The 45687-nt window shown below is 61.7% G+C and carries 42 protein-coding genes and 1 pseudogene; 26 read left to right on the forward strand and 17 right to left on the reverse strand.

The window, feature by feature from the left end; all coding sequences use genetic code 11:
- From EN808_RS28345 to EN808_RS28360, 4 genes are all read left to right on the forward strand, one after another.
- Window positions 1-300: zincin-like metallopeptidase domain-containing protein (locus EN808_RS28345; protein WP_245521036.1), on the forward strand; the 300-nt coding region annotated here is incomplete at its 5' end.
- Between the two features lie 264 nt (window positions 301-564).
- Window positions 565-2694, forward strand: a complete 2130-nt coding sequence (locus tag EN808_RS28350) for a ParB/RepB/Spo0J family partition protein (protein ID WP_135917349.1) — start codon at window positions 565-567, stop codon at window positions 2692-2694.
- A 158-nt stretch (window positions 2695-2852) separates the two neighbouring features.
- Window positions 2853-7169 carry a strawberry notch family protein gene (locus tag EN808_RS28355; protein WP_135917350.1) on the forward strand — a complete coding sequence of 1439 codons (4317 nt, stop codon included), beginning with the start codon at window positions 2853-2855 and terminating at the stop codon, window positions 7167-7169.
- A complete protein-coding gene (locus EN808_RS28360) occupies window positions 7169-8227 on the forward strand; it encodes a toprim domain-containing protein (protein WP_135917351.1) in 1059 nt (352 codons plus the stop codon). Before EN808_RS28355 ends, EN808_RS28360 begins: the two co-directional genes overlap by 1 nt.
- 85 nt (window positions 8228-8312) lie before the next feature.
- On the opposite strand, the gene EN808_RS28365 is transcribed toward EN808_RS28360, so the two are convergent.
- The gene (locus EN808_RS28365; protein ID WP_135917352.1) at window positions 8313-8531 is read right to left on the reverse strand and encodes a hypothetical protein; all 219 of its coding nucleotides are present in this window, start codon (window positions 8529-8531) and stop codon (window positions 8313-8315) included.
- A 44-nt stretch (window positions 8532-8575) separates the two neighbouring features.
- Here EN808_RS28365 and EN808_RS28370 point away from each other — a divergent pair, with 44 nt between their 5' ends.
- Both EN808_RS28370 and EN808_RS36465 read left to right on the forward strand, forming a co-directional pair.
- On the forward strand, window positions 8576-9505 hold the full coding sequence (locus EN808_RS28370; protein ID WP_135917353.1) for a DUF2493 domain-containing protein: 930 nt from the start codon (window positions 8576-8578) through the stop codon (window positions 9503-9505).
- A 354-nt stretch (window positions 9506-9859) separates the two neighbouring features.
- Window positions 9860-10027, forward strand: a complete 168-nt coding sequence (locus tag EN808_RS36465) for a hypothetical protein (RefSeq protein WP_189522243.1) — start codon at window positions 9860-9862, stop codon at window positions 10025-10027.
- A gap of 44 nt (window positions 10028-10071) precedes the next feature.
- Here EN808_RS36465 and dinB read toward each other — a convergent pair whose 3' ends face one another.
- Entirely contained in the window at window positions 10072-11157 is a 1086-nt protein-coding gene (dinB, locus tag EN808_RS28375) for a DNA polymerase IV (RefSeq protein ID WP_135917354.1), read from the reverse strand.
- A 58-nt stretch (window positions 11158-11215) separates the two neighbouring features.
- Entirely contained in the window at window positions 11216-11722 is a 507-nt protein-coding gene (locus EN808_RS28380; RefSeq protein ID WP_135917355.1) for an SOS response-associated peptidase, read from the reverse strand.
- 58 nt (window positions 11723-11780) lie between these two features.
- Between EN808_RS28380 and EN808_RS28385 the strand changes: the two genes are divergently transcribed.
- Entirely contained in the window at window positions 11781-12371 is a 591-nt protein-coding gene (locus EN808_RS28385; protein WP_135917356.1) for an SOS response-associated peptidase, read from the forward strand.
- 63 nt (window positions 12372-12434) lie between these two features.
- Window positions 12435-14135 carry a caspase family protein gene (locus EN808_RS28390; protein WP_135906803.1) on the forward strand — a complete coding sequence of 567 codons (1701 nt, stop codon included), beginning with the start codon at window positions 12435-12437 and terminating at the stop codon, window positions 14133-14135.
- Between the two features lie 153 nt (window positions 14136-14288).
- Here EN808_RS28390 and EN808_RS28395 read toward each other — a convergent pair whose 3' ends face one another.
- From EN808_RS28395 to EN808_RS28405, 3 genes are read right to left on the reverse strand one after another with little or no spacing between them, the layout of a single operon-like run.
- The gene (locus EN808_RS28395; RefSeq protein ID WP_135917357.1) at window positions 14289-17561 is read right to left on the reverse strand and encodes an error-prone DNA polymerase; all 3273 of its coding nucleotides are present in this window, start codon (window positions 17559-17561) and stop codon (window positions 14289-14291) included.
- On the reverse strand, window positions 17558-19078 hold the full coding sequence (locus EN808_RS28400; RefSeq protein WP_135917359.1) for a DUF6504 family protein: 1521 nt from the start codon (window positions 19076-19078) through the stop codon (window positions 17558-17560). The genes EN808_RS28395 and EN808_RS28400 overlap by 4 nt, the downstream gene beginning before the upstream one ends.
- Window positions 18993-19745, reverse strand: coding sequence for an ImuA family protein (locus EN808_RS28405; RefSeq protein WP_135906805.1), 753 nt, complete (start codon window positions 19743-19745; stop codon window positions 18993-18995). The genes EN808_RS28400 and EN808_RS28405 overlap by 86 nt, the downstream gene beginning before the upstream one ends.
- Before the next feature lie 465 nt (window positions 19746-20210).
- Between EN808_RS28405 and EN808_RS28410 the strand changes: the two genes are divergently transcribed.
- The 5 genes from EN808_RS28410 to EN808_RS28430 all read left to right on the forward strand — a co-directional run bounded on the left by EN808_RS28410 (window position 20211) and on the right by EN808_RS28430 (window position 27293).
- The gene (locus tag EN808_RS28410; RefSeq protein WP_135906806.1) at window positions 20211-21338 is read left to right on the forward strand and encodes a hypothetical protein; all 1128 of its coding nucleotides are present in this window, start codon (window positions 20211-20213) and stop codon (window positions 21336-21338) included.
- A 173-nt stretch (window positions 21339-21511) separates the two neighbouring features.
- Complete coding sequence (locus tag EN808_RS28415) at window positions 21512-23245, forward strand: hypothetical protein (RefSeq protein ID WP_245520792.1); 1734 nt, start codon at window positions 21512-21514, stop codon at window positions 23243-23245.
- A 1-nt stretch (window position 23246) separates the two neighbouring features.
- Complete coding sequence (locus tag EN808_RS28420; protein ID WP_135917361.1) at window positions 23247-24395, forward strand: hypothetical protein; 1149 nt, start codon at window positions 23247-23249, stop codon at window positions 24393-24395.
- The gene (locus EN808_RS28425; protein ID WP_135917362.1) at window positions 24392-26371 is read left to right on the forward strand and encodes an HAD hydrolase family protein; all 1980 of its coding nucleotides are present in this window, start codon (window positions 24392-24394) and stop codon (window positions 26369-26371) included. The genes EN808_RS28420 and EN808_RS28425 overlap by 4 nt, the downstream gene beginning before the upstream one ends.
- The gene (locus EN808_RS28430; protein ID WP_135906810.1) at window positions 26355-27293 is read left to right on the forward strand and encodes a PfkB family carbohydrate kinase; all 939 of its coding nucleotides are present in this window, start codon (window positions 26355-26357) and stop codon (window positions 27291-27293) included. Before EN808_RS28425 ends, EN808_RS28430 begins: the two co-directional genes overlap by 17 nt.
- Here the strand turns inward: EN808_RS28430 and EN808_RS28435 are convergent.
- Window positions 27290-27769: an NADAR family protein gene (locus EN808_RS28435; RefSeq protein WP_135917363.1), complete on the reverse strand. Its 480-nt coding sequence runs from the start codon at window positions 27767-27769 to the stop codon at window positions 27290-27292. The two genes, EN808_RS28430 and EN808_RS28435, sit on opposite strands and share 4 nt — an antisense overlap.
- Before the next feature lie 46 nt (window positions 27770-27815).
- Between EN808_RS28435 and EN808_RS28440 the strand changes: the two genes are divergently transcribed.
- Window positions 27816-28160, forward strand: coding sequence for a hypothetical protein (locus EN808_RS28440; protein WP_135906812.1), 345 nt, complete (start codon window positions 27816-27818; stop codon window positions 28158-28160).
- Between the two features lie 530 nt (window positions 28161-28690).
- Entirely contained in the window at window positions 28691-29017 is a 327-nt protein-coding gene (locus EN808_RS28445) for a DUF736 domain-containing protein (protein ID WP_135917364.1), read from the forward strand.
- A 63-nt stretch (window positions 29018-29080) separates the two neighbouring features.
- On the opposite strand, the gene EN808_RS28450 is transcribed toward EN808_RS28445, so the two are convergent.
- Window positions 29081-29386, reverse strand: coding sequence for a transcriptional regulator (locus EN808_RS28450; protein ID WP_245511644.1), 306 nt, complete (start codon window positions 29384-29386; stop codon window positions 29081-29083).
- A 99-nt stretch (window positions 29387-29485) separates the two neighbouring features.
- On the opposite strand from EN808_RS28450, the gene EN808_RS28455 reads away from it, so the two are divergent.
- From EN808_RS28455 to EN808_RS28465, 3 genes are all read left to right on the forward strand, one after another.
- On the forward strand, window positions 29486-30211 hold the full coding sequence (locus EN808_RS28455; RefSeq protein WP_245521035.1) for a hypothetical protein: 726 nt from the start codon (window positions 29486-29488) through the stop codon (window positions 30209-30211).
- 128 nt (window positions 30212-30339) lie between these two features.
- Window positions 30340-30534 carry a DUF6499 domain-containing protein gene (locus EN808_RS28460; RefSeq protein WP_135906814.1) on the forward strand — a complete coding sequence of 65 codons (195 nt, stop codon included), beginning with the start codon at window positions 30340-30342 and terminating at the stop codon, window positions 30532-30534.
- 55 nt (window positions 30535-30589) lie between these two features.
- Window positions 30590-31084: a DUF2285 domain-containing protein gene (locus EN808_RS28465; RefSeq protein ID WP_135906815.1), complete on the forward strand. Its 495-nt coding sequence runs from the start codon at window positions 30590-30592 to the stop codon at window positions 31082-31084.
- A 302-nt stretch (window positions 31085-31386) separates the two neighbouring features.
- Here EN808_RS28465 and hxsA read toward each other — a convergent pair whose 3' ends face one another.
- From hxsA to EN808_RS28495, 6 genes are all read right to left on the reverse strand, one after another.
- Complete coding sequence (gene hxsA / locus EN808_RS28470) at window positions 31387-31956, reverse strand: His-Xaa-Ser repeat protein HxsA (protein ID WP_135917365.1); 570 nt, start codon at window positions 31954-31956, stop codon at window positions 31387-31389.
- A complete protein-coding gene (gene hxsC, locus EN808_RS28475) occupies window positions 31953-32966 on the reverse strand; it encodes a His-Xaa-Ser system radical SAM maturase HxsC (protein WP_348630944.1) in 1014 nt (337 codons plus the stop codon). Before hxsC ends, hxsA begins: the two co-directional genes overlap by 4 nt.
- Window positions 32967-33049: 83 nt before the next feature.
- On the reverse strand, window positions 33050-34459 hold the full coding sequence (hxsB, locus tag EN808_RS28480; RefSeq protein WP_135917367.1) for a His-Xaa-Ser system radical SAM maturase HxsB: 1410 nt from the start codon (window positions 34457-34459) through the stop codon (window positions 33050-33052).
- Window positions 34456-34725, reverse strand: coding sequence for a hypothetical protein (locus tag EN808_RS28485; protein ID WP_135917368.1), 270 nt, complete (start codon window positions 34723-34725; stop codon window positions 34456-34458). The genes hxsB and EN808_RS28485 overlap by 4 nt, the downstream gene beginning before the upstream one ends.
- 277 nt (window positions 34726-35002) lie before the next feature.
- Window positions 35003-36193, reverse strand: a complete 1191-nt coding sequence (locus EN808_RS28490; protein ID WP_135917370.1) for a hypothetical protein — start codon at window positions 36191-36193, stop codon at window positions 35003-35005.
- Entirely contained in the window at window positions 36174-37184 is a 1011-nt protein-coding gene (locus EN808_RS28495) for a nucleoid-associated protein (RefSeq protein WP_189522242.1), read from the reverse strand. The genes EN808_RS28490 and EN808_RS28495 overlap by 20 nt, the downstream gene beginning before the upstream one ends.
- 243 nt (window positions 37185-37427) lie before the next feature.
- On the opposite strand from EN808_RS28495, the gene EN808_RS28500 reads away from it, so the two are divergent.
- Together EN808_RS28500 and EN808_RS28505 are read left to right on the forward strand one after the other, a co-directional pair.
- On the forward strand, window positions 37428-38156 hold the full coding sequence (locus tag EN808_RS28500) for a DUF2971 domain-containing protein (RefSeq protein ID WP_210234929.1): 729 nt from the start codon (window positions 37428-37430) through the stop codon (window positions 38154-38156).
- A gap of 42 nt (window positions 38157-38198) precedes the next feature.
- On the forward strand, window positions 38199-39101 hold the full coding sequence (locus tag EN808_RS28505; RefSeq protein WP_135917373.1) for a hypothetical protein: 903 nt from the start codon (window positions 38199-38201) through the stop codon (window positions 39099-39101).
- On the opposite strand, the gene EN808_RS28510 is transcribed toward EN808_RS28505, so the two are convergent.
- Window positions 39077-40351 carry a DUF4238 domain-containing protein gene (locus EN808_RS28510; protein WP_135917374.1) on the reverse strand — a complete coding sequence of 425 codons (1275 nt, stop codon included), beginning with the start codon at window positions 40349-40351 and terminating at the stop codon, window positions 39077-39079. The two genes, EN808_RS28505 and EN808_RS28510, sit on opposite strands and share 25 nt — an antisense overlap.
- Before the next feature lie 757 nt (window positions 40352-41108).
- On the opposite strand from EN808_RS28510, the gene EN808_RS28515 reads away from it, so the two are divergent.
- The 6 genes and pseudogenes from EN808_RS28515 to EN808_RS28535 all read left to right on the forward strand — a co-directional run bounded on the left by EN808_RS28515 (window position 41109) and on the right by EN808_RS28535 (window position 44235).
- The gene (locus EN808_RS28515) at window positions 41109-41435 is read left to right on the forward strand and encodes a DUF736 domain-containing protein (protein WP_027042653.1); all 327 of its coding nucleotides are present in this window, start codon (window positions 41109-41111) and stop codon (window positions 41433-41435) included.
- 301 nt (window positions 41436-41736) lie between these two features.
- Window positions 41737-42018 carry a helix-turn-helix domain-containing protein gene (locus EN808_RS28520; RefSeq protein WP_135917375.1) on the forward strand — a complete coding sequence of 94 codons (282 nt, stop codon included), beginning with the start codon at window positions 41737-41739 and terminating at the stop codon, window positions 42016-42018.
- A gap of 17 nt (window positions 42019-42035) precedes the next feature.
- Window positions 42036-42575 (forward strand): annotated as a pseudogene (locus EN808_RS28525) (replication initiator protein A); the annotation flags it as partial.
- A 33-nt stretch (window positions 42576-42608) separates the two neighbouring features.
- Window positions 42609-42857 (forward strand): TrbG/VirB9 family P-type conjugative transfer protein, encoded by a 249-nt coding sequence (locus tag EN808_RS37215; RefSeq protein WP_245525145.1) that lies wholly within the window; start codon window positions 42609-42611, stop codon window positions 42855-42857.
- A 26-nt stretch (window positions 42858-42883) separates the two neighbouring features.
- The gene (locus EN808_RS28530) at window positions 42884-44008 is read left to right on the forward strand and encodes a TrbI/VirB10 family protein (protein ID WP_135917500.1); all 1125 of its coding nucleotides are present in this window, start codon (window positions 42884-42886) and stop codon (window positions 44006-44008) included.
- 2 nt (window positions 44009-44010) lie between these two features.
- The gene (locus EN808_RS28535; protein ID WP_135880872.1) at window positions 44011-44235 is read left to right on the forward strand and encodes a DUF2274 domain-containing protein; all 225 of its coding nucleotides are present in this window, start codon (window positions 44011-44013) and stop codon (window positions 44233-44235) included.
- Between the two features lie 494 nt (window positions 44236-44729).
- On the opposite strand, the gene EN808_RS28540 is transcribed toward EN808_RS28535, so the two are convergent.
- Both EN808_RS28540 and EN808_RS36470 read right to left on the reverse strand, forming a co-directional pair.
- A complete protein-coding gene (locus EN808_RS28540) occupies window positions 44730-45347 on the reverse strand; it encodes a MarR family transcriptional regulator (RefSeq protein WP_135917376.1) in 618 nt (205 codons plus the stop codon).
- Window positions 45348-45452: 105 nt separating this feature from the next.
- Window positions 45453-45687, reverse strand: a 235-nt coding sequence (locus tag EN808_RS36470; protein ID WP_210235462.1) for a hypothetical protein, incomplete at its 5' end; no start/stop codon positions are given.

Genomic DNA, 45687 nt, shown 5'->3' on the forward strand with positions numbered 1-45687 from the left:
CACAGTTCACGCTTGGCCCGTGACTGCTCCGGCCCTTCGGGCTCCAGAAAATATGCGTTCGAGGAACTCGTGGCAGAGATCAACGCTGCCTTCTGCTGCGCAGCCTTGGGGATCGTGCCCACGGTACGGCATGCCGACTATATCGGCTCATGGCTCGAGGTTCTGCGCGATGACAATCGCGCTATTGTGCGTGCCGCCAGCCAGGCTAGCAAGGCGGCTGAGTGGCTCCTCGGTCACCTGCCGGAGGAGGTCGAAGCATCCATCGAGTTGGAGGAAGGCAATGATAGACGGGCAGCATAACCTTCTATGACCGGAGCAGCCCTTGCGCCTTCCCCTCCACCGCGGTTCGGCTGTCTCGAGCATCGGAATTGCGAGCGGCGGCCCTGCCGTTCGGCATAGACCGCGTTCCCGGCCTCTTTCCGGGCGTGCGCATCGTGAGGGCGCGGCTGTCAATCAACGGCGTGCCGGATCGTGCGGGAGGGAGAGGAAGAGGGTTGGAGGAGGTTTCATGACGGGTTGAGGACCGAGAGAGAGGCTCTCGGCGGCCCGTCGCGGAGAACCTCAATGACCATTGCTGTTCAAAAGATCACGCTGTCGTCCTCGCGCGATATTCCTTTCAATAAGCTGGTGCTTGCCCAGACCAACGTGCGGCGCATAAAGGCTGGCGTCTCGATCGAGGACCTGGCTGAATCGATCGCCCGCCGCGGGCTGATCCAGGGCATACACGTTCGCCCCTTGGTCGGTGCAGACGGCCAGGAGACCGGGATGTTCGAGGTGCCGGCCGGCGGCCGTCGCTACCGCGCCCTCGAAATGCTCGTCAAACAGAAGCGGCTTGCCAAGGTGGCGCCTGTCCCCTGTGTCGTCGGGAGTTCGTCCAGCACGGTTCTCGCTGAGGAGGTGTCGCTGGCGGAAAACATCGAACGTGCGCCACTTCATCCTTTGGATCAGTATCGCGCCTTCAAAGTTCTCTGCGACCAGGGCATGGCCGAGGAAGAGATTGCCGCCGCCTTCTTCATCTCGGTCAACATCGTCAAGCAGCGTCTGAAGCTCACAACCGTATCGCCGGCGCTTCTCGATGTTTACGCCGAGGACGGCATGACGATCGTCCAACTGGAGGCATTTTCCGTGAGCGCCGACCACACCCGACAGGAGCAGGTCTGGGAGGCGATCAAGAACAGCTGGTCGAAAGAGCCATACCAGATCCGCCGCATGCTGACCGAGAATACCGTCCGCGCCTCCGACAAGCGGGCCGTGTTCGTCGGCCTCGAGAGCTATGAGGCGGCAGGCGGCGAAGTGCTGCGTGATCTGTTCCAGTCGGATGATGGCGGTTGGCTACAGGACATTCCGCTGCTTGAACGGCTCGTCATTGAGAAGCTGCAGATGATGGCTGACGAAATCGCCAACGAGGGTTGGAAGTGGATCGAAGTCGCGGTCAGCTTTCCCTATGGCGCGACAAACGGTTTGCGCGAGCTCGAGGGCACGCCGATCGACCTGACCAGCGACGAGCAGGCAACGCTCGATGCGCTGCGTGACGAATTCGAGAAGCTGCAGGCGCAGTATGAGGAGGCCGACGAGTTGCCTGACGAGGTCGACCAGCGGTTTGGCGAGATCGAAACCGCGATCAAGTCGATCGAGGCGCGTCCCGTCCGCTTCAATCCGGTCGAGATCGCGTGTGCGGGTGTCTTCGTCAGCGTCGACACGGACGGAGCGCTTCTCGTCGAACGCGGTTACGTGAAGCCCGAGGATGAGGCGCTCGTTCCGTCCGACGGCAACAACGATCCCGGCGTCGACGGATCCGGCGTCTCGGCCACAGGCCCGGGTCAGCGGGCCGTCATCACCATAGGTGGCCAGCCGGCCGACACGGAGGATGATGACGAAGATGGCATCAAGCCATTGCCCGATCGCCTGGTCATGGAACTGACCGCGGATCGCACGCTGGCTCTGCGCGACAAGCTCGCCAACGATCCCTCGACCGCCTTCCTGGCCGTGCTCAACAAGTTCGTCCGCGACGCTTTCTCTCGCTACAGCGCGCAAGGCGTGGCGATGGAAGTCCTTGTCCGCGGCACGGTCTTTCCGGTCCAGTCCGAAGGGCTTCGGGATACGATTTATGCGCGCTCGATCCAGGCCCGCCATGAGGCCTGGGAAAAGCGTCTTCCAACTGACGTCGCCGACCTATGGAACGCGCTCTCTGCACTGACGGGCACCGAGCAGGCTGAGCTGTTCGCCCATTGCGCATCCTTGGGTGTCAACGCCCTCTACGAAAGGGCCGATCGCTACGGCAACGGCGCTATCTCCACGCATGGTGTGCAACAGCGCCTTGCCGACGCCGATAATCTCGCCCGGGCAGTCGGACTCGACATGATTGATGCCGGGTGGCGACCCACTGTCGGCAACTATCTCGGCCGTGTCACCAAGGCGCGTATCCTGGAAGCCGTTCGCGAGGGCGCCGGCGAGCGCGCCGCCCAGCTCATCGACCACCTCAAGAAGGGCGACATGGCCAAGGAAGCCGAACGCCTGCTCGCCGACAGTGGCTGGCTGCCTGAGCCTCTGCGGCTAGTCGACGTTGATGTGGAAACAGTCGACGTCGACGCCGACGCTGGCGACGAAGATGAAGCTCTGCCTGAATTCCTGGCAGGTGACGACGATGTCGCCTTGGTCGACCAGGACGAAAAACAGCTAGACGCCGCCGAATAGGCCGTCTCCTTCGCGCCCATCGCCCGGCTTTCGCAAGAGGGCCGGGCGTTTTTGCGTTCTGTCGTGAGAGTGAGTGTCCGGCCGGAATGGGTTGAGCCCGTGCGGTCAGAGAGAGCGCCGATGGGCTTTTCCCGGTCTCGCTCTCCAGAGGATCTCCAATGAACTTCTTGTCACCCGCAGTAATCGGGGGTTCGGCCGCTTCCGCCACGCCTCTCGATCCAGCCGCAGCCGTCTACGCGGCAGCCCTGGTTCTTCTCCCCCACATCGAATGCGGCCGGCGCGTAGATGCCGTTGTCCTGCGAGCGGCGATGGAAGCCTCATTCGGGGCGTCGGACACAAGCGGCGCCTGGGACTGGAAGACAGCCTATGACGCCTGCGAAGCCGCGACAGTTCTGTTCCTCCGCAAATACGGCAAGTCGCTTCTGCGCAAGGCCGGTTCCGCGACATCCGCCTTGCCGCTTCTCAACCGGATTGCGGACCTTCTGCCCACGCATACCCGCCGCTCCGAGGAGAGCCAGGCGCTGCAGCAATTCTCGACGCCCATCCCGCTCAGCCTCGCGGCCGTCACGGCTGCGGCCATAACACCGGCTGACCGGGTGCTTGAACCTTCTGCCGGCAGCGGTCTGCTTGCGATCCTTGCTGAGATTGCCGGCGGCTCGCTTGTGCTAAACGAGCTCGCGGAGACGCGTGCCGGCCTTCTGTCCAATCTCTTCCCGGGCGTCACGGTCACACGCTTCGACGCGGCGCAGATCCACGACCATCTTGATCCGGCGCGCTTGCCCACCATTGTGCTGATGAACCCACCCTTCTCGGTCCTCGCCAATGTGCGGGGGCGCGTCGCAGACGCGACCTATCGCCATGTCGCCTCGGCACTCGCCCGGCTCGCCGACGGTGGCCGGCTGGTCACCATCACCGGCGCGGGCTTCGGGCCGGAGATGCCGGCGTGGCGCAATGCATTCGAGCGCCTGCAGGAGCATGGCCGCGTCGTCTTCACCGCCACGATCAGTGGCGCCGTCTACGCCAGGCATGGCACGGCGATCGACACCCGACTGACGGTCATCGACAAGACATTGGCTGGCGATCCGTCGTTCATTCCGGCCTCGCCTGGCTTTGCGCCGGATGTCGCCACATTGCTCGACTGGATCGAGAAGCACGTTCCGGCACGGCCGCCGATCGCCGAAGCTGCCAGGGTCGTTCCGGCCATCACCGCGCCCAGGACGGTCCGCGGTTATCTCGCCCGCACTGTCGCAAGCCCGGCTCAGCGGCAGCTATCCGAGCCGGCCGGCGTTGAACTGTCGTACGAGACGGTCGATTGGACGCCCGACGACGGAGCACGGCTGACCGACGCGATTTACGAGGAATACGGATTGCAGACGATCCGTATTCCGGGCTCCCAGGCGCACCCGACAACGCTGGTGCAGTCCGCGGCAATGGCGTCTGTCGCGCCACCGAAGCCCAGCTATCGGCCGACCCTGCCCGGCGACATCCTGACATCGCTCTCCGACGCCCAGCTCGAAACGGTGATCATGGCCGGCGAGGCCCATTGCGGGTTTCTCGCCGGATCGTGGTTGGTCGACCACACGCTTGATGTTGTCAAAGCGGTACCCGAGGACGCGCCAGGGGCCGTGCGCTTCCGGCGTGGCTTCTTCATCGGCGACGGGACCGGCGTCGGCAAGGGCCGGCAGTCGGCGAGCATCGTGCTCGACAACTGGCTGCAAGGTCGACGCAAGGCCGTGTGGATCTCCAAGTCAGACAAGCTGCTTGAGGACGCGCAGCGCGACTGGGCCGCGCTCGGCATGGAGCGTCTGCTGGTCACGCCGGTGTCGCGCTTCCCGCAAGGGCGCACCATCACGCTTCCAGAAGGCATCCTGTTTACAACCTATGCCACGCTACGCTCCGACGACCGTGGCGAGAAGGTTTCGCGCGTCAGGCAGATCGTCGAATGGTTGGGTCCGGATTTCGACGGAGTGCTTATATTCGACGAGGCGCACGCCATGCAGAATGCCGGCGGCGGCAAGGGAGAGCGTGGCGATGTCGCGCCCTCACAGCAAGGCCGCGCCGGTTTGCGTTTGCAACAAGCGCTGCCTAGCGCCCGTGTCGTCTATGTCTCCGCCACCGGCGCGACCACGGTCGCCAATCTCGCCTACGCCCAGAGGCTTGGCCTGTGGGGCGGCGAGGACTTCCCGTTCTCGACCCGCGCGGAGTTCGTCGAGGCGATCGAGGCGGGTGGCGTGGCGGCAATGGAGGTGCTCGCCCGGGACCTTCGAGCGCTTGGCCTCTACACGGCACGCTCGCTCTCCTTCGACGGCGTCGAATATGAACTGGTCGAGCACGAACTGACGCTCGAGCAGCGGCGGATCTACGATGCCTATGCCGGCGCCTTTGCCGTCATTCACAACAATCTCGACGCGGCCATGCAGGCCGCCAACATCACCGGCGACAGCGGCACCCTGAACCGCCAGGCCAAGTCCGCCGCGCGCTCGGCTTTCGAAAGCGCCAAGCAGCGCTTTTTCGGTCACCTGCTGACGTCGATGAAGACGCCGACACTGATCCGCTCGATCGAGCAGGATCTCCAGTCCGGGCATTCGGCCGTGGTTCAGATCGTCTCCACCGGCGAGGCACTGATGGAACGCCGGCTGGCGGAGGTGCCAACGCAGGAATGGAACGACGTCCGCGTCGACATCACGCCGCGCGAATATGTGCTCGATTACCTCGAGCATTCCTTCCCAGTGCAGCTCTACGAGCCCTTCACGGATTCGGAAGGCAACCTGTCGTCGAGGCCGGTGTTTCGCGACGGTCAACCCGTTGAAAGTCGTGAGGCGGTCGCGCGCCGCACGGCCCTGATCGAGAGGCTGGCGAGCCTGCCACCGGTCCCTGGCGCGCTCGACCAGATCGTCCAGCGCTTCGGCACCGACATGGTAGCGGAGGTGACGGGCCGGTCGCGACGCATCGTCAGGAAGGGCGAACGCCTGATGGTCGAGGGCCGCGCGGCCTCGGCCAATCTCGCCGAGACGCAGGCCTTCATGGATGACGTCAAGCGTATCCTGGTGTTCAGCGATGCCGGTGGGACAGGCCGCAGCTACCATGCGGAGCTTTCCGCGCGTAACACGCGCCTGCGCGTCCACTATCTCCTCGAACCTGGCTGGAAGGCCGACGCAGCCATCCAGGGACTTGGCCGCACGCATCGGACAAATCAGGCGCAGCCACCGCTGTTTCGACCGATCGCCACCAATGTGAAAGCCGAGAAACGCTTCCTCTCGACGATTGCCCGACGCCTCGACACGCTGGGCGCGATCACGCGTGGCCAGCGCCAGACCGGCGGGCAGGGTCTGTTTCGGCCAGAGGACAATCTGGAATCGCATTATGCTCGCGATGCGCTGCGGCAACTCTATCTGCTGATCGTCCGCGGCAAGGTGGAGGGCTGCTCACTCGAGCTGTTCGAGCAGACCACGGGGCTGACGCTGACGGATGAGAACGGCATCAAGGATGAGCTGCCGCCGATCACCACTTTCCTCAATCGCCTGCTGGCGCTCACCATCGAACTGCAGAACATCCTGTTCGCGGCTTTCGAGCAGTTGCTCACAGCCAAGGTGCAAGGGGCCATCGCAGCTGGGGTCTACGACGTTGGGCTCGAAACGTTGCGAGCGGAGAGTTTCGTCGTCACCGATCGGCGGTCGATCTACACCCATCCTGGTACCGGCGCCGAGACACAGCTTCTCACCATCGATCAGCGCCGGCGCAACCGACCCGTGCCCGTCGAGGAAGCTGTCGCCGAGCTCGACGATCAGCGCGCCATCCTGCTGGTCAACGAACGCTCAGGACGTGCGGCCGTCCAGGTTCCCGCGCCATCGTTTATGCTCGACGATGGCGAAATCGAGCGGCGGGTCCGGCTGATCCGACCGATGGAGCAACACCATGCCTCGCTCCGAATGATGGAGGACAGTCATTGGCAGCGGGCTGATCGTGAGACCTTCACTGCTGTCTGGAGTGCCGAGGTCGAGAGCGTCCCGGCATTCTCGGACTCGACCATCCACATTGTCGCTGGGCTGCTGCTGCCGATCTGGAAGCGACTTCCAAACGAATCGAGCCGCGTCTATCGGCTCCAGACCGACGACGGGGAGCGCATCATCGGCCGCAGGGTCTCAGCCGCATGGGCCGCCGGGGCGCTGGCAACCGGCGTCAGCACGCTGACGACGCAAGATGCCTTCAACGCTCTTGTGGATGGACGAACGATGCTCGACCTTGCCGAAGGTCTTGATCTGCGCCGCGTCCGCGTCATGGGCGCCAATCGCATCGAGCTGTCGGGCTTCACCGATACCATGCGCGAGCGGCTCACGGCCTACGGACTTTTCCACGAGATCATATCCTGGAAGCTGCGCATGTTCGTGCCGACGGACGCAAGCGGGGCCACCGTGCTGGCCAAGGTCATCGAGCGTTATCCGGTGCAGCGCATCAACGACAGGGGGGCCAGCTGATGACACCTCGCGATGCATCCGCACTGGCATGCCATCTCGCCCAGCGGGCAGAGGCGGTGTGCCGCCGCTACCTTTCCAATGGTCGCCGCGTTGGCAACTACTGGCTGGTTGGCGACGCCCGCAATGCGCCGGGTCGCTCGATGTTTATTCGTCTCAAAGGGCCAGACTGCGGCAAGGGCGCCGCCGGGAAATGGACGGACGCCGCCACCGGCGAGCACGGCGACCTTCTGGACGTCATTCGGGAGTCGCTTGGTCTTGTCGATTTCAAGGACGTCTGCGACGAGGCGCGCAGCTTTCTGTCGATGCCCCTGATGACGAACGAACCAAAGGACCGGTGGGAGCAAGTCGTTCCCGCTGCCCGCGGCTCCCCCGAAGCGGCGCGGCGGCTGGTCTCCATGTCGCAGCCGATATCAGGAACGCTTGTGGAGACGTATCTGCGCGGACGCGCGATTACAGCCTTGCATGAGACCGGAAGCCTTCGGTTTCATCCGCGCTGCTATTACCGTCCAGAGAGCGGCCCGACCGAAACATGGCCGGCAATGATCGCGACGGTCGCCGACCTCAAAGGCAAGCTCACCGGCGCCCACCGCACCTGGCTCGATCCGGGCGGATTCAGCGAGGCCCATCTCGGCCGCGCTCCGGTCGACACGCCAAGACGAGCCATGGGCGAACTGCTCGGTCACGCTGTCCGCTTCGGCTGCTGCCGTGATGTCATGGCCGCCGGCGAAGGCATCGAGACCATGCTCTCGCAACGCACTGTCCTGCCGGCCATGCCGGCACTGGCGGCGCTGTCGGCGGCGCATCTGTCCGCAATCCTGTTCCCCGACACATTGCGGCGGCTCTATATCGCCCGCGACAATGATCCTGCCGGCGACGCAGCTGTGGCAGCCCTCATTGAACGCACCAGCGCGGCCGGTATCGAGGCGATGGTCCTGACACCGCAGCTCGGCGACTTCAACGAGGATCTCCGCCTGTTCGGCGCCGATGCCCTGAGTACGATCCTGAGGGTCCAGATCGCTCCACAGGATGTCGAACGCTTCATGAAGTTGGCGGCCTGACCGGAAAGGGGAAAGGGCGTGCCGGCGACACGTGGCGGGGGTGCGCAGGCGGACCTTCGCTCGGGCGAGGGCCGACCCACGGCCTTCAAGAGGGCGATCGGACGACGGCCGATCCGGACAGGCAATGGCTGCGCCCGGCTATTTTCCGGCGGCCCTTGCCACCCCGCGCGATGCGCAGGGCCCCCTCTTCGGGCCTTTCCATCGCGAGACAAAATAGCCGGGCTTCGCCATCCTTCACGTTCGTTCCGGCCCTGCGCTGACGCTGCGGGTGCATGTCCGGATCGTCCGTCGCCTTCGTCGCCATGAAGGCCGCGATGGGCGCGGCCGATCCCACGAAGGCAAGCCGCCATGAGCACCGAGCACGATACCGACTTCGAGCCGCAACCCGCATCATCACCCACCGACCACGTCCTTCAGGAGCTTCAGCTCTACGGCTACCGTCCCTTCGACGACGAGCCCGATCCACGCCCGCTGCCCGAAGGCCGGGTCATAGCGGCCAGTATCGCCGACATCTTCGATGCTCTCCTGGTGGCGATGGCCGACACACGCCTTGAACCCGACCTCGAGGAGCTGCTGTGGGGCACGGTCAATCTGTTCCATCGCGCGACCAAGCGGATCGAACGCGAGCTCGATGAAAACGAGCTTTGCCAGCAACGGCTGCAACGCGAACAGGATGGATCCGAGGTCAAGTCGGTCGAACTCGAGCGGCAGATCGCCCAAGGTCAGACACTGCTCGAACGCCGCAACGCCTTCGAATTGATGCGCGACCAGTCCGCCGAGCACTACGAGCGGCACACCCACTCGATCTGGCGTCCGCGTTCGGGTTCTGTCGTCAACCATCGCCACCTGACCGCGGCAATGATCGACAGCCGGGACTTCCTTGCCGCGAGGAAGCATGCGGACAACCAGCTGCTGTTGCCACCCGGACCGAAAGTCGTCTTCACCGGCGGGTTCGATTTCAACGATCATCGCCTAATCTGGGCCAAGCTCGACCAGGTCCATGGCAAGCATCCGGAAATGGTCCTGCTGCACGGCGGATCACCAAAAGGTGCCGAGTTGATCGCGGCCAAATGGGCTCATAGCCGCAAGGTGCCACAAATCGCCTTCAAACCGGACTGGACGAGGCACGCCAAGGCTGCGCCCTTCAAGCGCAACGACGCCATGCTCGACACCTTGCCGATTGGCGTCATTCATTTCCCCGGCTCGGGCATTCAGGACAACCTCGCCGACAAGGCCCGCAGGCTCGGCATTCCGGTGATGAAGTTCGGCGCCACGTAAAGGGGCCACCAGCCCGCTCGCCGCAAGTCATGCGCTGTGATTTCTGTTGCTCCCGACGCATTGATCGGACGACCGCTCCTGCCGATGTGGCGTCGTTTGAAGGCAAGGCGGCGAACCATCAGGTTCACATCTCATCTCGTCCTGGCATGGAGAACAGGGGACCGTTCCCGCGTTTGTCGGCGCAATTCCTTGATCCGGTCCAAGGGCCTGGTGCCATCAACCCATAAAGGGTCGGACTACGCAAAGCGTGCCGCCGTTTCGGCCTTGCCTTCACGGTGATTGCGGCCCTCGGCCGGACACATCGGGCGCCTGTCACGCGGGGATCGCCCCCGCTTCCAGAACAGGAGCCGGAAAATGTCCCTCGTAGAAGCCAACGCATTCGCCTTCAGCCTCGCCACCAGCCTGATGGTCAGCATCGTGATCTTCCGCGCCGGCGATGGTACGCTGACCGTCGTGCCGGCCGACGAGTATGAAGGAGAAGCCTCCGAGATCGTCCGCGAAATCGATCCACACGCGCGCTGATCCGGAGAGCCTGCAGCCGGCTTTCCCCCTGCCGTAGAGACACCCTACAATTCGAACCGCAGCTGCCGCCGATCGGGCGGCAGCAGATCGCCGAGCGACGAAAGCGTGACGCCCAACAGCCGGATTCCCTTCTGCACCGGGAATACAGACCTCAGGAGATCGGTCGCGAGATGTTCGAAGTCAGGAAGTTCGATCGGCACTGCCACCGTGCGGCTGCGCGTGATCTGCTGAAAGTCGGCGAATTTGATCTTCAGCGTGACGGTGCGGCCCCGGATGCCTTTGCCTTCACAGTATCCCCAGACCTTGGCGACCAGCGGCTTGAGTTCAGCGATTGATGCTTCGAGATCGACGATGTCGGCTGCAAACGTGTCCTCGGCGCCGATCGATTTGCGCGGCCGATCCGGCTCGACCGCGCGTTCGTCGATGGCGCGCGCGATCTGATAGTACCAGAGCCCTGACTTGCCGAAATGCTGCTGGAGGAAGGGAAGCGACCTCTCCTTGAGGTCGGCGCCGGTCACGATGCCGAGCGCTTCCATTTTCGCGGCGGTCGCGGGTCCGACACCGTGAAATTTCTTGACCGGCAACGTCTCCACGAACGCGGGCCCGTGGCGCGGCGTGATGACGAACTGGCCATTCGGCTTGTTCTGGTCCGACGCCATCTTGGCGAGAAATTTGTTGTACGAAATGCCGGCGGACGCGGTGAGACCGGTCACCAGCAGGATCTTTGCCCTGATCATCTCGGCGATCGTCGTGGCAGACGCAATGTCGAGCCGGTTCTGCGTCACGTCGAGATAGGCCTCGTCGAGCGACAGCGGCTCAATGAGGTCGGTATGTTCGGCAAACACCTCGCGGATCTGAGCTGAGACTGCCCGGTAGACCTCGAAGCGGGGCGGCACGAATATCAGCTCGGGGCATTTGCGCTTTGCCGTGACCGAAGGCATCGAGGAGCGAACGCCGAAGGCGCGGGCCTCGTAGCTCGCGGCCGCCACGACGCCGCGGGCAGCCGCTCCACCAACGGCAAGCGGCTTACCGCGGAGTTCCGGATCGTCGCGCTGTTCGACCGACGCGTAGAACGCATCCATGTCGACATGGATGATCTTGCGCGGGTCGGCGCTGTGTTCAGGGGCCATTTGCTTGCAATGTCATTTCGGCAAGGTCTGAGCTTCGTGCTGAAGGATGCTACAATCTTCAGATCGCAAATTCAGCCTGCATACGACCCTGACGGAGACGCGAAATCGCAAAGCTTCTCCCGGGAAGGGGACGAAGGACTTCATGTTCCGGATGCGTCATGTCGAGCCAAGCCGTGCGCTCGTCCCGGCGCAGCACCGCCATCTGGCGGTCATGGTAGGGCGCAATATCATCGTTGGCCTGGATCGTGAGGATTGCGTAGGCTTCCGGCCAATCCCGCGTCGCTGGCCGCCAGACGCCGGCGAAGTAGAACCAGTCACCGCTTGCGAGGCGAAAGCTGCAGTTCTTCCCCTGGCTGCGGTGCCGGAATTCGGACGCCGGCACCAGGCAGCGATGGCTCGGAAACGATCGGTCCTCTGCGCGCACGATCGTGAAAGGTCGCCCGCCCGCTTCCCTGGGTTGGAGTCCCCACGGCAGCTCCAGCATCTCAACATCGCCGCCATAGCGTCTTATGATGACGCGGCGTTCGTCGAGCGGTGCGTCGGAATCGAAAACTCTTGCGCTCATAGTCAAAAGAACATAACAGGAACATGATTGACGCGCAACGCCGGGAAACAGGTGACACATGTGCAACGATTATCGGCTGATGGTGGATGTCGCCTCGATCGTCGAGGACTTCGCCGATCTCAAGATCAAGATCCGCTTCAGCGAAGGCGCGCCGAACATCGAGGCGCGCGAGGATATCAAGATAACGGATCCAGGGCCGATCATTCGCCCGGTCGCCGGGGCGAGCGGGGAGGGTGATCTGGTTCAGCGCCGGTGGAGCTGGCCCGGACAAAACAAGCGGCCGGTCTACAACTTTCGCTCGGACGGTCGCGAGTTCGCCTCGAAGCGCTGCCTCATTCCCGCCGATGGCTTTTACGAGTTCACCGATCCAACGGAGAAGGGCAAGAAGCGCAAGGACAAGTGGCTCTTCACCAAGCGCGACGAGCCGATCTTCTGCATCGCCGGAATCTGGCGCGAGACCAATGATGTCGGTGAAGCGTTTACGATGCTTACGATGGAACCCGGTCCGGACATCGCCCCCTATCATGACCGGCAGATCGTGATACTAGACCGGAAGGACTGGGCGAGCTGGCTCGATCCGCTGGTCTCGGCAAAGTCGTTGATCAGGTCGTTCCAAGCTGGCTCGCTCACCGTCGAGCAGGTCGGCTAACGTCGAGTCGGGGTTGGCTACGGCAGCTCATCTGCGGCGGGCTGGAGCGCTGGGTGCAAAATCATGAACGGACGCCACGCGCTTGTGATCGGAGCAATCGCTTATCCGGGTCAGGAGTTGGAGAACGCGACAAGCGATGCAGGTCACGCCGCTGACGCGCTGCGCGATCGCGGCTTTGCCGTGACGACCGTCTTTGACCCTAGCCTGGCGGCTATAGACGCCGCCCTCACCAACTTTAAGGAGTTGGCGCAGACAGCGGAACTCGCGGTGATCTTTTTGGCCGGGCATGCCGTCGAACGCCATGGTCGGGGCTATTTCCTCCCGATCGACTTCTGTTTCCCGCCAACCGCCGCTGGCCTGCGCTACACCGCCACAAGTTTGAACACCTTCGTGGAGGCCACGGGCGGCGCTGCGTCCCGCATAATCGTGCTCGATGCGTGCCGGAACTGGCCGCACGATCCCGACGAAGCCAGGCGCACGTCGAACGATCTGGAGGAGCTGGTCGCTGACGAACGCAGTTGGTCAAACCTTCTGCTGGCCTATGCTACGAGCGCCACGAGGGACGCTGGCGACGGCGCCAAAGGGATGGGCAGCGCATTCTCAAACGCTCTCTGCCGCCATCTGCTGGATCACAGCCTCACTGTGGATGAGTGCTTCCGGCGCGTGTCGCAGGACGTCGTCGCTCAACGAAATGATCAGCAGCCCTGGACCTATTCCAGCCTCGCACGAACCCTTTCATTTACCGACCTGCCGCGTTTCGCAGCGATCCAACGACATGGCGTGCCCAACCCCGAGCATTTCAGTGTCGGCGCCTGGGCAGCGGCCGACACTACGCGCCGTACCCTCATCGTTGGAGTTGGCGACGCAATGTCCTGGAGCGTTGGCATCGGTGGCTTTGCGAAAGTTCGATATCACGGCAAGGACCACCTAATGGGGGCGGCATATTGCGACAAGCTGCTTCTGCTCGCCGGCTCAAGCGGCGCGCTGTACGTAGCGGGCGCTGGCAATAAACCTCTACTGGACCTCCAAATGGAGCATTCGTTCGGGTTGACTGCCTCCCCGTCGGCGAATGGCATTACCTACTTCGGCAACGGTATTGTCAGTTGCCTCAGAGTTGATATCCACCATATCGAGGAGGTCGCTCGCTATGAGGTAGGCTTTGACGTCTACTGCTGCACTTACATGCCTGGTGGTCTTGTCTGGGTCGCTGGCGGCGATGGCAGAATCTGCGAAATCGATCCGCAAAATCTGAACACACCCATAAGCGAGATCGCTACGGTCAGGCATCATGTCAACGCGATGGCGGTCGCCCCAGACGGCGACTGCGTTTTTGTTGTAGGCCAAGGGGGCGTCGCATTGAAGCTGGACCGGTCGGGGCAGGTGATTGCGGAACTCCTTCCAGACCGGGGTTTCAAAACTGCCGCAGGCATTCGTGCGCGGTTGCTTAACTTCGCGGAGGACGAGGCTATCCGCCTGTTCATCTTCGAGCCGTCGAAATTAAAGCGGCGCGTGCACAGGGCACTCACCGAGAGTTTGAAAGTCCCGGACTATCACGCGTGCGCCCACGCGCCCACGCTGCCGATCCTTGCGATCGCGACGCAAGAGAGCAGCGTGGTTCTGCTCGACACGCGCGATCTTCAAGTGATTCAAGAACTCGATGTCGGCTCCGGTAATTCAACGATCGTGTCTGGCGTCCATTTTTTCTCCGATCACGAGCTCGCGGTGGTCGGCGGCAGCGGCGATGTCACCTTCTTCGAAGCTTGATCCGGCAAAGGCTTGAATTGGTTCCGGTCCGATACAATCCCGCTTGATATGCAATCCAGCTGGGAGAGGAGCTTCGTCTGTCGGGCAAAAGATCGTTAGAATCTAACCCGGGATTCCAACGCCTTCAAATGATCCCGAGCTGTCGGACCCAGCCTACCTGAAATCCCGCGTTTTGACCTTGATGTTGTCGATGTGAAGATCGGGAATATAGATATCGCGGCTGCGCAGCCCCTTGGGCGGTAGCTCGCGCGGATCGGGCCCGGAGCCGCCATTGGATATCTGGTCGCCGCGGGCGTACGGCACCGGAAAGCTGCCCTCGCGTTCGCCGACGCTGGCGAGCTCGGTTGATAGATCGCTGATCTTGCGAGCGACGAGGTGGACCACCCCGCCTTCGCGCTGGATGCGCCCCCGGACCGCGACCATGCCCGCCGACAGCACCGTGCGCCGGTGCTGCTCGAACACTTTCGCCCAGACGACGAGGTTCGCGATTCCGGTCTCGTCCTCTATCGTGATGAACATCACACCCTTTGCCGAGCCCGGGCGCTGCCGGACAAGCACTATGCCCGCCGCTTCCAGCCATCGACCGTCGCGGGCTTCCATCGCCTCTGCGCAGGAAACTATGCTGCGGCGGCGCAGGTCATTACGAAGGAAAGAGATCGGATGGCTGCGCAGCGTCAGGCCGATGTGGCGGTAGTCTTCCACGACCTCGCCGCCGGCGGTCATCGGTCGCAGCGCCACCGCCGGTTCGTTGATCTCGGGCACGATCTTGGCCTCTTTGGCCGACGCAGCAGCGAATAGAGGCAGGGGTTCGTCGCGCAGTGCCTTGATCGCCCACAGCGCCTCGCGCCGCGCGAGACCAAGTGCTGGCCGGAACGCGTCGGCCTCCGCGAGCTGGACAAGTGCGGCCTGCGGCACGCCGGCGCGGCGCCAGAGATCGTCGACGGAGGCAAACGGCTGATCGGCGCGTGTCGTGACGATCTTGCTGGCGTGGGTGTTGGCAAGTCCGCGCACCATACGCAGCCCAAGCCGAACGGCGAAGCCTGCGTCATCGGAAACAGGCTCGAGCGTGCACTCCCAGCGCGAGGCGTTGACGCAGGCCGGCCGGATGTCGATGCCGTGCGCGGCCGCGTCGCGCACGATCTGCGCCGGTGCGTAGAAGCCCATCGGTTGGCTGTTCAGGAGTGCAGCGCAGAAAACGTCCGGGTGCCAGCATTTGAGCCAGGCCGAGGCATAGGCGATCAGCGCGAATGAGGCGGCGTGGCTCTCAGGAAAACCATAAGAGCCGAAACCTTCGAGCTGCCTGAAGGTCTGCTCGGCGAACCCCCGCTCATAGCCATTGTCTACCATGCCCTCAATCAGCTTCGTCTTGAATGACGAAACCCCGCCCGTGAACTTGAAGGTGGCCATCGATTTGCGAAGCATGTCCGCTTCGCCCGGCGTGAAGCCGGCGCATTCGATGGCGACGCGCATTGCTTGCTCCTGGAACAGCGGCACGCCGAGCGTCTTGCCGAGCACCTTTTCGAGCTCCGGCTTCGGATAATGCACCGGCTCCAGGCCTTCCCGCCGGCGCAGATAGGGATGGACCATATCGCCCTGTATCGGCCCGGGACGAACGATCGCGACCTGCACCACCAGATCGTAGAAGGTCCTCGGCTTCAGCCGCGGCAGCATGGACATCTGCGCCCGGCTCTCGATCTGGAAGGTGCCGAGCGTATCGGCCTTGCGGATCATGGCATAGGTGCGCGGATCCTCCGCCGGGATGGTCGCAAGGTCGAGCCGGATGTCCTTGCAGTCAGCGAGAAGATCAAGGCCCTTCTTCATACAGGTCAGCATGCCGAGCGCCAGCACGTCGACCTTCATGAATTTGAGCGCGTCGATATCGTCCTTGTCCCATTCGATCACCTGGCGGTCCTTCATGCTGGCCGGTTCGATAGGCACCAGGTCGTCGAGGCGGTCGTGGGTAAGCACGAAGCCGCCGGGATGCTGGCTGAGATGGCGGGGGGCGCCCATCAACTGACGGGCGAGGTCGAGCGTCAGCCGCAGGCGGCGATCGGCGAGGTTGAGGTTTAGATCCTCGACATGGCGTTCCTCGACGCCCTCTTCAGACCAGCCCCAAACTTGGCCGGACAAAGTGCGGATGAGATCTTCCGGCAGGCCGAGCGCCTTGCCGACATCGCGCAGCGCGCCCTTGGTGCGATAGCGGACCACCGTCGAGCACAATGCCGCGTGGTCACGGCCATAGGTGTCGAACACCCACTGCATGACGATCTCGCGCCGCTCGTGCTCGAAATCGACGTCGATATCCGGGGGCTCGCGGCGTTCCTCGGAGACGAAACGCTCGAACAAGAGATCGTTGCGGCCGGGATCGATCGAGGTGATGCCGAGCACATAGCAGACCGCGGAGTTGGCGGCCGAGCCACGGCCTTGGCAAAGGATGTCCTTCGACCGCGCGAAGCGAACGATGGCGTTCACGGTCAGGAAGTAGGGCGCATAATCGAGCTTCTCGATCAGCCGCAATTCGTGGCGCAGTGACGCGATGACGCTGTCAGGCAAACCCTCGGGGTAACGGGAGTCGGCGCCCTGCCAGGTCAGCTTTTCGAGCGCCTGCTGCGGTGTCAAAGACGGGTCGTCGCGCTCCTCCGGATATTGGTAGGCGAGTTCGTCGAGCGAAAAGCGGCAGCGGTTGGCGATCTCGATGGTGCGCGCCAGCGCCTCCGGGTAGCGCGCGAAAAGCCGGTGCATCTCCTGCGGCGGCTTGAGATGGCGGTCTGCATGCCGCTCGCGGCGGTCGCCGAGCGCGTCAATGGTAACATTGTGCCGGATCGCGGTGACAACGTCCTGCATGGTGCGGCGGCCTGGCTCGTGGAAGAGCACGTCGTTGGTGACGACGCACGCCACCTTCATCTTGAGGGCAAGTGCCGCCAGGTCGTGGATGCGAAGCTGATCGTTGGGCCGGCGCCTGAGCGTCAGCGCCATGTACGCCCGATCGCCGAATGCCTCGCGCAGGTGCCTGAGGCGCAGCGCCAGGGTCTCATCGGCCAGATCGGGCAGGAGAACGGCGATGAGGCCGGCGCCATAGGCGACGACGTCGCTCCACGCCAGCCGGCATTTCGCTTTTCCGGCGCGTCCCTTGCCAAGCGAGAGCAGCCGACACAGCCTGGAATAGGCGTCGCGATCCGTTGGGTAGACAAGCAGCGACGTGCCGTCATCGAGGTCAAGCCGGCAGCCGACGATGAGCCGCACGCCAGTCGTCCTGGCGGCCTCATGGGCACGCACGATGCCGGCGAGGCTGTTGCGATCAGCGACGGCCAGCGCCTCGATGCCGAGCAGCGCTGCCTGCGAAAACAACTCCTCGGCCGAGGAGGCGCCGCGCAGGAAGCTGAAATGCGAGGTGACCTGCAATTCGGCATAACGGACCTCGCTCATCCGAACACTCCGTGCAGGAACCAGCGGTGCGAGCCCGTTGCCGCATCCTCGCCGTCGCCGGCGCGGTAGAGCCAGTAGCGCTCGCCGGCTTCGTCCTCGACCCTGAAATAGTCGCGCACCGCGACAAGCTCGGCGTCGCGCTTCCACCATTCGCCGAAGACCCGCTCCGGACCGTCCGCGCGCTTCACGCGTCGGCGCACCCCTCGCCAGGTGAAGGACACTGGCGGATGGTCGGGCAACAGCGCCACCGTCTCGACCGGATCCGGCTGCGCCAGCAAGCGCGAGGGCCGCGGCCAGTGACCGGGCCAGCTCGCGCCGGTGTCGGCCGCCATCGCCGGAATCTTGCCAACCGAACGCTCCGGCACGTCGCTGGCGACGGGTGCAAGCCGATAGACGGCGCGCTCGCCGACGCGGTTCATCAGCGTATCGATGAGTTCGGAGACGTCGGGCACGGTCTCCTCGACGAGGGAACTCACGGCCTGGCTGCGCTCCAGAGGCTCAGCCGCCGTCGCCGCCAAGATCATCATCTCGATGCCGAAGCCGGCCGCGATGGTCTCGATCTTGTCACAGAGCAGCCGCGTCAACCGTTTGGCATCGCGAACGGGCATCGCCATGCCGACACGGATCGCCTGGGCATGGCTGTCGACGCGCCGGCAGATGAGATCGAGACGGCGCGCGCCGATGCCGCGCTGTTCCATCAGGTTGCAGAGCTGGGCGACGAGCTTGCCGATGTAGCGCGCGATTGTCTCGGCCGCGCCGATAGGCTCGGCGAAGGCGCGGCGGACTTCGATGATGTCCGGCGGACGAACCGGGTCGATCGGCTCGGCGACGGCGCCAAGGGCCTGATCGATACGACGGCCGATCTCCGGACCGAAGCGCAACGCAAGCGGGGCGCGCGGCTGTTTCAGGAGATCGCCGATCCGTTGGAAGCCTAGCTTGCGCAGTTCGGCCGCCGTCGAAGGCGCGATCCGCAACGCCTCGAGCGCGAGCGGTTCGAGGATCGATTGACCATGGCCGGCCGGTGCGATGCGGATGCGATGGCCGCCATAGCGGGCCATTGCATGCGCCGCACCCCAGCTGTCCGCGATCGCGGCGCGGGCGACGATGCCGGACATGGCCAGACGTCCGACCATGCCCTCGAGCATCATGGCCTCGCCGCCATGGAGATGGTCGGCGCCGGTCGTGTCGATGACGATCCCGTCGGGAGGGTCGGGCGCTAGGATCGGTGCAAATCGAAGCATCCAGACGGCGAGCCGCTCGAGCGCCTTGGCATCCGCTTGCGGATCGGCGTCCTGGATCGCGAGGTCCGGCACCAGCACCTGCGCCTTCGTCACGGGCATGCCGGGGCGCAGGCCGGCGACGAGTGCGGCGGCGTCGGCGGCGAGCACCAAGCGCCTGTTTTTATCGCGGCCGATCAGGACGAGCGGAGCCTCAGCTGGAGGCGCCCCATCGCCGGCCTTGCGCCGCACCCTGTCGGTCGGCCAGGTCGGCAGGAACAGCGAGACAACCCGTGCCATCGCACGCCTCCAATTCGAAATCGGCACTTTCGCCCGCGCGGGCGCGGATCAATTCGACCAGCCATCGGTGACGGCCGACGCCAGGTACAGGCAATGGCGCCGATGGCAGGACCGAGACGCGCCAGCGTGTCATGGCTGCCGTCGGCTGCCCGAAATCGGCCGCCTCCGCCTGCCGCCGCCATCTCCGCAGCGCGATGCCGATCGTGTGCGCTTCCTCGGCGGCAAGCTGCAGCCGCCGCGAAGCGGTCATGGTCAGGCGCGCGACCTCGCCGACGACCGCGCCCAGCCCGCCATGCCGGATGCCTTCCTCCATGCAGGCGAGGATCGTCTTGTCGTCGCCGGCCTCAACATAGATGACCCGGTCAGGTTTGAGGCCGGCCTGCGCCAGCGCTGGGGCGAACAAGTCTGGGCGGGTGATGCACCACAAGACCTTGCCCCGCGTTCGCGCCGCCACACCGCCGGCGAACAGCGCTGCTGCCGCACCGTCGATGGCGCCATTGCCGCCGCCTGCGATTTCATGCAGCGCGCCGAGCGCCAGTCCGCCGCCCGGGAGTCGTGCGTCGATTTCGGCTATTCCGAAAGGAAGTACAGATATGGCGCGCCGGCCTCGGCCCTCGATCTTCTCGATCCGCGCGCGCAATGACTCTATGGCGGGCTCCGGCCGCAAGATGGTGGTTGACCTCCAAGAAAGCGTATATAAGAATGTTCTCTATTTGTTCTACGATTGGTGAACGAGAGTCAAGTGGGCATCAGCGAGCCGCTGGCGTGTTTCGCGGCGCCGCTTGCGAAATTACAGGCTGCTTCGACAACACAAGGGCGGCGTTAAGCCTCATCTCAGCCGTTCAGCCCGTCATAGCGCGACTCCAGAAGCAGACGATCGTTCAGTATTCCTGCCGCATTCACTCGTTCACTGTTTTTTTGGGCGTTCCCAATCGTAGCTTTGGGCCGATTGACGTGTGAAGCCGTAGTCGCAGCATAATCTGATCGATTTCTCCTCCATTTCGAGAGTACGCATCATTCCACTGAAAGCGCGACTCAATTGCTTTGCCAACGATGTGCAATTCGCTACAAACTCTCCAGGGGGAGATTCCGTGCGCGAGACGATATTTGAACATGTTACGGTGTGGTGCCGATGAACCTGCTCGGCCTGCGCCTTATTGCGCAAATCATGAACTGGACCGATGACGGCGTGGCGACGGCCGAGTATACTTGGCTGCGGCTAATGGCCTCGACTAAATATGACGGCTACAGCGATTTCCGAGCGGGATCCCGCTTTATCGAAAACCTGGCAATCTGGCTGAAACAGTTCGATGCCGAGGACCGCCAGACGGCCTATGATTTCATTAAGCACCGGCTCGTCTACATCTCCAATGCAGAGCTTTATCGCGTGATCGAGGCCTTTTATCCAGAAACGGTGACGCCGCATCTGCGGCGCCTTGCCGCCAAGCAGGCCGGCATCCCACCCCATGAGGTTTGGGGCAGCAGCGATGGGGTCGCAGCCTTCAAGCGGATTAAGCGACGCTCGCTATTCATAGGCATGAGCGACGGCAGCCGTATCGACATCATGCGGCGCGCCAACAGCGGCCGCATCACCCAGGAGCAGGTCGTGCCGATGATGAATATCGGCATCGAGAAATGGCTCGATCTTGCGAAGAAAATCAAGGAAGCCGACGCTGGCGACGAGCAGTTCGAGCATGTCTACCTGATCGACGATTTCACCGGCTCAGGTACGACCTTCATTCGCTTCAAGGATGGCGAGTGGAAGGGCAAGCTGCAAAAATTCAACGACATGCTGATCGGTGCGCGCAAGGCGGTTGAGGCACAGGGAAAGACCTTTCCGATCGTCGAGAATTACGCGCTGCATATTCATCATTATATCTCGACCACCCAGGCGCACGAGGCGCTACTCCAACGCACCAAATTGGCCAATCTCGAATGGGCGGACCGAACCTTCGGGTCAATCGATGTGACCCAGGGCACCTTGCTGCCCGCCTCGCTCAAACTCAATCCAGGCGCTGACGACGCCGTCATCGCGCTTTGCGAAAAGTACTATAATCACGCTCTCTACCTTCGGCTGATCGAACATGCTGGCGAGGCAGAGCAGGCCGATCTCAAGATGGGTTATGCCGACTGCGCCTTGCCGCTTATCCTTGAGCACAACACACCTAACAACAGCATTCCACTACTCTGGGCGGAAACGACCAATGAAAATGGTCACGCGATGCAGCCCTTGTTTCGTCGGCGTGATAGGCACGGCTGACCATGGCAAATCCATTTCTCCGCCGCGCCACCGAATACATTCGTGACGACACTACTTTCCTGGAGATCGTGAGTCCGGCGCCACTCACCACATTCCTGGCCGAGCATCCTCGCAAGGCCGACATTTTTGATCTGCCCATCCGCATTGTCGGCGCGCCGGGAAGCGGCAAAACCATGCTGGCCATGCTGGCCGAGTTTCGCCTCGTCGAAACGATCCTGCGCGACCCCACCAACGACACTAACAAGCAGCTTTCCATAGCCCTCGCCGGCGCTGGGTTTCTGCAAGACGGGAAACCCGGGGTCGCAGCTGTCCGCATTCCTATGGAATCCGAGTATCGCGACTTCTGGGAGTTGCCCTATGAGGACAGCGTCAAAACCAAACTCGCCCTGTGGCTGGTCCAGGCGCGCACTATGCTCGCTCTGCTGCGCGGCCTAACCAATGGCGACCATCGCCGGCTCGAGGAGATTCGCTTCATCGCCCGGGACGCATCGGAAGCGCACCTCGAGCAGATCGGCGGGCTGACCGCGACCGGCATTCGCGACCGCGCGCTCGAAGTGCAGCGCGCCATCTATTCAATCGGAGCGAGCTTGCTGCCGCCCGACATCGACAAATTGCCGAAGGCAGCGACTGAACCCTATCAGCCTTTCGAATGCATCCAGGAGATCGATATTCCGTGGATGGGAGAGCGTCTGACGGTCAAGCCGCTCGCTATCCTAGACGACGTACACGCGCTTCACCCAGACCAGTTCGAGCAGATCTTCACCGCGCTCGCGCGACGAGAGATCAAATTCGGACGCTGGCTGATGATGCGGCTCGACGCCCTCAGCCCTGGCGCCGTGTTCCGGTCGGCTCGTAGTGTCGCCACGCATAATCTCAAGCCCGACCGCGACTATGTCGATATCTTCATGCAGGGCGGCGAAAGCCGCGACAAGGAGCGGCGGCGCTTCCGCGACATGGCGGCGGACATGGCAGACCGCTACCTCCCGCGCGTCACCGCCTTCCGCAATCGCAACCTTCCGCCATTTCGACGGCTTGTCCCCGACGAACCACCACGCCTGTCTGAGGCGAAGCTGCGCGAACTCGCGGCTCTCGTCGAGCGCGATCAGCAGCGCTTCGACGTAACTCCGGCGCGGCGCATCTCGATCGAGGAACTGGTGGCCGGCTATCTTGCGGGGACGCAATCTGGCGACCGTGAGCCGGAGGTCGCCCTTGCCATGGTCCGAGTCCTGATGGCGCGTTACGCCAACCGCGTTTCCGATCAGCAGGTATCACTGTTCGAGGACTTTGATCCAGAGCCGCGGACACCGCTCAAGGCGAATGCGCCGGTCGCCGAGGCCGCCAGGCTGCACCTCCACGCGCTGAGCGGGCGTGCCTTCCACTACGGTTTCGACACGCTGTGCGACGCAAGCAACGAAAATGCCGAGCTGTTCCTCCAACTCGCCGGCGCGCTAGTCGCACGCATGGAAACCCAAGCGATCCGGGGACGAGCGCTGGCGCTCCCGGCGAGTGCACAACAGGATGTGCTGAGCGCCAAGGCTGTAGAAATAATGGATGGTTGGGCGTTCCCCTTCGCACGCCGTGTCCGCGCGATGGTCGATGGCATCGCGTCGGACTGCCGTGAAGTCTCGCTGCTGCCCCACGCCCGTCTCGGTGCCGGCGCGAATGCGGTTGGTGTTCTGGAAGAGGAGATGGCCAAGCTTCTACTCTCAAACGACGAGCTTGCGCTCATCCTCAAATATGCCGTCGCCCATGGCGCGATCGAGGTCACTCGGGACTATGGCCAAGGAAGCAAGAACTGGTGCCTCATCGAGCTCAGCGGCGTGGTCGCACTCTCGCATGGGCTGACCTTGCACCGGGGCGGCTTCCTCGAGCGCGATGTTGGCTATCTGCGCGAGCAGGGGGGCTAGGATGGCGCATAACCATTGGGAAAACTGCATCGCCCACTTCGATGCGCAGGTCGACGTGTTCGCAGGGGAATACTTTGGGCGCACAGACGTCCATTGCTTGCTGGTGGCCGCCGCGGGCTTCGACCCCCGATCGCTCGGTATCGCGACGCTTCTCGCCGGTCATCTTGGTGAACGTCTCAAGGGCCTATTCATCCGGGAGGAGCGAGGTACCCCGGACGCGAGTCTCGTCGCGGCGGCCGATCAGAACGCTGTACTACTTAGAGGCCTAGTGCCCGGTTGCGAAATTGCCACGGTTGATATTTTCGGCAACGATAATGCGCCGATCGCCGGAGCGCGCATCGCTTCGGTCATCCGTGGTCACAGCATCGCCGCTGAAACCACCGACATCGTGCTCGACATGACAGCGCTCTCGATCGGCGTCGCGTTTCCCGCCGCGCGCCTCCTGCTCGACTATTGTGAGAGCTGCGGCATCGCTTTCCACATCATGATCGCGTCTAACCCAGAGCTGGACGATGCCATTGCGAGCGAACCGGGTGATCGTCCGATTGCCGTTCGTGGCTTTGCCGGCACCGACCAAAGCGACGCGAAGCTGGAGATCGCGCGAATCTGGGTCCCACAACTGGCCAAAGGGCGCACACGCGCGCTCACTGATATCGGCCGTTCGATCCGCGGCACCTATAAGATCTGTCCGGTAGTGCCGTTCCCGGCACGCGATCCGCGCCGGGCGGACGCGCTGATCGCCGAATATGAGGCTCAGCTCGTAGACGAGTGGCAGGTGGACCCGCGTGATCTCGTATATGTCTCCGAATCCAACCCGTTGGATTGCTATCGGACCTTGAGCATACTCACCAAACGCTACTCCGACGCGGTCGAGCAGGTATTCGTACCGTCGATCATCCTCTCCCCCGTCGGCAGCCGTGTAATGGCCGCAGGGGCGCTCATGGCCGCGATCGAACATGACCTTCCCGTCCAGTATATCGAGACTGTGCGCTACGACTTCGATCCGGAAAAGCCCGCGGTCGCGGCGACACCCGACATGCGCGTCCACCTGCTCCTGTCCGGCCCTGCCTATAGCGAACTTGGCGCTGCATCCGCCGCACCGGCCGCTGCGCCAGATACCGCTGAGACAGTGAGGGACAAAGCAGTATGACCCGATTCGCCGAAAAGCTCGACACGCTGCTGCGCACCGCCGAGTTGGTCGCGAGCGCGGATTTGCGCGTGCTGGCCGAGGCGCTTCGGCAAAGTCGGCACCGCCAGGTGGTGGCGATTGGGTCCGGTGGCTCGGCGATCACAGCGCAGTACTTCGCGCGGTGTAGGGAAACGCTGTTCGAAGCAGCAACCCACGTAGTGACCCCAGCCGAATTCGTCCTCGCCAACGACGAACTTAAGCAGAGTGATGTCTGGTTATTCAGCGCCGGCGCCGACAATGCCGATAGCATCGCCAGTGTGGCCGCCGCTCGCTCGCGCGGTGCCGCACAAATCCATCTACTGACGCGCAACGCCACTGGCGCTGCGGTTCAGGCCATCTCCGCAGACCCTGGCAACACAGTGACCAGCATTCCGGTCGCCGATGCGAAGGACGGGTTTCTCGCCACCCATTCGCTCATTGGTTCGGTCCTCGCACTCTTGTTCGCCAGCGATCTGGTATCGGCCGATCCATTGGGCGAGGCGCTCGTTGCAGCTGTAATCAAACGTCTGCGCGAGTGGATGCACCCAGCAACCCGGCAGGCCATGCAGGCTCAACTCGCCGATGTGCGGAGTGACGATGTCCTGCTGATCGTCGCCGATCCCCAGCTTTGTGCCGTCGCCGAGCTTATCGAGACCTCCGCCTGGGAGGCTGCGCTGTGCCCGATCCAGCGAACCGACCTCCGCAACTTCGCCCATGGTCGCCACACCTGGCTGCATCATAGAGGCGAACGAACCGTCATCCTCGGGCTGATCGGCGATGATAGCCGCGAGATATGGGAGCGCGCGAACTCCCTGTTGCCACAGGCGCTACGGCGCCATGTCTTCGACTTCGGCAATGCCGGGCGCATGCGCACAGCGGCCGGGATTGTCGAAGGCCTAGTAATCGTCGAGGCGATCGGGGCCGCGACCGGCATCGATCCAGGAAAGCCGGGTATCGGCGATTTTGGCCGAAACCTCTACGAGGAAGACGGATTACTCGCTCTTGCGCGTGAGCTTGGGCCAGCGGTCCGACAAAAGCGCTCGGCCGCACTCGAGCGCGATGATGTGACCGACAATCACGTCTGTATCCGGGCTGCCTGCGCCGCGCGACGCGGCGTGCTTGCGGACGCTCGGGTCGGCGCGATCGTCCTCGACTATGACGGCACGATCATTTCTGATGACGAGCGTTTCGGACATCCCCGGACTGCTATCGTCGATGAGCTTGTACGCCTCCATGCGATTGGCGTGCGCATTGCGATCGCCACCGGGCGCGGCGGGTCGGGTGGCAAGGCGCTGAGCGCCGTACTTCCGGTGACGATGCGCGATCACGTGCTCGTCGGCTATTACAACGGTGCTTATATACAGCCTCTCAGCATCGACATCGAGGTGGATCGACCAGCGTCCGATCCAGACCTGGCGCAAAGCTACGCTTGGCTCGAATCACATCCCGAATTATTCTCTGGAGCTTTCGAGGGGCGGTTCAGCGACGTGCAAATTTCGATCAAGCTCGATAATCTCGCTGATCGCTTGGCCTTTCCGGCGGCTCTCGCAGACTGTCCGTCCATCGCGTCCGGCGCCGTTCGGTTTAGGCGCTCAGGCCACAGCATCGATTTCTTTGCGGCCGGCACCAGCAAGCTCAGCGTCGTCGACCGCGTGCGGCAGACGTTGCCGAACGACTTAGCAATTTTGTGCATCGGCGATAGTGGCGGGCGCGATGGTAATGACAATGAGTTGCTATCGCACGCCCATGGGATCAGCGTTGGAACGGTCTGCGACCGCCACGACGGTTGCTGGACTCTGTTCGGCAAGACGCTAACCGGTCCCGAGGCGCTGCTGCGCCTGCTCCAGGCCTTGGAACGTGATGGTGACGGATGCGTTCGTATAGATGTGTCTTCATTGGGACTCGACAGCTTTGCCGAAATAAGTGCAATTGCAGAACATTATGATCCCACAACGTGACGTGATTGATGTCGTCGGCACCGGTTTTACGGTGCTCGATCGGCTTTACGCCGACGGCGATCTTACCGCCGAGGCGCTTGGCGGGTCGTGTGGCAACGTGCTCGTGTCGCTTGCCATGCTTCAAAGGCAGGTCACGCCGGTTTTGGCACTTGGGCTGGATGAGATCGGTGAGCAGTTGCTTGCCGAGTTTGAGATCGCCGGCGCCGATACACGCTACATCCATCGTCATCCTGGACGCCGCTCTCCGGTCTTGCGCCAGGAACTCGACACCCGTTCAGGCCATCACAGCTTCAGTTTCACCTGCTGCGACACTTTCGAGGAATATCCGCGCTATCAGCCGATCGGCCACGAGGAGCTGCAATCTGCGATGGTCGCGTTAGAAAATTGCACACTCTTTTACACTGATCGCCTGTCGCCGGCGATCCTCGACGCGATGGCGCAGGCTTACCATGGCGGTGCGATAATCTATTTCGAACCGTCCGACATCGATCACGCGCTATTCGACGAAGCGCTCGCGATCACTAGCGTGCTTAAATATTCCTCGGATCGTTTGGGCCCCGAGCTCGACGATAAGGTAGCTGCCAGCGCGGCAATGGCGATCGTTACTTACGGCGCCGATGGCCTCGAACTCCGTCACGGTCGTGAGCGGATCTGGTGTGCGGCCTATCCTGCCAAGCAGGTGACGGACACTTGCGGATCAGGCGACATGGTGAGCGTCGGGCTGATCGACTGGCTATTGGCCCGAGCCACGCCGCGGCTCGCGGCCCTGGATATCCATGACCTGATGGGCGGCGTAGTCGCCGGCCAGCGGCTCGCGGCGGAAAATTGCGCATTTGCCGGCGCGCGGGGCGTGTTCCGGCAGCGCGACGTCTCTTATGTGCGGTCCATCCTAGAGCATGCGCGTCGCGATTTCCCGACCTAGGCCGCCGCCGCCACCGGCGTTTCGCGGCGGAACTGCGCGCGCAACTCCATCAACAGCACGCCGAGCATATTCTTGCCGACCCCGTTCACTTCGCCCCAAAGGCGATTGACATCATTGTCGACGGTGGCGCTCTCCACCAAACGAGCATCGCCTGTAGAGAGCAGCAGATTGCGCAGGTCGGGATGCTGCTCGAACTTGGCCCGGAGCACCCCGCGCATTCGGTCGAATTTGCCGACCGACCAGCCTGGCGCGACATCCCAATAATACAGGCCGTGCGCGGCCATCGCTAGTAATGCCGGGGACGGCGCACTCATCAGCCAGTCGCGGACAGCCTTCTTGCGCGGCTTCCCCGCCTGGTAGGCATGCTCGCTCGTGGCGAAGCGCTGACCCTCAAACTCGATTTCGCACCGATAAAGATTGCTGAACGCACCGTAGGGCCGCTCGCTGGCTCGATAGAAGCGGATTTCATCTGCCATCATGTGCCTCTTGCAAATTTGCACATTTTGTTACATGCAAATCTGCATGAAGGCAAATGAAAATCAGATTTCTGTACTCCGCGCAAGAATCGTCGCAGCGCGCACCGATTGCGCACTCACTGACACGCAGATCGGCGCTGTAGTTGGGGTGCATGCCAGCCAGGTCGGCCGCATCACGCGTGGCAAGTTTCGCCGCATCAGCGAAAGCGTGGTGCAAATTTGCAAGGTATTGGGGCTGGAAATGGACTCAACCGTGATCGAGCCCAACGCCGAAACTGCCGCCTGGACGAAGTTGCAGGCGAGCTTACGCGGCCTATGGGACAAGACCCCTGAGGGTGCCGACAAGATCGTACGAGTGCTCGATACCATCGGGGCGCTTCGCGAGCGCTAACCTCTTGCTGTCGCTCGTCTGGGATTCGGTGAGATAGATCAGCCTGCGCCATCTGTGCGGACGTTTGGTCTCGCTGCGTCTTTCCGAAATCTGCCAAGCAGCTTCCGGCCCCAAACGAGACATTCGCTGTATACGACCGTGTGCGGCTGGTGCCGGATCGGCGCAAGCTTTCTTTTAGATCTCGCCAAATCGCCTTCGGTGGAGATATGGGCCACTAACGCGCTTCATATCTCTTGATGGCCAGTGCTGCCGTCGCCTCTCTCCCTCATTTCATAGAGCTCACCAACGACCTCTCGAACTGGCTGATCTGGCCCAAGGACGGCTGAAGCCTCGACCGCCTATGCCGCAACGGTGCGTCGCGCGTTTCTTCCCCTGGGCAAGGCCATTCCTCGCGGAACCAAGAAACGCGCGCCTGCGCCATCCTCCGCTTTGCTGCGGTCGCAAGCGATGCGGCGGCGGTCGCCTTCGGCCTCTCGATCGCCATCGAGGTCGCATGGTGCGGGCTCGGAAACGAAGAACGGAGACTGAAAATGGCTACCATCGGCACTTTCAAGAAGACCAATGCGAACGAGTTCACCGGCGAGATCGTCACCCTCAGCGTCCAGGCCAAGGGCGTGCGCATCATTCCCGACACCCGGGCCAGCGGCGAGAATGCTCCAAGCCACCGCGTGGTGGTCGGCAAGGCCGAAATCGGCGCCGCCTGGTCCAAGCGCTCCAACGAGGGTCGCGACTATCTCGGCCTCAAGCTGGACGATCCGAGCTTCACCGCTCCGATCTACGCCAACCTCTTCTCTGACGAAGAAGGCGAGGGCCACAGCCTCATCTGGTCCCGCCCCAACCGCCGCAACGGTGAGTGAACTGGCCAACGCCTCGCCCGGTATCGGGCGAGGCGTCTCCTGCCGGAGTTCGCGGAAGTTTGCCTATGAATAATCGGAACGGCGGGAGAGGCGCACGCCCACACCGCCACCATTCTCTGGGATAAACTGAATACCTGCGGATTCGAATGCGCGTCGTAACGCGTCAATAGTGACTCTGTTTGCTCTTATCGGGCCGGCCTGAGGCTCTAGTCGCTTGATTGTCGCGAGGGAAACCTTCGACTGTTCCGCAAGCGTTTTTTGATCCCATTGAAGCAAAGCGCGTGCGGCTCGCATTTGTCCGCTTGTAAGTTCATCTATACCAAAAGTATCATTTGATGCCATGGGGCTTGATTTTTTGTCCGCGTTCATCTAAATCACCACTGTTACCGACGCATGTGGCCCGGGAGGGGTGACCTCCAAGGTCTGCAATGCTGCGGCGAAACGGTCGAGCAGAGTGCAGGAACACCCGTGCCCGACCTGACCAAAACCAAGCTGTGTAGAGCTCGGATCATGGCTGATTCCGACATTACCACGACTTTGCCTTCCGTCACGCGTGGACGGAAATCGCGCAGTTCGTTGACCGCAGGGCATCCTAAGCCTTTGGCTGGCCATGGAGCCGAAAATCAGCCGTCAGCCGATCCCGCCCTCGTTCTGTCCCTTGCCTGGATTGATGCGCACGTTGCGATGCTGGCTTCTTGTGTCCGGCAGCAGCAGGCGGACGAGGGGCTCTTAAGGCGCGGCGCGATCTTGTCTTCCGACGAAGTCATTGGGCGCGAGGAGGGGGCTGACGCCGACTGTGGCGGTCTCGATGCCCGGACGACGGAGCAGGATGACGCTGAAAAGGCAGACGCCTTGCTGGCTGAGATTGTGGCGACGCCAGCGCAGTCCTTGGCGGGCGTGGTCGCCAAGCTCGCGGTCATCCTTCGGGAGGCGACTGACAACACCGACCTTTGCGAATTTCCGCTGCCGCACATCCGCTCGGCCTTGGCCGATCTGCGGCGCCTCACGCATGAAACGATAAGCGACGAGCCTACCGGCTGGCCCGCAGGCGATCAGTCTATCGGCGTGCTGTTCGAGCAGCCTGCATCATCTTTCGCCGCCTGGCGCGCCTTCAGCGCTTGGAGCCAGGGCGATGATGACGCGTATCGCGCCTGGACGGACACTTTCAAGACACTGCAAGGCGCGAGCCAGTAGGCACCGCAAGTCTAGGCCTGACTGCTCGGCGCCGAGATCGCTCTTTGTTCATTCGTCAATGACGGAATCCAAGGATTTCGCTCAACGCCGCGTCCCCCTATCAAATCCTTGAGAAGGGAAGGATACGGATGAAGCCGGATACATCGCAGTGGCGTGACCCACAGGCATATGCGTTCGTTAAAGGGGCCGCCGCCGATGCGATTGCATGGGAGTTCCTGCGACGCAATCCCCAGTATCAGCAGGACTTCGCGGTCTCCCGCTCGGCCAAGGCGATGCGCGCATTGCGCAAGCGCTGGGGTTTGCAGTTTCGCCGCCAGGCCTGACCAATCCGCAGTCGAGCAGCCCGTATATTGGGCGCCTCAGATCGATCCTGGGGTCGTGAACCTAGTCGAAGTTCCGCCGGATCTGCGAGCGCGGGAGGTCCTCGACGTTCCGCTGGCCACGGGTCAGCGTGATGAAATCGGCCTTCACGTGCGCTCTACGTCAGGCGCTACGCAACTGGCGCTTCTCGGCGATGCGCAGGCAGGCGAACCGTTGGCCGCCATAATTCCACTCGATGACATGGCGCACGAAAGGCTTCAGGCGATCGAGCGGTTCATCCGCTCGATCCATAGGCAGCACCTTCCCGATGCCCGCTTGACCGGGGCACAGCGCCGGCGTCTTGGCCTGATGCTGCGATGCCTTGACGGCCGTGAGGAGCAGGCATCTCATTTCGACGTCGCAACCGCCTTGTTTGGCCGTCGGCTAGTCAGCGTCGCCGACTGGCACGACTCGGCCTTTCGCTATCAGACGCAACGCCTTGTGCGGGACGGCCTGAAAATGGTCGAGCGCGGCTATCGCCAGTTGCTGCGCGTTCGACGGCGCCTTTCCTGAAGAGGCTCCGTCCGGCGCCTGGTCCACTTATTGCGCTATCGGCAGGCGTACGATCCTGGAGTGAACGGCTGCTCAGCGCCAATCTCGGTCACTCCTTCCGATTTGACCACCCGCCGAATGCAGACGGGTGGTTAGCGATGCTGGCGCTGGGATCGCCGTTTGTGTTGGCCGTGAGATCAGTCTCGCGGTTTACTAAAGCCAGCATTGTCGGAATTTGGTGGGTGGGTCTTTCCGCCGAAGAATGAGGGGGCGCCAGTGCGGGGTAGTGCCGCTGTCTGTAAATACGAATCATTTCGGTGAAATTAATCCGCTGTAATGCGCAAGGCGTTCAGTGTCTCCGGCGTAATGGTGCCTGTTACCTTGAGATTGTAATCCGACTGCATTTTCAGGAGCCCAGATCGCATCGCAGGGCTCATCTTTCCATCCAACTCGCCATTGTAATAGCCGAACGATAGCATCGCGAACTGAACCTGGAGGACGATCTCCTTGAATTTGGCAGCGGTCCCTGGAAGCACGACCAGCGGCGACGCCGCAGCCGGCGGAGCGGCGGTCGGCGCCTGGTAGGTCGGCGCGGGCGCCTGATAGACTGGCGCCGGAGCTTGATAGACAGGCGCTGGAGATTGATAGACCGGGGCACGCGGCAAATAGGTGCCGCCCGTCGATGATCGATGGCTGCTGTGAGAGCTGTGACTGCTGTGGCTGGAGTGAGATCTGTGACCGGCCAAGGTGAATTTGTGGTCAAGCTTGAAAATGTCGAACAATGATTTCGACTTGCCTCCGTCAATGAACGGAGCAATCGGCATTGCGATACTTTCAATCGGCATGAAGCCGGCAGCGAGCAACGACGGGATCGTAAAGAGCCGTTTTTTCACGCGAGACCGAACCTTTCGTACCCATGCGTTTTCGGGTGCCATTCGAAGAAACCGCCGCAGTCGTCACGCAGTACGCAGCCAGCGCATTCCGAGAGGTAAGTTCGCTTCCAATCTGAAATCGTCGACGGGGCCAGCGTCCGATAGTTGGGCGGAAGCGTGCACAGCGGAAAATTGTACAGTATGGCGTCAATTCCGCGGCTGATGGCGAGATCGAGGGCCTTGCCAACCACCTCGAAACCTGTGGAGCTGTCGAAGAACAACGAGTGCCAGTTCTGCCTGCCGTAGCCGATGTTCTCGAGCTGCATGATCGCCCATTTGTCGATGAAGGGCAGCGATGTCGTCACAAACTTGGCCAAATCCGCCAGACCGAGGGCGTTCGGCTTCATAAGCACCGTACGCAATTCGATTTTTGCGCCGGCCTGGCAAAGGATTGACAGGCCTTCTCTAACTTTATCGAACGCACCTGGCTTTGCCACGATCCGGTCATGAACCTCGGGGTCGCTCGAGTAGACGGGAACACCCCAAAGGACACGATTTAAATTCAGCTCGCCGAGCTTAGCCAGATCAACGCGGTCAAAGTGTTGCGCATTGGTCAGAACGTGGAAATCAATGTCGGGCCGCGCTGCCAGCATTCGCCCCAGGAACTCGAGCAGTTCCGATTTGAAGAGCGTCGGCTCTCCGCCAGATAGACCGATCGTTGCGTTTTCTGGCGAGAGAAGGACTGCCGTCTCAAAAAACGGAAACATGTCTACGTGGTGCGCTTTCGGCGGCTGCGAACACATCAGACAAAGCTGGTCGCATCGTTCGGTAACCAGCAGCGTGTTGTGACGGGAATTTGCCCGGATGAGACGGTGTGCAGTCCCCCGTCGAGGCACAACAAACAGCACGTCGCCATTCACGTCACTGGGGTCGATTCCGTAGACACGGAGCGTTCCCTCTCCGCCCGAAAAGTCTGCACTTTCGCCGGATGCGTTACCCAGCACCGCATCGAACGAGCTGAGCGTTGGCATGTCGTGGGCAACGCCCTCGAAGGACCGGAGTCGAACCACATATGGATCGATCGCGTTAGTCTCAATTTTGAGGCGAAGCGGGATCATGCGTGGACCGGGACCATGTGATCTCCCCAGGAGGGAACTCCGGCCCATTTGGCGACGGATTGCCGAGCTGCGTCGTCGCAACGCGTCATCACCTCTACGACTTTGTCGAATAGAGAAATATGCCGTCTGCAGAACCACGTCTCACTGCGAATGAGATCGATATGGCCGTCGCGAGACAGATCGTCGACGACGTCCGTGCCGCAAAAAGGCTGATAAACACAGTGGATGCAATCGGCATCGAAGTTGTTCATCGATGCTTGATCGAGTAGCTGCACCTTTTGCTGATTGATGCCGTCGGCCACTGTTCCAATCGAGAGATCGACACGTCCGATCCGCGACAGCATCCTGGCTTCGTCCGTCGGGTATAACTGCCCATCGTGATCGACAACGATGTAGTCGGACGCGAAGAAATTCGGATTGCGAAGATCGACATGATCATCGGTGCCTGATCTCAAGAATCGCCGCAGGCACTGGCTGAAATAGTACTCTTCAACGTATCGGCCGGTGCGGTGATTACGTTCGATGAGATAATCGATGAAACCTGAATGGAGCGCATTCCATCGAGCGATCGCATTGGCATCGCTCTTGCGCCGGCGCGCAAAGCCTTGGTGGTTTATCGGACGGAGATATATCGACTGTATGCCATGCCGCTCGAAGTTACCGATGAGATCCTCAAAATTCGGCGGACGCTCAACGGCGATGGTTGGCAGGGCGGAAACCTTGCCGGGGCCGAGACGCCTGACAGCTTCAGCCAAATTTCCGAGGAATGTATCGGTCGCCAGACTGTCGCCAGTCCGCTGCCGGGTGTGTGTCTCGTGGTTCCCATCCAGTGACGTGCTGACGAACGTGTCCGGCTGATCAAGAAAAGCCCACTCCACCTCACCCATGCGCTGGAGGTTGGTGCAAACGACAAACTGGCTGCGCGGAAATCTTGTGCGGGTGAAAGCTCTGATCTGCTCGAGCAGATCAACGCGAAGCAAAGGCTCCCCGCCCTGAAACTCGATCTTGATATCAGGACCATTCAAATTGCCGATGAAGTCGAGCGCCGCGTTCAATGTTTCGTTGGACCAGTCGAAGCCCCGTGCGGCCTCAGGGGCCCGGGAAACCTGGCAATAGCTGCAAGTCAGATTGCAACGCAAAGTCGGAACGAGAATGAGATACGACAGCTCTTGCTGCTTCGACTGCCTGCCCGCCCAACGATAGGCAAACGATGTCCAATCAGGATCGCCTTCGCGTTCAAACGTATGTCCATTGCCACGAAGAAATCTCTGGTCGTCGGCCGAGAGCGCATCGCGTGCGTATCTCCCTAGAAACTCGTCGCTACCGAGAAAGAACCCACCGGCATCGTCGCTAAACAGAAGCTTTCCGTCCGGGCGATCTCTGAATTTGAGCGGCCATACGGTCATGTGGCGGTGACCGCCCCGATCAACGCTTGTCGCAGCGAAAGCGTTTCCGAGTAGATCTTCTCACGATAGATGGCGTGAAGGACATTCTTTCGCAAATCGTCCAGCCTCTCCGGCGGAATCTCTTCTACAGCTACGCCGTGACCCGAGGCCGAAAACCGCAGCGACGGATACTGGACTTGTAGTCGAATTAATGCGCCTTCCACAAAACACTGAAAGTTCTGCGGAATCTCGATTGTAGCCTGTCCTAGAAAGCGCGACGCCCCCACGTACCAAGTCCTCCCTCCCAACAAAATATACCCAAAACTGGAATATGGGAATTAGTGCAGTTCAACTTCGATTTTCAGTGACCACCGAAATCACTGATGGTTGGGCTTGTTGCTGAACGGACGGCAGTTTTGCGCCTATTTTCGGTCATTCAGGTTCGCTTGACGATTACCTAAACCTGTCATTCGGGGCCGATGTCCGCTCAGGTCCCTAAAGCTGGTTCCGCCATGGTCCGGGATCGGGCCACCTATTGTAGGCGGGTACAGTCCTTCTACCTGATCAGATGCAGGTGTGAATCTCGACTTCAATAAGCTTGGTGGCCGCCCACGTCGCGAAGCTTGCTCCTCCGACACCGATGAGACCAACTACCACGAAAACCACGCGGTGCCAGAAGGCACGATTCGTCAGCTGCTCGAACGCCGTGTTGAAGTCACCCCTTACCTCGGCAAAATCCTTGACCAGCCGATCTTGTTGGCGCCCGAACTCAAACGCTATGGCCTTGAGAGTCAGCCATTGGTTCACGATGCTCGCGAGAAGGAACAGGACGAATATCCAGGCGCCGGCTATCACCGCGATGTTCGTCCATACCTCAACTCCACAAGCCTTTGCGACCTTGAGTTGCGAAGCGACGACGATCGTGGCGATAGGGATGCCGAGTATCTGACCTTGAAGGTCCACGAAAGTCTTGTGGATGCGGGTGATGAATTCGGCCTGCGCGGTTTCGACCTCTCGCCGGATCTTGGAATAGGTGAAGCTGGAGGCGAATAGCCGGTAGCCTGCGGCCACCTTTTCGACGATCTCCCCGACCCCACGCATGACATGGCGGAACCTCTGTCCGGTCGGCAGACCTGCGACTAGGTCTATGACGGCCTCCGACAGGATCGTGAGCTTCTGCTCGAGATGCACTGGATCCGCGAACAGTCCGACGAGTTTTGCGACTTGGTCAGCCTTGAGGCTGGTCAGGTCCTTCTCATCGTAGTCTACCGGGATTGCTATGCGGCCATCGCGAAAGAAGACGAGTTCCTGCTGAACTCCATCGAGGAAGGCGGCAGCCCGCGCCAGCAATGCCACCAGCGAAAGAACTGATCGGTATCTCAGTTGTAGGTCCGACGGTGGTTGAGAGTGCCGGGTCAACCTGCCGTCCACGACGAAGTAATTGGCCGGCTCTTCCACACGGGCTTTCGGTCCAGCAATCAGGTTGGCGAAGGACAATGCGAACCTGCCGAGCGACGTCCGCGGCGCATTGAACTGGACATGCGCTTGCTTGCCCAGCTCGAGCTGATCTCTTTCGGTGAGCAACGCCATGCCGGCATCGGCGGCTGCGTCCTCGTCCTGGTCAATCAGCAGAAGGGCGTTCAGTATGGGCTGCGTAGTGATGGTCAGCGTGCCGGTGCCATCATCGGCGAAGGCCGTGACGGCATAGATGGGCTCGATGTCTTGCCAACCGAGCCTAGGCATCTTCGAATTCACCGCTCAACCTGTCCTTCAATTCAGCAGGCAGATTGCGCAAGGTGAGCGTCTGATTCTCTGGATCGTAGGTCACCTCGCCTTCCTGGATCGCCTTGCGGTCGAACTCAAGTGACCAGTGGTCCGTGCGCCCTTTGAAACGGACTAGGGTGTTCAGCACTGCCCTGTTGGGTATGAACCAGTCATTGAGCTTCAGGTCCGGGTTGGCGAGGTAATCGCGGAGGCTCCCTGGATCCTCGGGCAGCAACTCGTTGGTGAGTGCGTCGAATGAGAGTTCCTCCCGCTTGAACGCAGCGCGGTCGCAAATTTCCTTGGCTTTGGTCAGGAAGGCCGTCTTCGCCTCGGGCTTCAGGCTCTTATCGTCGGCGAAGGACATCAAGGCCTCCACCAGGTTCTTGGTGTCGGCCTTCTCCTGCACGGAGTCGATGCAGCCGAGGAAAGCCTGAAAATATTCGGCGACGTTCCCTTTGCCCTTGAGGAACCCTATGTAGCGATCCTCCTTGTTCGCCCATCCGGTGATGTTGATGCGCCCGGCGAACCTGAATCCTTCGATGTCGAGATGAGCCACATCGTGTACGTCGTTCTGCTGGGTAAGCGCAGCGCTGAGCGTATCGGTGACGATAGCGACCATGAGATAGTGCCGCTCGTCCCGGGTGAAGTGCGCGAAGAAAACGTGACCACCAGTGGCAGCCGCTTTGGTCTGGGCGTTTACCGCCAACGTCTTCATCAGCGATTCCGTAAGGGTAGCGAAATCCTTCTCCTCGGCCTCCACGTATTCTCGAAGATGCCGTTGAGTGGGGTAGTTGTCCTCATCATCGGAGAATTTACCATGGGACTTGGACGTGCGGCGGCCATAGAGCTTGTCCAGTACGTCCACGAGTCGCTGGACCGGTTCGGTGACCTTCAAATTCGATTTGCCCAACGCGATGTCGAACTTGTCGGCGTCCTTCTTCAGGTCATGCACGGCAACGCTGATGATGCTGTTTTCTGCCAATGGTCTCTCCCCCGTAGGCGACCAGATTACTTACACCGCCGACAACATGATAGTGGTAGACGGCGGCGTCCACTACGGGCGCCAGATAAAACTCCAGGAGGCGACCCAGTCCTACCAACTCGCCAACGTGGCTTTTCGGCGGCGCATCATAGACGGGCTCTTCCGCCTTCTCCGCAGCCCGTGCTGTAGTAGACTTGAAATAGAATGGGCCTTACGTAAGCGTTACTGTAAATGGAGTTTGTGGTGCGCAAGATTGGAGAAATTGCGATCGAAGGCAACGAGACGCTATGGAAGTATTTTCGTTTCGAGCGCTTCCTTTCAACGCTCGCTGAAAGCAGACTCTATTTTGCATCGGCCAATCAGTTTATCGATCCTTTCGAAGGCGCCGTCGCTGTCCAATTGAACGTGCCGCCGCCTGATCCGCGCTACGCCGAAGTGGAGGGCGTGGAGCGCGCCTTCTTCCAACTTAAACGGTTGACCAAGATAAGCTGCTGGCACCGTGCCGTCTATGAGAGTGACGCGATGTGGAAGCTCTACTCCGGTGAGCACAAGGGCATCGCGATCTGCACGACGCCCGATCGCATGCGCGCCGCCTTCAAACCCTTTCGGCTCAAACCGGAATATGGCGTCGAAGATCTGTGGGGCGGTCCGGTCCAATATGTAGACTTGACTCAGGTTCGGATGCGCGGCATCGGCATGCTCGACCGGTTCTTTTTCAAGCACCGAGCTTTTGAATGGGAGCGGGAATATCGGCTCGCCATTTCCGTTAGAATGGCTGAGGAATTTGGCGTCCGAGTTCCCGAACACGGCATCCTCGTCGACGTCGATCTTCCCACTCTGATTGAACGCATCGTGCTCGGCTCAACCACAACCGAAGCCGAGCGCGCCACCGTGTCTCAACATGTGGCTGCCGCCGGGCTAAGCGATCGCCTTGAGCTTTCCACCCTTCTCGGTCGACCTCGCTATGTCTAAGGCCCAGCAAGCAGGCGCCAGCGCAAGGCGAGGCTCGGCAGAATGATATCGTACTCGGACACCGCACTCACGATCTCGGAACCGCTGCAGACCAACGCGGTCGTCTGGATTCACTCGCTACCGGAACAGGAGATGGGCCCCAGCCGGCGTATCCTCGAAGACCTTGAGGGCCTCTCCACCGCCGGTGGTTTCCCCGTGTTCGAATATGCGGTTCGAGATCGTAGCGAACTGAGCGAGCTGTTCAGCCAGTTGACGACGAAGGCCGAGCAGGGATTGAGGCCGGTGCTCCATGTCGATGCTCACGGAACAATTGACGAGGGGCTCCTGCTAGCGCCGAGCGGCGAACGCGTCGGCTGGGCTGAGATCATCGAAGATCTCCGTGCCCTCAACGTTGCGGCGGCCAACAATCTCACCTGCATCTTCGCTCTTTGCTTCGGGTTGCATCTCTACAAACAAGTGAGCCTGAGGCGTCCCGTGCCGTCCTATCTCTTCTTCGCACCGCCCGCTGAAATCAGCGTCGGCTTCCTCGAGGCGCAAACGTTGGACTTCTATCGAGAGATGAACCGCACCTCGAATGTGACAGCCGCATTCGAGCAGACCCTGGGCGGCGTCATGCAGTCATTTCACTGCCAGGGTTTGTTCCTGCAGTCGCTGTTGCGATACATTCGAACCTACTGCATCGGGCGCATGCGGCAGGATCGCCTGGAGCGCATGGTCACGGCCGTTCTGCAACGCGACGGCATCGCAAATCCTTCCGGCGCACAACTGAAACAAGTCAGGCGCAAGATACGTGAATCTCTGAAACCCGGTCAGAAGGTGATCGATCTGTTCGCGCCGTCCTTCCTGATCGGCCGCGCCCCCGCCTTCACCTACGCCGATCTCGACCGGATCCTGAAGCGCTCTGTCCGCTCCGAGCGATCTCAACGGCGCTCGGCATCGAGCTGAAGGCCGAGCGATCTCAAGCTCGCGTCGCGATGGACAACCCGAAACCAGCCGGACGCCGGTTCGCCAAAACGCTCCACCATCACTTGGCCCATTCCACGCCTCACCCGCCGATCGACATACAGCTCGACCCGCAACATCGCCTTGTCGGCGGCGACCTGGGCGAGCAGATCGATCTGCCTGGTTCGTGCCGTCAAGCCTTCGCCGCTCTTGTCGATCTCTTCAATTGCCAGCGTGCAGTGATCGAGGGGACCAAAGATGACGAGGTGCGTCCCTGCGGGCATGCCCGGTCGCGGTGGAGGCGCATGCCCCATCTCGCCGAGCTCGACATGGGTCTCGACGTTCCGCAGGTCCTCGTCCTCCCCTAGAATCTCGCGTGCGAAGTCGAACGCATCGGTATCGGCATAAAGATAGCCAGCGCTTTGCGAGACCTGGAGACCATTGAGGTAGCGCACCATGTTGCCATCGATAGCGATCGGCTCACCGGACCGCAGGCCGTCCCGATAGCGGATCATTCTTGTCTTGCGTTCGGGCTCGATATCTGCGCTCGCCGCCAGTTCGTAACGTTGGACGATCGTCTGGCAATGCAGGGCAAGCGTCAGGCCAGGTGAAACCGGCAGCATCACCACTAGGCCCGGCGAAGTGAGCCCGACATCCCCATAGGGGAATGCGTTGATCCGGCTGACCGGATGGTCCGAGATGATGAAGCGATGCTCGCCGTCGCTCGCATAGATGGCGGGATGAAGATCAAGTAGCGCAACGGTGTGACCTTCCCGTTCAAGGAACGCCTTGACGGCGCCAAGTCTCACTGACGCATCAGATGGCATAGCCATGTGCGGATCGGCATCCCGGTCATAGCCGGCCTGGCGCATCATCTCCCGCAATTGGCCCGCCAGATGCTTTGGTCCCGTTCGGCTAAAATGCGTCCGCAGCATCTGGGTCGCGAAGAAATCGGCCAGTGCAATACGGTCATCCGCCGTCATCCACGCGAGCGAACGTCGCGAGACGATTTCGACGACGAGGCGCGCGGAGCGCGCATCGACCTCCTGGAACAGATCCTCGAAGTTCCATTTGGTATCGCCCAGGCTCACCACATTGAAGTCATTCTCGGAGCCAGCATTGGCAATCGACGTCAGAAAAGATCGGTCGGACCGCTTGGCGAAAACGTAGATGGAGCGTCGTTCTGGATCGGCCGCAAAGTGCCGAAGCTGGGCCTGAGGAACAAAGTGATGCTTTCTGGATGGCCGGTTCATCGTTCCCTGCAGTGATGCGGTGCTTCGGCGCCGTTGAAAGTGCGGAGGTATTTCGTCGGGCACCACATGGCGGCAAGCCCGTCAGATTTTGTCCACTTGTGATATCCGACCGCAACTAACTCCTACGTGCACGGAATGTTAGCTTCTGTAAACGACTCAGCCAAAGTCAGAGTCGCCGTCAATTTGGGTCAACGGATGGCAAGTTTCGTGTATTCGCAAATTCGCTCCGAATGACTACGATGGAGTCGTAGACGGACGGCAAATTTTGCCTACTGGGTCCGAACGACCGCTATCCGCGGTACGCTCACCACATTCGGACCGTCCGGAGACGGCCCAAAATGAGACATTCGCGGTACTTCACCGTGTGCTGCTGGCAGCGGATGGCTCAAGCATTCATTCAGGTCATGCCAAGCTGTTGTCGGCTGACATCTCGGCCACCAATTCGCTTCATCTATTTTGAAAACCAGTGGTGCCCTTGCCTCCACGTCGGCCATTTCGCGGAGCGCACCAACGACCTCTCGAACGGGCTGATCTGGCCGAAGGACGGCTGAAGCCTCGACCGCCTCTGCCACAATGGCGCGTCGCGCGTTTCGTCCCCTGGGCGAAGCCCATTCCTCGCGGAACCAAGAAACGCGCGCCTGCGCCATCCTCCGCTTTGCTGCGGTCGCAAGCGATGCGGCTGCGGCCGCCTTCGGCCCCGCGATCGCCATCGAGGTCGCATGGTGCGGGCTCGGAAACGAGAAGACGGAGACTGAAAATGGCTACCATCGGCACTTTCAAGAAGACCAATGCGAACGAGTTCACCGGCGAGATCGTCACCCTCAGCGTCCATGCCAAGGGCGTGCGCATCGTTCCCGACACAAGGGCCAGCGGCGAGAACGCTCCAAGCCACCGCGTCGTGGTCGGCAAGGCCGAAATCGGCGCCGCCTGGTCCAAGCGCTCCAACGAGGGTCGCGACTATCTCGGGCTCAAGCTCGACGATCCGAGCTTCACCGCTCCGATCTACGCCAACCTCTTCGCCGACGAAGAAGGCGAGGGCCACAGCCTCATCTGGTCCCGCCCCAACCGCCGCAACGGCGAGTAAATCGGCAGACGCCTCGCCCGGTACCGGGCGAGGCGTCTTCTGCCGGTGACCGCGGAAGCTCTCCGCACCGCCGGCCGCCATAGCCCGGCCTCTTGTCATCGGATGCGTTCCTCGATGCGCGATGGCGTGAAGATGGCGGAGCGCGGCCACCACCAATTGCTGCGCGCGCCGGCGCACATCCTGAAGACCATCGGCGGTGCGAAATAGCGCCCCTCAATTGCGCACCTGATTACTGTCCCCACGCTCCTCCATCCTGGCCGTCGATCGCCGTTCAACCGCAACGGCCGGAAGGAGACACCTCATGAACGCCGACGCCGCGCCATTGCCGCCGCGCTACCTGCGCACTTCGGAAGCCGCGCATTTCCTCAGCCTTTCTGCGCGCACGCTGGAAAAGCACCGCACCTATGGCACCGGGCCTGCCTATCGCAAACTTGGCGGCCGCGTCGTCTACGCCGTCGACGACCTCCAGGCCTGGGTGCAGCGCGGCGCGATGACGTCGACATCCGATCCGAATGGCTCGGTGCTGCCCGCCAAGCCCCAGGCGGCGCGCCTGATCGCTTATGCCGGGCGCGAGAGGCGCTGAGCCCGCTGATCTCCCCCATGTCTGGACGCACACGCCAACCGTCGGAACGCGGACAGCTTGATCTGTTCCACGCGCTGCCCGGTGTCGTCGCGCCACGCGATGCGCAGGACCTCATGGCCTATCCCTTCTTCTCCCTCGCCAAATCCAGGCGCATCGCGCCGATCGATTTTCGCGCCGGCGATGTGGCGATCCGTGTCGAAGCGATGCCCGACCACGGCATGGCGACGATCTGGGATGCCGATATCCTGATCTGGGCCGCGAGCCAGATCGTCAGCGCGCGGGATGCCGGATTGCGCACGTCGCGCCTGATGGCCGCGACGCCATACGAGATGCTTACCTTCATCGGCCGCGGCGTCTCGAAGCGAGACTACCTGCGCCTCAAGGCGGCGCTCGACCGCCTGCAGTCGACAAGCGTCGTCACCTCCATTCGCCAACCCGCGGAAGGCCGTCGCCATCGCTTCTCGTGGATCAATGAATGGCAGGAGCGCTCCGGCCGAAGCGGTCGCCCGCTTGGCGTCGAACTGGTCCTGCCTGACTGGTTCTATCGCGCCGTCATGGTCGAGTTTCCACGCGGGATCGTGCAAGGCGAGATGCCGCCCATCTTCGTCATCGGCCCGGACGGCGAGGCCGAGATTGCCAACAGCCGCGTCTACCAGAACACCCTGATCGTCGACCGACTCTTTGGCGCCGGGGAATTGCGGCTTGGCAGTGGCAAGCGGCAACAGACCGTCAGGATCGTCCGCACCGATGCCACGAGGAGAGGCCTGTGGATGTCAGGCGCCAACGCCGTGCCGAATGCAAAGAACGCATTTCGTCAAAGGGGAGGGGAGCACTCGTGAACGAGAACGAAATACCGGCTGCGCCGATGCAGCTTCGCGCCGATCCGCCGCGTGTCACCCGCCTGTCGCGCAAAGTGCTCGCCGGCATCAGCTTATGTGCATCGCTTGGCGTCGGCGGCGCGCTGATCTACGCGCTTCAGACGAGCGAAACCGGCAGGCATGGCGACGAGCTCTACTCGACGTCCAACAGGCAGCCCGCCGACGGACTGGCCAGCCTGCCGCGCGACTATACCGGCCCTGTTCTTGGACCGCCACTGCCTGGCGATCTTGGCCGGCCGATGCTTGATGCCCAGAACAAGGGACAGCCCGTCGTGCCGCCAACGATCGCGACACCCATGGTCGATGAGGCGGAACAGCGCCGGCGGGCCGAAGAGGAGGCGGCCCGAACCTCGCGCGTCTTCTTCCAGACAGGGCAGTCAACCGCGATGGCCGAAACCCCGCCCGGGGGAACTTCTCCGGCGAACCTTGGCGGCCCCGAGCTTGCCGGTCAGGTCGGCCAGTCGACCACACAAGACCGCCAGCTTGGCTTTCTGAATGCGGCCGCTGATCGGCGCACCGTGACGCCGGATCGCGTCACGCCGCCGGCATCGCCCTATGTGCTCCAGGCAGGGGCCGTCATCCCGGCGGCCCTCATCACCGGTATCCGTTCCGATCTGCCTGGTCAGATCACCGCGCAGGTGACCGAAAATGTCTATGACAGTCCGACGGGTCGCTCGCTGCTGATCCCGCAAGGCACGCGTGTCATTGGCCAGTACGACAATGGGGTCGGCTTCGGCCAGCGGCGCGTGCTGCTTGTCTGGAGCAGGCTGGTCTTTCCCAACGGACGTTCCATTGTCCTTGAACGCCAGCCCGGCACTGACGCCCAAGGCTATGCCGGCCTTGAGGACGGCGTCGACTACCATTGGGCCGAGCTGTTCAAGGCGGCCGCACTCACCACCATCCTCAGCGTTGGCGCGGAGGCCGGCTCGTCCGGCCAGGAAAGTGACATCGTGCGCGCCTTGCGCGGCGGCGCCTCCGACAGCCTCAGCCAGGTGGGCCAGCAAATCGTCCAGCGCCAACTCAACATCGCACCGACGCTGACGATACGGCCGGGCGTTAATGTGCGTGTCGTCGTTACGCGCGATCTCGTGCTCGAACCCTACGGAGGCTGAAAATGGCCAAGCTGAAACTCGGTCCGATTGCAGACGACAAGCCGGTCAAGGTCACAGTGGAACTGCCGGCGCCGCTGCACCGCGATCTGTCCAGATATGCTGAGATCCTTGGCCGCGACGCGGGTCAGCCTTCCGCCGATCCCCTTCGCCTGATTGTGCCCATGCTTGAGCGATTTATCGCGACGGATCGGGGCTTTGCCAGAGCCAAGCAGGAGCGAAAAGGTTGAGGGTCACCTCGCCGCAAGGCGAAACGAGCAATGCCAAAGGGCAGCACGGTTCACTGCTCTGACCGGTTCCTCCCGTAGGCAGCCAACTTTGCCCGTAGCTCAAGACCCTCAAGGGTCTGACACCCTACGAGTTCATCTGCAACGCGTGGACTTTCGCAACCTGACCACGGCCGTTCTCGCGAGCTTTGAGAAACCAAGAACTTACGCTAGTATCTGGTTCTGGCTCATTTATGGGAAGTTTTGGCACAAGGGATGGTATTGAAACAGAAATGACCACAAATGCCGGCCATGGTTTGCATTCTCGGATGATATCTTACTTCCGCCGGCCCGCTGGCGGTTTGCTCATCGGGCTCTTCGTAATTATTGTCATTATTTATATCGCGATCAATATATCATTGACGCTCTAACCACGGCATAAGGCCGGAACTGCCGCCCGGCGGCTATCGCCTGGCGCGCCCCGACTTAACGAGCACCCATCTCTTAGGCCAAGCCCATCACGTCGGTGCGAGCACCAGCGAGGGAAAGGTGCTTTCGGGCCGCTTCTTGACGAAGAAGATCGCGCCTTCGCTGTTTGAAACCACCTTCGCGAAGAAGTTGCGGACCGAGTCGATTTCCGATCGTGTGACACCTGCAAAGAGCAAATCGTTAGCTGTGCGAATGAAGGGGGTGAGTCGGGCCACCGCATCGCGACCGCTGTCGGAGAGACTGACCTGCACGGACCGTCGGTCGTTCGAGCTTGGCTTCTTTTTAAGAAGGCCAATGCGAACGAGGCGACCGACCTCGGTCGTCACGTGCGTCTGGGCTAGATGAACGTGTTCTGAAAGCTTCCTTATGGTCACGCCGTCGCAGCCCTCACAATATGCGGTGCCGAGAAGAACAGCGAACTGCGACCCCGTAAGGTTGGCCCGTCTTCCAAACGCATCGCGACAGATCAGAAGGCGACCAATCGCGAGTGTCATCAGATGGATCGTATCTCGAAACTCATAATCGCTACCATCGCGCAGGAGGTCGGGGTGCGAAACGGTCGCAGCTGGAACGAAACGCTCGGATCGGCGGTCACTGGGTCCGGCGCTGCCCTGCTGGAGTGCATGTGTATGCCTTGAATTGGTCATGAGCGCTGCGCTCCTCGCCTCGAAATTTGCGTTTGCCAAACGCGTTAGAAAGGTACACAGTGTAGGTATATATTGTACCTAAGATGCTCCGCAACGGAGCTTCGATCAGGGAGAGCAGTCGATGAACGCCAGCGCCGCCTCTTCAGCTTCCGTGTCGACGCCAGGTGCCGCTTTTTGCCACTGCTGTACAGGAAAACATGCGAGGTCGACTTCCATGCCCTGGTTGTCGAGCGCCTCGATGAACCCTCTCAGGTCTGCGTAACTCACGAGAAACGTCTCCTCTGTGCGCAGTTCCCCGCGGCTCGCGCTCATCGATGCGCTTCGCCCGGGAGCAATCATT

This window comes from Mesorhizobium sp. M8A.F.Ca.ET.165.01.1.1 (assembly GCF_004792065.1).
GTDB lineage: Bacteria > Pseudomonadota > Alphaproteobacteria > Rhizobiales > Rhizobiaceae > Mesorhizobium.

Bases quoted from the DNA above. Each gene is read 5' to 3' on its own strand.
- EN808_RS28350 (WP_135917349.1), top strand. From the start codon at position 565: ATGACCATTGCTGTTCAAAAGATCACGCTGTCGTCCTCGCGCGATATT.
- EN808_RS28355 (WP_135917350.1), top strand. From the start codon at position 2,853: ATGAACTTCTTGTCACCCGCAGTAATCGGGGGTTCGGCCGCTTCCGCC.
- EN808_RS28360 (WP_135917351.1), top strand. From the start codon at position 7,169: ATGACACCTCGCGATGCATCCGCACTGGCATGCCATCTCGCCCAGCGG.
- EN808_RS28365 (WP_135917352.1), bottom strand. From the start codon at position 8,531: ATGGCGACGAAGGCGACGGACGATCCGGACATGCACCCGCAGCGTCAG.
- EN808_RS28370 (WP_135917353.1), top strand. From the start codon at position 8,576: ATGAGCACCGAGCACGATACCGACTTCGAGCCGCAACCCGCATCATCA.
- EN808_RS36465 (WP_189522243.1), top strand. From the start codon at position 9,860: ATGTCCCTCGTAGAAGCCAACGCATTCGCCTTCAGCCTCGCCACCAGC.
- dinB (WP_135917354.1), bottom strand. From the start codon at position 11,157: ATGGCCCCTGAACACAGCGCCGACCCGCGCAAGATCATCCATGTCGAC.
- EN808_RS28380 (WP_135917355.1), bottom strand. From the start codon at position 11,722: ATGAGCGCAAGAGTTTTCGATTCCGACGCACCGCTCGACGAACGCCGC.
- EN808_RS28385 (WP_135917356.1), top strand. From the start codon at position 11,781: ATGTGCAACGATTATCGGCTGATGGTGGATGTCGCCTCGATCGTCGAG.
- EN808_RS28390 (WP_135906803.1), top strand. From the start codon at position 12,435: ATGAACGGACGCCACGCGCTTGTGATCGGAGCAATCGCTTATCCGGGT.
- EN808_RS28395 (WP_135917357.1), bottom strand. From the start codon at position 17,561: ATGAGCGAGGTCCGTTATGCCGAATTGCAGGTCACCTCGCATTTCAGC.
- EN808_RS28400 (WP_135917359.1), bottom strand. From the start codon at position 19,078: ATGGCACGGGTTGTCTCGCTGTTCCTGCCGACCTGGCCGACCGACAGG.
- EN808_RS28410 (WP_135906806.1), top strand. From the start codon at position 20,211: ATGAACCTGCTCGGCCTGCGCCTTATTGCGCAAATCATGAACTGGACC.
- EN808_RS28415 (WP_245520792.1), top strand. From the start codon at position 21,512: ATGCTGGCCATGCTGGCCGAGTTTCGCCTCGTCGAAACGATCCTGCGC.
- EN808_RS28420 (WP_135917361.1), top strand. From the start codon at position 23,247: ATGGCGCATAACCATTGGGAAAACTGCATCGCCCACTTCGATGCGCAG.
- EN808_RS28425 (WP_135917362.1), top strand. From the start codon at position 24,392: ATGACCCGATTCGCCGAAAAGCTCGACACGCTGCTGCGCACCGCCGAG.
- EN808_RS28430 (WP_135906810.1), top strand. From the start codon at position 26,355: ATGATCCCACAACGTGACGTGATTGATGTCGTCGGCACCGGTTTTACG.
- EN808_RS28435 (WP_135917363.1), bottom strand. From the start codon at position 27,769: ATGGCAGATGAAATCCGCTTCTATCGAGCCAGCGAGCGGCCCTACGGT.
- EN808_RS28440 (WP_135906812.1), top strand. From the start codon at position 27,816: ATGAAGGCAAATGAAAATCAGATTTCTGTACTCCGCGCAAGAATCGTC.
- EN808_RS28445 (WP_135917364.1), top strand. From the start codon at position 28,691: ATGGCTACCATCGGCACTTTCAAGAAGACCAATGCGAACGAGTTCACC.
- EN808_RS28450 (WP_245511644.1), bottom strand. From the start codon at position 29,386: ATGAACGCGGACAAAAAATCAAGCCCCATGGCATCAAATGATACTTTT.
- EN808_RS28460 (WP_135906814.1), top strand. From the start codon at position 30,340: ATGAAGCCGGATACATCGCAGTGGCGTGACCCACAGGCATATGCGTTC.
- hxsC (WP_348630944.1), bottom strand. From the start codon at position 32,966: ATGCCAACGCTCAGCTCGTTCGATGCGGTGCTGGGTAACGCATCCGGC.
- hxsB (WP_135917367.1), bottom strand. From the start codon at position 34,459: ATGACCGTATGGCCGCTCAAATTCAGAGATCGCCCGGACGGAAAGCTT.
- EN808_RS28505 (WP_135917373.1), top strand. From the start codon at position 38,199: ATGATATCGTACTCGGACACCGCACTCACGATCTCGGAACCGCTGCAG.
- EN808_RS28510 (WP_135917374.1), bottom strand. From the start codon at position 40,351: ATGAACCGGCCATCCAGAAAGCATCACTTTGTTCCTCAGGCCCAGCTT.
- EN808_RS28515 (WP_027042653.1), top strand. From the start codon at position 41,109: ATGGCTACCATCGGCACTTTCAAGAAGACCAATGCGAACGAGTTCACC.
- EN808_RS28520 (WP_135917375.1), top strand. From the start codon at position 41,737: ATGAACGCCGACGCCGCGCCATTGCCGCCGCGCTACCTGCGCACTTCG.
- EN808_RS37215 (WP_245525145.1), top strand. From the start codon at position 42,609: ATGCCGCCCATCTTCGTCATCGGCCCGGACGGCGAGGCCGAGATTGCC.
- EN808_RS28530 (WP_135917500.1), top strand. From the start codon at position 42,884: ATGCAGCTTCGCGCCGATCCGCCGCGTGTCACCCGCCTGTCGCGCAAA.
- EN808_RS28535 (WP_135880872.1), top strand. From the start codon at position 44,011: ATGGCCAAGCTGAAACTCGGTCCGATTGCAGACGACAAGCCGGTCAAG.
- EN808_RS28540 (WP_135917376.1), bottom strand. From the start codon at position 45,347: ATGACCAATTCAAGGCATACACATGCACTCCAGCAGGGCAGCGCCGGA.